Annotated in this window: 54 protein-coding genes and 2 tRNA genes (2 of these 56 running past the window's edge); 26 read left to right on the top strand and 30 right to left on the bottom strand. The window is 60.5% G+C overall.

Going from position 1 to position 56,108, the window contains the following annotated elements:
• The 4 genes from dnaK to ACNSPV_RS05060 all read left to right on the top strand — a co-directional run.
• Positions 1-1,382, top strand: the 3' portion of a protein-coding gene (gene dnaK / locus ACNSPV_RS05075) for a molecular chaperone DnaK (protein WP_348584355.1). The gene continues 448 nt to the left of window position 1, outside the view; the window shows 1,382 of its 1,830 coding nt (coding positions 449-1,830); its start codon lies off the left edge, out of view; it ends in the stop codon at positions 1,380-1,382.
• A 158-nt stretch (positions 1,383-1,540) separates the two neighbouring features.
• Entirely contained in the window at positions 1,541-2,719 is a 1,179-nt protein-coding gene (gene dnaJ / locus ACNSPV_RS05070; RefSeq protein WP_348584356.1) for a molecular chaperone DnaJ, read from the top strand.
• A gap of 148 nt (positions 2,720-2,867) precedes the next feature.
• Positions 2,868-3,122: a type II toxin-antitoxin system prevent-host-death family antitoxin gene (locus ACNSPV_RS05065; RefSeq protein ID WP_249237828.1), complete on the top strand. Its 255-nt coding sequence runs from the start codon at positions 2,868-2,870 to the stop codon at positions 3,120-3,122.
• On the top strand, positions 3,103-3,453 hold the full coding sequence (locus tag ACNSPV_RS05060) for a type II toxin-antitoxin system RelE/ParE family toxin (RefSeq protein WP_348584357.1): 351 nt from the start codon (positions 3,103-3,105) through the stop codon (positions 3,451-3,453). The genes ACNSPV_RS05065 and ACNSPV_RS05060 overlap by 20 nt, the downstream gene beginning before the upstream one ends.
• 73 nt (positions 3,454-3,526) lie before the next feature.
• Here the strand turns inward: ACNSPV_RS05060 and ACNSPV_RS05055 are convergent, their stop codons facing one another.
• The 6 genes from ACNSPV_RS05055 to ACNSPV_RS05030 all read right to left on the bottom strand — a co-directional run bounded on the left by ACNSPV_RS05055 (position 3,527) and on the right by ACNSPV_RS05030 (position 9,160).
• Positions 3,527-3,856, bottom strand: coding sequence for a hypothetical protein (locus ACNSPV_RS05055; protein WP_339394593.1), 330 nt, complete (start codon positions 3,854-3,856; stop codon positions 3,527-3,529).
• A gap of 319 nt (positions 3,857-4,175) precedes the next feature.
• Positions 4,176-4,499 carry a hypothetical protein gene (locus tag ACNSPV_RS05050; protein WP_339394594.1) on the bottom strand — a complete coding sequence of 108 codons (324 nt, stop codon included), beginning with the start codon at positions 4,497-4,499 and terminating at the stop codon, positions 4,176-4,178.
• A 278-nt stretch (positions 4,500-4,777) separates the two neighbouring features.
• Positions 4,778-5,950, bottom strand: coding sequence for a DHHW family protein (locus ACNSPV_RS05045; RefSeq protein ID WP_348584358.1), 1,173 nt, complete (start codon positions 5,948-5,950; stop codon positions 4,778-4,780).
• A 12-nt stretch (positions 5,951-5,962) separates the two neighbouring features.
• Positions 5,963-7,381 carry an MBOAT family O-acyltransferase gene (locus ACNSPV_RS05040; RefSeq protein ID WP_348584359.1) on the bottom strand — a complete coding sequence of 473 codons (1,419 nt, stop codon included), beginning with the start codon at positions 7,379-7,381 and terminating at the stop codon, positions 5,963-5,965.
• 218 nt (positions 7,382-7,599) lie between these two features.
• A complete protein-coding gene (locus ACNSPV_RS05035) occupies positions 7,600-8,175 on the bottom strand; it encodes a DUF4358 domain-containing protein (RefSeq protein ID WP_348584361.1) in 576 nt (191 codons plus the stop codon).
• 130 nt (positions 8,176-8,305) lie between these two features.
• Positions 8,306-9,160, bottom strand: a complete 855-nt coding sequence (locus ACNSPV_RS05030) for a M15 family metallopeptidase (RefSeq protein ID WP_348584362.1) — start codon at positions 9,158-9,160, stop codon at positions 8,306-8,308.
• A gap of 84 nt (positions 9,161-9,244) precedes the next feature.
• Here ACNSPV_RS05030 and ACNSPV_RS05025 point away from each other — a divergent pair, with 84 nt between their 5' ends.
• The 4 genes from ACNSPV_RS05025 to ACNSPV_RS05010 all read left to right on the top strand — a co-directional run bounded on the left by ACNSPV_RS05025 (position 9,245) and on the right by ACNSPV_RS05010 (position 11,554).
• Positions 9,245-9,706 (top strand): SpoVA/SpoVAEb family sporulation membrane protein, encoded by a 462-nt coding sequence (locus tag ACNSPV_RS05025; protein WP_249237836.1) that lies wholly within the window; start codon positions 9,245-9,247, stop codon positions 9,704-9,706.
• 98 nt (positions 9,707-9,804) lie between these two features.
• Positions 9,805-10,827 carry a stage V sporulation protein AD gene (locus ACNSPV_RS05020; RefSeq protein WP_348584363.1) on the top strand — a complete coding sequence of 341 codons (1,023 nt, stop codon included), beginning with the start codon at positions 9,805-9,807 and terminating at the stop codon, positions 10,825-10,827.
• Entirely contained in the window at positions 10,824-11,180 is a 357-nt protein-coding gene (locus tag ACNSPV_RS05015; protein WP_339394600.1) for a SpoVA/SpoVAEb family sporulation membrane protein, read from the top strand. Before ACNSPV_RS05020 ends, ACNSPV_RS05015 begins: the two co-directional genes overlap by 4 nt.
• A 98-nt stretch (positions 11,181-11,278) precedes the next feature.
• Positions 11,279-11,554 (top strand): peptidoglycan synthetase, encoded by a 276-nt coding sequence (locus ACNSPV_RS05010; RefSeq protein ID WP_249237839.1) that lies wholly within the window; start codon positions 11,279-11,281, stop codon positions 11,552-11,554.
• Between the two features lie 69 nt (positions 11,555-11,623).
• On the opposite strand, the gene rpsT is transcribed toward ACNSPV_RS05010, so the two are convergent.
• A complete protein-coding gene (rpsT, locus tag ACNSPV_RS05005; RefSeq protein ID WP_149793985.1) occupies positions 11,624-11,884 on the bottom strand; it encodes a 30S ribosomal protein S20 in 261 nt (86 codons plus the stop codon).
• Positions 11,885-12,050: 166 nt separating this feature from the next.
• On the opposite strand from rpsT, the gene gpr reads away from it, so the two are divergent.
• From gpr to ACNSPV_RS04975, 6 genes are all read left to right on the top strand, one after another.
• Complete coding sequence (gene gpr, locus ACNSPV_RS05000; protein ID WP_249237840.1) at positions 12,051-12,836, top strand: GPR endopeptidase; 786 nt, start codon at positions 12,051-12,053, stop codon at positions 12,834-12,836.
• Positions 12,837-12,956: 120 nt separating this feature from the next.
• Entirely contained in the window at positions 12,957-14,093 is a 1,137-nt protein-coding gene (gene spoIIP, locus ACNSPV_RS04995) for a stage II sporulation protein P (protein ID WP_348584365.1), read from the top strand.
• A 340-nt stretch (positions 14,094-14,433) separates the two neighbouring features.
• Positions 14,434-15,822 carry an asparagine--tRNA ligase gene (gene asnS / locus ACNSPV_RS04990; protein WP_348584366.1) on the top strand — a complete coding sequence of 463 codons (1,389 nt, stop codon included), beginning with the start codon at positions 14,434-14,436 and terminating at the stop codon, positions 15,820-15,822.
• A 316-nt stretch (positions 15,823-16,138) separates the two neighbouring features.
• Complete coding sequence (locus ACNSPV_RS04985) at positions 16,139-17,182, top strand: A/G-specific adenine glycosylase (RefSeq protein WP_348584367.1); 1,044 nt, start codon at positions 16,139-16,141, stop codon at positions 17,180-17,182.
• A gap of 121 nt (positions 17,183-17,303) precedes the next feature.
• Positions 17,304-17,507, top strand: coding sequence for a phosphatase (locus ACNSPV_RS04980; RefSeq protein ID WP_249237844.1), 204 nt, complete (start codon positions 17,304-17,306; stop codon positions 17,505-17,507).
• 133 nt (positions 17,508-17,640) lie between these two features.
• Positions 17,641-18,945, top strand: coding sequence for a M23 family metallopeptidase (locus tag ACNSPV_RS04975; protein ID WP_348584369.1), 1,305 nt, complete (start codon positions 17,641-17,643; stop codon positions 18,943-18,945).
• Positions 18,946-19,004: 59 nt separating this feature from the next.
• On the opposite strand, the gene ACNSPV_RS04970 is transcribed toward ACNSPV_RS04975, so the two are convergent.
• The 3 genes from ACNSPV_RS04970 to ACNSPV_RS04960 form a co-directional block, all read right to left on the bottom strand.
• Positions 19,005-19,988: an aldo/keto reductase gene (locus tag ACNSPV_RS04970; RefSeq protein WP_348584370.1), complete on the bottom strand. Its 984-nt coding sequence runs from the start codon at positions 19,986-19,988 to the stop codon at positions 19,005-19,007.
• A 140-nt stretch (positions 19,989-20,128) separates the two neighbouring features.
• A complete protein-coding gene (locus ACNSPV_RS04965; RefSeq protein ID WP_207698798.1) occupies positions 20,129-21,733 on the bottom strand; it encodes a peptide chain release factor 3 in 1,605 nt (534 codons plus the stop codon).
• Positions 21,734-21,861: 128 nt separating this feature from the next.
• Complete coding sequence (locus ACNSPV_RS04960; protein ID WP_348584371.1) at positions 21,862-22,728, bottom strand: GNAT family N-acetyltransferase; 867 nt, start codon at positions 22,726-22,728, stop codon at positions 21,862-21,864.
• A gap of 193 nt (positions 22,729-22,921) precedes the next feature.
• Here ACNSPV_RS04960 and ACNSPV_RS04955 point away from each other — a divergent pair, with 193 nt between their 5' ends.
• On the top strand, positions 22,922-24,307 hold the full coding sequence (locus tag ACNSPV_RS04955) for a S1C family serine protease (protein ID WP_348584372.1): 1,386 nt from the start codon (positions 22,922-22,924) through the stop codon (positions 24,305-24,307).
• A 51-nt stretch (positions 24,308-24,358) separates the two neighbouring features.
• Here ACNSPV_RS04955 and pulA read toward each other — a convergent pair whose 3' ends face one another.
• A complete protein-coding gene (gene pulA / locus ACNSPV_RS04950; protein ID WP_348584373.1) occupies positions 24,359-26,314 on the bottom strand; it encodes a type I pullulanase in 1,956 nt (651 codons plus the stop codon).
• Between the two features lie 136 nt (positions 26,315-26,450).
• On the opposite strand from pulA, the gene ACNSPV_RS04945 reads away from it, so the two are divergent.
• On the top strand, positions 26,451-28,496 hold the full coding sequence (locus ACNSPV_RS04945; protein ID WP_348584374.1) for an AAA family ATPase: 2,046 nt from the start codon (positions 26,451-26,453) through the stop codon (positions 28,494-28,496).
• A gap of 95 nt (positions 28,497-28,591) precedes the next feature.
• Here the strand turns inward: ACNSPV_RS04945 and ACNSPV_RS04940 are convergent, their stop codons facing one another.
• The 14 genes from ACNSPV_RS04940 to ACNSPV_RS04875 all read right to left on the bottom strand — a co-directional run bounded on the left by ACNSPV_RS04940 (position 28,592) and on the right by ACNSPV_RS04875 (position 42,522).
• Positions 28,592-30,601, bottom strand: coding sequence for a hypothetical protein (locus tag ACNSPV_RS04940; protein ID WP_348584375.1), 2,010 nt, complete (start codon positions 30,599-30,601; stop codon positions 28,592-28,594).
• 402 nt (positions 30,602-31,003) lie between these two features.
• Positions 31,004-31,141: a WYL domain-containing protein gene (locus ACNSPV_RS04935; RefSeq protein ID WP_348585207.1), complete on the bottom strand. Its 138-nt coding sequence runs from the start codon at positions 31,139-31,141 to the stop codon at positions 31,004-31,006.
• On the bottom strand, positions 31,089-31,964 hold the full coding sequence (locus tag ACNSPV_RS04930) for a WYL domain-containing protein (protein WP_348584376.1): 876 nt from the start codon (positions 31,962-31,964) through the stop codon (positions 31,089-31,091). Before ACNSPV_RS04930 ends, ACNSPV_RS04935 begins: the two co-directional genes overlap by 53 nt.
• Positions 31,965-31,993: 29 nt before the next feature.
• Positions 31,994-32,857, bottom strand: a complete 864-nt coding sequence (locus ACNSPV_RS04925) for a prephenate dehydrogenase (RefSeq protein WP_348584377.1) — start codon at positions 32,855-32,857, stop codon at positions 31,994-31,996.
• Complete coding sequence (gene aroA, locus ACNSPV_RS04920) at positions 32,847-34,121, bottom strand: 3-phosphoshikimate 1-carboxyvinyltransferase (RefSeq protein ID WP_348584378.1); 1,275 nt, start codon at positions 34,119-34,121, stop codon at positions 32,847-32,849. The genes ACNSPV_RS04925 and aroA overlap by 11 nt, the downstream gene beginning before the upstream one ends.
• A gap of 6 nt (positions 34,122-34,127) precedes the next feature.
• The gene (gene aroF / locus ACNSPV_RS04915; protein ID WP_348584380.1) at positions 34,128-35,144 is read right to left on the bottom strand and encodes a 3-deoxy-7-phosphoheptulonate synthase; all 1,017 of its coding nucleotides are present in this window, start codon (positions 35,142-35,144) and stop codon (positions 34,128-34,130) included.
• A gap of 21 nt (positions 35,145-35,165) precedes the next feature.
• Complete coding sequence (locus ACNSPV_RS04910) at positions 35,166-35,630, bottom strand: type II 3-dehydroquinate dehydratase (protein WP_249237854.1); 465 nt, start codon at positions 35,628-35,630, stop codon at positions 35,166-35,168.
• Positions 35,611-36,873 (bottom strand): shikimate kinase, encoded by a 1,263-nt coding sequence (locus ACNSPV_RS04905; RefSeq protein WP_348584381.1) that lies wholly within the window; start codon positions 36,871-36,873, stop codon positions 35,611-35,613. The genes ACNSPV_RS04910 and ACNSPV_RS04905 overlap by 20 nt, the downstream gene beginning before the upstream one ends.
• A 1-nt stretch (position 36,874) precedes the next feature.
• Positions 36,875-38,020, bottom strand: coding sequence for a chorismate synthase (gene aroC / locus ACNSPV_RS04900; RefSeq protein ID WP_348584383.1), 1,146 nt, complete (start codon positions 38,018-38,020; stop codon positions 36,875-36,877).
• A 3-nt stretch (positions 38,021-38,023) separates the two neighbouring features.
• On the bottom strand, positions 38,024-39,067 hold the full coding sequence (gene aroB / locus ACNSPV_RS04895; RefSeq protein WP_249237857.1) for a 3-dehydroquinate synthase: 1,044 nt from the start codon (positions 39,065-39,067) through the stop codon (positions 38,024-38,026).
• Positions 39,064-40,134, bottom strand: a complete 1,071-nt coding sequence (locus ACNSPV_RS04890; RefSeq protein ID WP_348584384.1) for a bifunctional chorismate mutase/prephenate dehydratase — start codon at positions 40,132-40,134, stop codon at positions 39,064-39,066. The genes aroB and ACNSPV_RS04890 overlap by 4 nt, the downstream gene beginning before the upstream one ends.
• A 680-nt stretch (positions 40,135-40,814) precedes the next feature.
• Positions 40,815-41,000, bottom strand: a complete 186-nt coding sequence (locus tag ACNSPV_RS04885) for a hypothetical protein (RefSeq protein ID WP_348584385.1) — start codon at positions 40,998-41,000, stop codon at positions 40,815-40,817.
• 3 nt (positions 41,001-41,003) lie between these two features.
• Positions 41,004-41,756: a hypothetical protein gene (locus tag ACNSPV_RS04880; RefSeq protein WP_348584387.1), complete on the bottom strand. Its 753-nt coding sequence runs from the start codon at positions 41,754-41,756 to the stop codon at positions 41,004-41,006.
• Between the two features lie 40 nt (positions 41,757-41,796).
• The gene (locus tag ACNSPV_RS04875) at positions 41,797-42,522 is read right to left on the bottom strand and encodes a lysophospholipid acyltransferase family protein (protein WP_348584388.1); all 726 of its coding nucleotides are present in this window, start codon (positions 42,520-42,522) and stop codon (positions 41,797-41,799) included.
• Between the two features lie 219 nt (positions 42,523-42,741).
• Here ACNSPV_RS04875 and ACNSPV_RS04870 point away from each other — a divergent pair, with 219 nt between their 5' ends.
• The 6 genes from ACNSPV_RS04870 (at position 42,742) to ACNSPV_RS04845 (ending at position 49,781) form a co-directional block, all read left to right on the top strand.
• A complete protein-coding gene (locus ACNSPV_RS04870) occupies positions 42,742-43,584 on the top strand; it encodes a DUF624 domain-containing protein (RefSeq protein ID WP_249237862.1) in 843 nt (280 codons plus the stop codon).
• 78 nt (positions 43,585-43,662) lie between these two features.
• On the top strand, positions 43,663-45,033 hold the full coding sequence (locus ACNSPV_RS04865) for a hypothetical protein (protein WP_348584390.1): 1,371 nt from the start codon (positions 43,663-43,665) through the stop codon (positions 45,031-45,033).
• Between the two features lie 44 nt (positions 45,034-45,077).
• Positions 45,078-45,683: a cytidylate kinase-like family protein gene (locus tag ACNSPV_RS04860; RefSeq protein WP_348584391.1), complete on the top strand. Its 606-nt coding sequence runs from the start codon at positions 45,078-45,080 to the stop codon at positions 45,681-45,683.
• 289 nt (positions 45,684-45,972) lie between these two features.
• Positions 45,973-47,355: an MATE family efflux transporter gene (locus ACNSPV_RS04855; RefSeq protein ID WP_348584392.1), complete on the top strand. Its 1,383-nt coding sequence runs from the start codon at positions 45,973-45,975 to the stop codon at positions 47,353-47,355.
• A gap of 47 nt (positions 47,356-47,402) precedes the next feature.
• Complete coding sequence (locus tag ACNSPV_RS04850; protein WP_348584393.1) at positions 47,403-48,110, top strand: HdeD family acid-resistance protein; 708 nt, start codon at positions 47,403-47,405, stop codon at positions 48,108-48,110.
• Between the two features lie 264 nt (positions 48,111-48,374).
• Positions 48,375-49,781 (top strand): NAD(P)/FAD-dependent oxidoreductase, encoded by a 1,407-nt coding sequence (locus ACNSPV_RS04845; RefSeq protein ID WP_348584394.1) that lies wholly within the window; start codon positions 48,375-48,377, stop codon positions 49,779-49,781.
• A 67-nt stretch (positions 49,782-49,848) separates the two neighbouring features.
• On the opposite strand, the gene ACNSPV_RS04840 is transcribed toward ACNSPV_RS04845, so the two are convergent.
• From ACNSPV_RS04840 to ACNSPV_RS04825, 4 genes are all read right to left on the bottom strand, one after another.
• Positions 49,849-50,325 (bottom strand): peptidylprolyl isomerase, encoded by a 477-nt coding sequence (locus ACNSPV_RS04840; RefSeq protein WP_005943496.1) that lies wholly within the window; start codon positions 50,323-50,325, stop codon positions 49,849-49,851.
• 128 nt (positions 50,326-50,453) lie between these two features.
• Complete coding sequence (locus ACNSPV_RS04835) at positions 50,454-51,251, bottom strand: TIGR03915 family putative DNA repair protein (protein ID WP_348584395.1); 798 nt, start codon at positions 51,249-51,251, stop codon at positions 50,454-50,456.
• Positions 51,230-52,588 (bottom strand): putative DNA modification/repair radical SAM protein, encoded by a 1,359-nt coding sequence (locus tag ACNSPV_RS04830; protein WP_418268253.1) that lies wholly within the window; start codon positions 52,586-52,588, stop codon positions 51,230-51,232. Before ACNSPV_RS04830 ends, ACNSPV_RS04835 begins: the two co-directional genes overlap by 22 nt.
• A gap of 199 nt (positions 52,589-52,787) precedes the next feature.
• A complete protein-coding gene (locus ACNSPV_RS04825) occupies positions 52,788-53,420 on the bottom strand; it encodes a LexA family protein (protein WP_249237871.1) in 633 nt (210 codons plus the stop codon).
• Between the two features lie 220 nt (positions 53,421-53,640).
• Here ACNSPV_RS04825 and ACNSPV_RS04820 point away from each other — a divergent pair.
• The 3 genes from ACNSPV_RS04820 (at position 53,641) to ACNSPV_RS04810 (ending at position 54,874) form a co-directional block, all read left to right on the top strand.
• Positions 53,641-53,728 (top strand) — tRNA-Ser (locus ACNSPV_RS04820).
• 33 nt (positions 53,729-53,761) lie between these two features.
• Positions 53,762-53,855: transfer RNA gene (locus ACNSPV_RS04815), tRNA-Ser, on the top strand.
• An 89-nt stretch (positions 53,856-53,944) separates the two neighbouring features.
• The gene (locus ACNSPV_RS04810; protein WP_348584397.1) at positions 53,945-54,874 is read left to right on the top strand and encodes an AEC family transporter; all 930 of its coding nucleotides are present in this window, start codon (positions 53,945-53,947) and stop codon (positions 54,872-54,874) included.
• Positions 54,875-54,916: 42 nt separating this feature from the next.
• Here ACNSPV_RS04810 and ACNSPV_RS04805 read toward each other — a convergent pair whose 3' ends face one another.
• Positions 54,917-55,669, bottom strand: a complete 753-nt coding sequence (locus ACNSPV_RS04805) for a TraX family protein (protein ID WP_348584398.1) — start codon at positions 55,667-55,669, stop codon at positions 54,917-54,919.
• Between the two features lie 245 nt (positions 55,670-55,914).
• Here ACNSPV_RS04805 and ACNSPV_RS04800 point away from each other — a divergent pair, with 245 nt between their 5' ends.
• On the top strand, positions 55,915-56,108 hold the start of the coding sequence (locus tag ACNSPV_RS04800; RefSeq protein WP_249237874.1) for a LysR family transcriptional regulator. 688 nt of this gene lie beyond the right edge of the window; 194 of the gene's 882 nt are visible here — the first part of the coding sequence; it begins with the start codon at positions 55,915-55,917; its stop codon lies off the right edge, out of view.

The following is a 56,108-nucleotide window of genomic DNA, read 5'->3' as shown; positions in this document are numbered from 1 at the left end:
CCGCTTCTCTGGCATACGGCATCGATAAGGAAGAGGACCAGAAGATCATGGTCTACGACCTGGGCGGCGGCACCTTCGATGTGTCCATCATCGAGATGGGCGACGGCGTCACCGAAGTTCTGGCCACTAACGGTGATACCCATCTGGGCGGCGATGACTTCGATGAGCGCATCATCAACTGGATGGCAGATGCCTTCCAGACCGAGAACGGCATCGACCTGCGCAAGGACAAGATGGCTGCTCAGCGTCTGAAGGAAGCTGCCGAGAAGGCAAAGATCGAGCTGTCCAGCGCAATGAGCAGCCAGATCAACCTGCCCTTCATCACTGCCGACGCTACCGGCCCGAAGCATCTGGATATGACCCTGACCCGCGCAAAGTTCAATGAGCTGACCGCTGATCTGGTGGACCGCACCATGGGCCCCGTCCGCAAGGCTCTGCAGGATGCAGGCCTGCGTCCCTCTGACCTGAAGAAGGTCCTGATGGTCGGCGGTTCCACCCGTATCCCCGCTGTCTACGATGCAGTCAAGAAGGAACTGAACTGCGAGCCCTTCAAGGGCATCAACCCCGATGAGTGCGTGGCTGTGGGTGCTGCCATTCAGGGCGGCGTGCTGCAGGGCGACGTCAAGGGCCTGCTGCTGCTGGATGTCACCCCGCTGAGCCTGGGCATTGAAACTCTGGGCGGCGTGTGCACCAAGATCATCGACCGCAACACCACTATCCCCACCCACAAGAGCCAGGTGTTCTCCACCGCTGCCGACAACCAGCCCTCTGTTGAGGTCAACGTGCTGCAGGGCGAGCGTGAGTTCGCACGCGACAACAAGAGTCTGGGCGTCTTCCATCTGGACGGCATTGCTCCGGCTCCCCGTGGTGTGCCTCAGATCGAAGTTACCTTCGATATCGATGCAAACGGCATCGTGAAGGTCAGCGCAAAGGATCTGGGCACCGGCAAGGAGCAGAACATCACCATCACCGCTTCCACCAACATGTCCAAGGAGGACATCGACAAGGCTGTGAAGGAAGCTGAGCAGTTTGCTGCCGACGATAAGAAGAAGCGTGAAGAGGTCGATATCCGCAACGGTGCCGACCAGATGGTGTTCCAGACCGAGAAGATGCTGAAGGAGAACGGCGACAAGCTGCCCGCCGACGTCAAGACTGAGGCTGAGAGCAAGCTGGCCGACCTGAAGACCGCTGTTCAGTCCGGCAATGTGGACGACATCAAGGCAAAGCAGGAAGCCCTGAGCCAGGTGTTCGAGAAGATGTATCAGGCAGCTGCTGCCGCACAGCAGGCCGCCGGTGCACAGCCCGGCCCCGATGCAGGCGCAAACAACCAGCAGAAGCCGGGTGATGACGGCGTTGTGGATGCCGACTTCAAGGAAGTCTGATAAAAAACACAGCAGTGTGTGCCCGGCCAAACCGGCGGACACATGCGTAGAATAGCAAAAGCCGCTCCGGTTTTGCCGGAGCGGCTCTTGCTGGTTATAGAGCGAGGAACCAACCGGGGCGTTTCCCGGATCAAACGTTCCCGGAGAGGTGAGTGGATATGGCACAGGAAAAGCGTGATTACTACGAAGTGCTGGGGGTATCCAAGACTGCGACCGATGCCGAGATCAAAAAGGCATACCGCAAGCTTGCAATGAAATACCACCCGGACTATAACCCCGGCGATAAGAACGCCGAGGAAAAGTTCAAGGAAGTAAACGAAGCAAACGAGGTGCTTTCGGACCCGAAAAAGCGCCAGCTGTACGACCAGTACGGCTTTGCAGGTGTTGACCCTGCCTATGCAGCACAGAACGGCGGCGGCCCCGGTGCGGGCGGTTTCAGCGGCTTTGGCGGCGACGGTGTGGATCTGGGCGACATCTTCGGCGATATCTTTGGCGGCGGCTTCGGCGGCTTCGGTGGTTCGTCCCGTCAGGCAAACCCCAACGCACCGCGCAAGGGTCAGGATATCCGGGTACGCATCACCCTGAGCTTTGACGAGGCCGTGCACGGTTGCAAGAAGAACATCACCATCACCCGCCAGCAGGAGTGCACCGAGTGCCACGGCAGCGGCTGTGCTGCCGGTTCCAGCCCTGAGACCTGCCCGGACTGCGGCGGCCGCGGCTTCGTGATCCGCCAGCAGCGCACCCCCTTTGGCGTCATGCAGACCCAGCAGCCCTGCTCCCGCTGCGGCGGCAAGGGCAAGCTGGTCAAGAACCCCTGCAAGGTCTGCCATGGCGCGGGCAAGGTGGCTACCAGAAAGACGCTGGAGGTGTCCATCCCCATGGGCATCGACGACGATCAGAGCTTTGCACTGCGCGGCATGGGCGATGCCGGTGCCAACGGCGGTCCTGCCGGTGATGTGATCGTCATGGTCACGGTGCGCCCCAGCGAGGTGTTCCAGCGCGACGGCTATGATGTGTGGGTCACCGTGCCCATCACCTTCAGTCAGGCCGTGCTGGGTGACACCGTGCAGGTGCCTTCCATTGACGGCAAGGTGGAGTACACCGTGCCCGAGGGCACCCAGAGCGGCACCACCTTCCGCCTGCGCGGCAAGGGCATCCAGTATCTGAACGGCCGCGGCCGGGGCGATATGTACGTCAAGTGCGAGGTGGAGATCCCCAAGAAGCTGAACAAGACCCAGCGGGAGGCCCTAAAGAAATTTGAGGGCACCCTGAAAGAAGAAAACTACGAAAAGCGCAAGGGCTTCTTCAAAAAGCTGAAGGACATGTTCAACAGCTGAACATAAAAAGCATGGCATAACGCAAAAACGGCGGCACCTCCCAACCGAAGGTGCCGCCTTTTTTTTGCTGCAACCGCGATTCGCTGCAAATTTTACGTTGAATTTTACAGCATACTGCGGTATACTAAGGCTGAAAGGAGTGGATACCATGCCCAATATCAAACCGATCTCTGACCTGAGAAACTACAATGAGGTGCTGCGCGATGTAGAAGAAGGCTCGCCGGTGTTCCTCACCAAAAATGGCCGCGGAAAATATGCCATTGTGGAGCTGCGTGATTACGAAAAGGCGCAGGCGACCATCCGCCTGATGAGCGAGATCGCCAAGGGCCGCCGCTCCGGCGAAGAGGAGGGCTGGCTGAGCGTGGAGGAAGTGGAGAAATCACTTGGAATCACAAATGAATAAGCTACAATTATCAAGAGCGGCCCAAAAAGATCTTTTGGAAATAAAATCGTATATTGCTGTTGATTTGGAGAATCCCAAGGCAGCAATGGAGGCGATAAAACGCATCACAAAAAAGATCCGGCTTCTAAACGATAATCCGTTGATGGGAGCAGCTTTAGCATCAATCTCTGGAGCCAATAGTGATGAGAGATTTCTTGTTTGCGGAAGCTATATGGTGTTTTACCGTATTACGCGTGAGAATATTTTTATCGACCGTGTTCTCTATGGCCGCAGGGATTACCTGCGGGTACTGTTTGACAAAACAGAACTGCCGGAGCAGGAAGGATCATAAACAACAGGCGGCGGCACCTCCCAACCGGGAGGTGCCGCCGCTTTTTGCTTGTTCAGGGAGATACAGGGGACGCTCAGGAGCCAAAGACGATCAGTGCATTGGGAACCAGACCGATGATGCTCACACAGGATGCAGCAAACCAGAAGCTGCATCCTGCATCGTGGATGGTGTTCAGAGAGCTCTTTTCAGCGTGGACGACCAGAGCGTTCATGCCGTTCTCCACCCAGTTGGAGTTGATGTTTGCCTTGCGGTAATCGTGGATGGTGGAAACAGCCTTATACCAGCCGTACAGCGGGAACCAGGCCATGACGGCCTGCACGACGCCTACGCCGCCCTCGGTGTAGGTCATCTCATCACAGGATAAAACATGGTATGCAGCGGGATACGTAATGGTGTTCGTCATAAAGCAAACTCCTTTGTTTTTGTATGGAAATAAAAACGGCGGCTCTTCTCATGAAGAGCCGCCGCAAAAAGCCCTTTGGGGTACTCCTGAAAGTTAGAAGTAGATGATGCCCAGAGACATAACAGCAGAAAAGCCAAAGCTGCTGATAGTCGATGCAGCATTCCAGAAGATCATGCCGGCATGGTAGAAGGTGTTGGTCACATTGCCCTTGCAGTCGGCTTCTTAGTTCTGCTTGATGAAAAGCCCGCGGCCCTCTCTGGCGGAAAAGGCCGCGGGTAAAGGGGTCTTTGGTCTCTCCGGACGGATCTTATGAGCAGGGTCAGAGCAGGACGATGGCAGCATTGACCAGCAGGCCGACGCCGGTAGCACTGGTTGCAGTGACCCAGACGATGCGTCCCAGATCACGCAGCATGTTCTGCGTACTGGAATCCATATCGCGGCTCAGAGCATCCAGACCGGTATCCAGCCAGTCGTTGGGGTGGCTCTTGCGGTAGCGGCGCATGGCGGTAACACCCATGTACCAGCCAATGGGCGGGATCCAGTTCAGCAGAGCTTCCGTAAAGGTAGCACCGCCTTCGGTGTAGGTCATTTCTTCGCAGGAAAGAACGTTGTAGGAAGCAGGCATCATGATCTTGTTTTCCATAATAACACTCCTTTGAATCAAAGATCGTATCAGCACATTCTATGCACTGTTCACACCAGATTGAACCATCGGTGAAGAGCAACTGCTCTATATCGCCATTGTACAACACCCGTTGCATTTTTTCAAGAGGTGAATGGGCAGTCTGCGCAAAAACTGGAGAGACTTCCGAAAAGAACTGGAAAAATTTGTGGAAAAGCACTGCAATAAAATACACCCCTCCGCAAACCGCGCTGGGCGGTCGGCAGAGGGGTGCGTTCCTGTGCGGGAGAAGGCGGGGCTTACCCCGCTACTCCGGCACGGTAGAGGTACGGGTCGCTCTTGAAGCTGTCAAAGCTGTACAGCACCAGGATCTGGTCGTAGCCGTTGTCGGCGATCAGCTGATCCAGCCCATAGTTGTAGTTGCGGAAGTCCACCACGTCGATCTCGGCGTAGTTTGCGGTCAGGTAGGGCGCAAAGCAGTTGGCGTAGCTGTCCTTGATGACCAGAATGCGTCCGGTGCCATTACCCTCGATGCGGCTCAGGCCGTTGTTGCCGTGAAGGAACATGGCATATTTGTCGTACACATTCAGCTTGTCAGTGTCGTACAGGCCGGTGGTCTGGCCGTCCGTCGGCTGGCCTGCCGCCGTCACATTCCAGATGGTCAGGGTGTTCGGCAGGTCGTAGTAGGTGATGGTATCCGGCACTGCGTTCCATGTGCGGGCCTTGGAGTAGTGGGTGCCGTAGAAGTTTTCGGCCGTCAGAGCGGTGTGCGCGGCGGGGTCGAAGGGGGTCAGGCTCAGCGCACCGCACAGCTGCTGGTAGGCGTAGTATGCACCAAGGCTCGTCCAATGGTGGTCGGTGCGGTAGTAGATATATTCGTCCTTGTGCTCGGCAAGGGTCTGCCGCACGTCCACAAAGCGGCCGCCTGCCGCCTGCACGGCGGAAGAGAGCTGGTCGAGGTAGGCATCCTCGTCCAGCAGCGGCGCATTTGCAGGCACTTTCTCCGGATAGATCACCGATGCCGCCGGTGCCAGCAGAACATCCACCTTGCCCGGGTACCGCTGACACAGCGCTTCCACGGCGGCGGTGTTCTTGGGCAGGGTGCGGTTCTCGCTGTCCAGCAGGCCGAAGGTGCGGGGGAACATCATGTGCTCTTTGCCCAGCAGGATACCGCCGCTCTGCTCCTTTTGCAGCAGGGTGGTCTCCACCACGCTCTGCAGGCTGATCCAGTTATCGCGGCCGAACACCTGATCTTTCACGTATTTGGTGTAGGCAGTAAAATAGCTGTTCAGCCCCTTGGCAGAAAGCTGGGTCAGCGCCGGGCGCTGGCTGAGGGTGGTGTTCTCCATTTCGCTGTAGGCACGATCCGGTGTAATAAGGTCCAGTGCGAACAGACCAATAAAGAACAGGCTGAACACCACCAGCACCGGGTAGTGCAGGAGCGAAGAGGATCGTTTGGAATGCTTGTCCATCTTCACGCCTCCTTAAAAGTTAAAGTAGAGGAACGGGCTGTTGGTGCTGCCCACCACATAGGCGGTGGAGATCACCAGCAAGGTCAGGATGGCGGCACAGCGGGTGACCACGTTCCTGCGGAGCACATCCCAGAGCTTTTCAATGAGCGGGGTGCAGCACACCACGCTCACCGCCAGCAGCACACCGTAGTTGCGCAGGAAATACAGCGGAGATACGCCGCCGGAGGGGATGAACAGCTTCTGGAACAACAGGCCGAAGCTTACGCCTGTGTCGTTGCCCACGAACATGGCCCAGCCCACCACCACGAGGAACAGGGTGTAGATGTGGGGCCAGACTTTACCCTTTTGCAGGTGGGGCAGCAAAAACAGCTTTTCTGCCGCCAGCAGTACAAAGTAGTACAGGCCCCAGCAGATGAAGTTCCAGTTCGCGCCGTGCCAGATGCCGGTGAGCAGCTCCACCACGAACAGGTTGAGGATCTGGCGCTTCAGGCCCTTGCGGTTGCCGCCCAGCGGGATATATACATACTCCCGGAACCAGCCGGACAGGGTCATGTGCCAGCGCCGCCAGAACTCGGTGATGGATGCGGAGATATACGGGTAGTTGAAGTTTGCGGGGAAATCGAAGCCCAGCATCTTGCCCATGCCAATGCCCATCATGGAGTAGCCGGAAAAGTCAAAATAGAGCTGCAGACTGTAGGCGATGATGCCCAGCCACACCAGCGGGGTGGAGGCGTTGGCAAGACCCACAAAGGTGGTGGAGGGACTGTCTGCTACCCCGATGATGTCAGTCCACAAAGCGCCGATGGCGTCCGCCAGCAGCACCTTTTTGGCAAGGCCGAAGGTGAACAGGGTCATGCCCTCTTCGATCTGCTGCAGGCTGTAGCGGTGCCGGTATACGTGCAGCTGGCTGGAGACATCGCGGTATTTGACGATGGGGCCCGCGATGAGCTGCGGGAACATGACCACGTAGGCGCCGAAGTCGATGATATTGCGCTCCGCCTTCACATCCCGGCGGTAGACGTCGATGGAGTAGGACAGGGTCTGGAAGGTGTAGAAGCTGATGCCCAGCGGCAGGGTGCCGATGCCCTGGATCTCGGCAAAGCCGGTGCCCAGCAGGGCGTTGACGCTGCGCAGGACGAAGTTTGCGTATTTGAAATAGAACAGCATCCCAAGGCTGCCGATCAGGGCGGCAAGCAGGAACGCTCTGCGCAGGGCCGGGCGCTGGTCAAAATGCTCGATGGCAAGGCCGCTGATATAGTTGATCAGGATCAGGGCCACCATCACCGGGAAGAAGCGTACCTCGCCCCAGCAGTAGAACACCAGACTGCACAAAAACAGCACGGTATTCTTGAGCTTCGGGGGTGCAAGGTAGTACAGCGCCAGCGTGATGGGCAGAAAGCGGAACAGGAAGATTATGGTGCTGAAAACCAAGGCGTCAGCCTCCTTTTGAATTAAATCGGAAGAAACCCTCTCAGGCCGCTTCGCGTCCAGCTCCCCCGAAGGGGGAGCTTTTTTGCAAGACAACAAGGCCCGCGTCTCCAAAGCTCCCCCTTTCGGGGGAGCTGGCAACGCCGAAAGGCGTTGACTGAGAGGGTCACTACCGAAAAAAGCCGATGCCGCAAATGGCACCGGCTTCGGGTGGTTCGGGTTTATGCCAGAGCGTTGTCCACGGCGCTGTCCAGATCAGCGGTGCACTCGTTGGATGCGATCACCATGACCACGGTGTTGTCCTTGAAGGCGATGACGGCGTTCTCCACGTTGTCCTGTGCCTGCGCGAACTCGGCGTAGTTGCCGTAGAAGGCCACCTGATCCTGTTGGTAGGCAGCCAGCTGGTTTGCCACATCCTCGGCCTTGCCGTCGGCGGCTTCCAACACCAGCACCAGACCGGCGTCGCCGTTGTCGTTGCTCTTGACGCCCTTGTAGCTCACCACGTCCTCAGCCTTCAGGCCGAAGTCGTACTCGATGTTCATGGCTGCGATCTCGAACTGGTTGGAAATGGGGTCCTGCTCCAGCAGGGCGTTGTAGATGCCGTCCAGTGTGTCGGTGCCGTTTTCCGCATTGTCCACCACAGAGGACACAGCGGCGCTGGAAGCGGAAGATTCCGCCGCAGCGGTGGAAACGGAGGACGGCGCAGCGGAAGAGCTGCTGCCGCCGCAGCCGGTCAGTGCAGCTGCAGTCAGCGCACCGGTGAGGGTGATTGCAATAATTTTTGTGCGATTTATCATAAAATATTCCTTCTTTTGTTCAAAACATTCTCGCAGCTGCCCAAAGCGGTCTTGCATCAGGGCAGACTATTGTTATCTTACCATAACCGCGTGCAAAATGCAACGCGCAGACCGCCGGTTTTACGGATTTTTAACCGGCCGTGTTTTCCCCTGCGGCCAGCTTCTGCAGCAGGGCAACGGCGTCCTCAAGGCACAGGCCGCTCTGCTGGATGAGAGCCGCATTCTCCGGCCCTACATAGCGCCAGTGCCACGGCTCATAGGTGATCTCGGTGACGGCTTCGGCGTCCTTGGGATACCGCAGGATGAAGCCGTACTCCACGGCGTGGGCCTTCAGCCATCGGAAGGCAGCCGTCTTTTCAAAGCCCGTGTCAAGGCCGGTGTGCTCCGGGCTGTTCAGGTCGGCGGCAAGGCCGCAGTTGTGCTCGGAGTAGCCCGGAGGATTCACGATGGAAGCGGCCTTCTGCAGGGCCTCGGCCCGGCTCAGCCCCTTGTCCAGATAATACTGGGTCTTTTTGTTGTAGAGTCCTTCCTGATACTTCACGCTGCGGTAGCCGCTCTGCATCCAGATGGTCACGCCCTCTTTGGCGGCAGCGGCCTGCATGGCAAGAAAGGCGTCGGCGGCTTCGGTCTGCAGGGTCTTATTGACGGCGGTGGCCGAACCGCATTCTCTGGTGGTAAAGGTGTAGTCCTCCGGCATCTTGTTGGTATGGTTCACCAGCACCATGCGGGGGTCGTCCAGCATGGCCTGCGCCTGCTGAGCGGAGAGCAGGCCGGGCTCTTCCTCCACGGCCGAAGCCGCACCGGAAGCAGGAGCGGTTTCGGCTGCTGTACTGCTGGCAGAAGCCGCCGATGCACTGGGAACGGCGGCATGACGGCTGAGCAGGAAAGAGACTCCGCCCGCAGCCGCGCAGGCCGCAAGGGTGAAAGCAAGCAAACGGCGCGCAGCCGGGCGCAGAGAATGGCGGTGATGGGGAGTCGGATGCATGGAAAGCCTCCTTTCCGGCGGGGTTGTACCATTGTGTATAGAATGGGCATTCCATGGGCAGACTATGCCCGGAGGGAGCAGGATATGAAGATGACAGCACAGGAATATGCGCGCCGGGTGCGGCGTGTGGGGCCGCACTCACCTCTGGGAACAGACTGTCTGTGGGCCTTTTGCGTGGGCGGCGGCATCTGCCTGCTGGGCGAGATACTGCGCCAGCGGTATCTTGCCATGGGGATGGAAGCCGACCTTGCCGGTACCCTGACCAGCTGCACCCTGATCGCCCTTTCGGCGGTGCTTACCACGCTGGGGTGGTATCAGAAGCTGGCGGCAAAGGCGGGGGCCGGGTCGCTGGTGCCCATCACGGGCTTTGCCAACGCAGTGGTCAGCGCGGCCATCGAGTTCAAGGCCGAGGGCCGGGTGCTGGGCACCGGGGCCAAGATGTTCACCATCGCCGGGCCGGTCATCGTATATGGTACGCTGGCGGCGGTGGTGTACGGCGCGGTGCTGTGGGTGCTGGACACGCTGGGGATGCCCGTCCTTTTATAAAAACGGGCAAGTGTGCCGTAAGATTGCAGCATGCTGTTATTATACAACATTTTATGGAACTTTTTCCATCTATTTTCCACGAAGGAGAAATTTTGCCTATGTCGATCCGGTGCGGGGACACCCTGCTGTTCCAGACGCCGCCGGTCATTGCTGCAGGGGCGGCAGTGGGCGGCAAAAAAGAGGGCGAAGGGCCGCTGGCTGCAGAGTTCGATGAACTGAGCGCAGACAACCGCTTTGGCCAGTCCAGCTGGGAAGCTGCGGAAACATACCTGCAGCTGCGTGCCGCGCGGCTCTGTCTGCAAAAAGCGGCGCTCCCGCAGGAAAAGGTGCAGCTTGCCCTTGCAGGGGACCTGCAGGCCCAGTGCACGGCGTCCAGCTACGCCATGCGGGAGCTGGGCGTGCCCTTTGCCGGGCTGTTCGGGGCCTGCAGCACCATGGCCGAGGGGCTGGCGCTGGGGGCTGTCTTGTGCGAGAGCGGTGCGGCTCGGGCGCTGCTGGCTATGGCGTCCAGCCACTTCTGCGCGGCAGAACGGCAGTTCCGCACGCCCCTGAGCTATGGGGCTGTGCGCACGCCTACGGCCCAGTGGACGGCCACCGCTGCCGGGTGCTGCCTTCTGCAGCCGCAGGGTGAGGGCGTGGGCATTGCAGCAGCCGCCTTTGGCCGGGTGCAGGATTATCAGGTAAAGGACATCAACAACATGGGCGCCGCCATGGCTCCCGCAGCGGCTTCGACCCTGCTGCACTATTTCAAGGATACCAACACCGAGCCGCAGGAGTTCGACTGCATCTATACCGGCGACCTTGGACAGACCGGCAGTCAGCTGCTGCGGGAGCTGCTGGCCGCCGAGGGCCTGCTCGTTCGGAACCATGTGGACTGCGGATGCATCTTGTTTGACCCGAACGAGCAGCGGGTGAAGAGCGGCGGCTCCGGCCCGGGCTGCTGCGCAGCGGTGCTGTGCGGGCATATCCTGCCGCGCCTGCGCCGGGGCAGTCAGAAACGGGTGCTGTTCGTGGCTACCGGGGCCCTGATGAGCCAGACGACCTTTTTGCAGAAGGAGAGCATCCCTGCGGTGGCCCATCTGGTGGAGCTGCGCGCTCCGCAGAAAGGAGACAGGACATGAATTATTTCTGGGCGTTCTGCGTGGGCGGAGCCATCTGCGCGGCGGGGCAGCTGCTCATCGACCTGACCGGCCTGACCCCGGCCCGCATCCTGACCGGATACGTGGCGGCGGGCGTTGTCCTTTCCGCCATCGGGTGGTATGCCCCGCTGGCCGAGTTCGCAGGCTGCGGTGCCACCGTGCCCCTGCTGGGCTTTGGGCATCTACTGGCAAAGGGGGTCCGCACCGCTCTTGCTGAGGAGGGGGCCGTGGGCATCCTCACCGGCGGGCTGACCGCTGCTGCGGCGGGCATCACCACCAGCCTTGTGTGCGGCGTGGTGTGCAGCTGGGCAGGGAAAAGCCATGACCAGAACTGAAGAAGAAATACACCAGAACATCGTCACTTTGTCCGCCGCACTTCGCCCCGCTTTTCCACCGCACTGCGGTAAACTGTGGAAAACAGGAGGTGATGTGCATGAAGCACCGCTGGACCACCCTTTTGTGGGAGCTGTGGGCCGCGCAGGCTGTCTGTGCGGCGGCAGCACTGCCGCCGGGCAGCGGGTTCCATACATGCCCGGCTCTGGTGCTGCCGGGGCTTGCCCTTGCGGCGGCGGTGCCCACGGCATGGGCTGCGTGGGCGCTGTTTGCCGAGCCGCCCGATCCCCTGCCGCCGGAGCGGCTTCTGGGGCCGGTGTCGGAGTTCGATCTTGCCGCCCTGTGCGATCTGGAACAGCCTGCCGCCGTGCCATAAAGCGGGCAAAACAAAAACCCCTGTGCCGGAGATCCGGTACAGGGGTTTTGTTCGTCAATCAGAAAGCAATCAAGCGTTCTTGTTAGCACGCTTTGCCATACGGCTGATCTTGCGGCTGGCGGTGTTCTTCTTGATGACACCCTTAGCGCGAGCCTTGTCGATCGCGGAAACAGCAGCCAGGACGGTTGCGTCCTTGTCAGCGGCATTCGCATCGATGGCAGCGTCTGCCTTCTTGACGACTGTTTTCAGGTTGGTCTTAATGGCCTTGTTGTGAGCCTGCTCTGCAACAGCCTGCACGACACGGTCCTTCTGAGATTTGATGTTAGGCATTCGTTCCACCTCCTTGGCTACCTATAACAGCGCACCTTATGATACCATATTTGTCGTATTAACGCAAGCGTTTTTTTGATTTTTGTTTAGAAAAGTTTGATTTTTGCCATACTTTCTGCGTACAGAGGGGGCATTTGGCCCCAAAACAGGCAGGAGGGGCGAGAAAATGCGCTTTACGGATATGGCCGATGAGCTGTTTGGCACGGCAGAGGGGGCCCTGCCCGCGGGGGTGCGGCTGGCAACGGCAAAACGCGGCGGCGTCACCGTTACACGGGTAGAGATCGCGCGGGAGGGGCTCAGCCGGCCTCGGGGACGGTATGTGACACTGGAGATGCCCAGCGTCAGCGTGCTGGACGAGCGGGACGCCGACGTCATCGAGACCTGTGCGGCGGAGCTGCGGGCCCTGCTGCCGCCGGAGGGGCCGGTGCTGGTGCTGGGGGTGGGCAGCCGCCGCATCACGGCAGATGCGCTGGGCCCCCGCACGGTACAGAAGGTGCTGGTCACGATGGGGCCGCAGCATGCGCTGCCGGTGCGCGGCATCCGGCCCGTGGCCGCCATTGCGCCGGGGGTGTCGGGCAGCACCGGGCTCACCCTGTGCCAGCTGGCCGGAGCAATGGTGGAAGCGGTGCGGCCTGCCGCCCTCATCTGCGTGGACAGCCTATGCAGCACCGAGGGTGCGCGTCTGGGCCGCAGCATCCAGTTTTCGGACACCGGGCTGCACCCGGCACAGGCAGACCACGCAAGGCATCTGGACGCCGGGATGCTGGGCGTGCCGGTGGTCGCAGCGGGCATCCCCACCCTGATGGAAGCGGAGGAGGGGGCGGATCTTGTGGTGACGCCCCGGGCGCTGGACAGCGTCATTGCCCACGGCTCAGCTCTGCTGGCAGCAGCCATCAACCGGGCCCTGCAGCCCCGGCTGAGCGTGGCGCAGCTGTGCTGGTTGACCGGCTGAAACGTTTTTTGCAGAGCGTGGCGGCTGCAGCCCAAAAGTGCACAGCCCCTTTGGGATTCTGCGCTATTTTGCACCCGGCCCGGCATACAATGATAAAACAAGCCGGAAGGAGGTGCCGCCATGCGCAGCAGGATCCCGCTGCCCGCCCGGGGACAGGGGCAGGTCAGGCCATTTCTGGAAGCGGCAGTGCTGTTTGCCGCACTATGCATCTTTGCCCGCAGCGCGGCGCTGGGGCTGGCAGCGGCCATCACGGCACCGCTGCCCATGGCCGAGACCCTTCTCTGGCTGGGCCGGCAGGCCGCAGGAGAAACGGCATCCTCGGTGCAGGAGCAGGCAGAGCCGGAGTCCGTACCGCAAGGGCCCGCTTCTTCCCTGCCGCAGGCCGTGCAGGCGTTGCCGGGCAGCATCGAGGACTATCTTGTGCCCCTGCTGGGGGAGGATGCCCGCCCGGCAGATGCAGGGAAGATCATTGAAAAGCAATATCCGCAGGGCAGCGGCGAAAAGTATATCCCCTGCGGGGCGGGCAGCATCAAGAACAACACCCGGCAGAGCGCAGCGGACATTGCGGCAGAGATCAAGAATCCGCTGCCCTTTGCCATCGAGCCGGACAGCCCCGAACCGCAGGTGCTGGTGATGCACACCCACGCCACCGAGGACTACCGTCTTTCGGCAGGGTTGTGGTTCGCCCCGGGCGACGGTGCCCGCAGCACCGACTGCAGCGTGAACATGTGTGCGGTGGGACGCGTGGTGGCCGACACCCTCAATGCGGCGGGCATCAACACCCTGCACGACGAGACCCTGAACGACTACCCCAGCTACACCGGCAGCTATGCCAACAGCCGGGCCGTAGTGCAGCAGTATCTGGCCCGGTACCCCAGCATCAAGGTGGTGCTGGATGTCCACCGGGACGCCATCGAGACCGAAAGCGGCTCCCGCTATGCCCCGGTGTGCACGGTGGACGGGCGGCAGGCCGCGCAGGTCATGATCATCTGCGGGTGCGACAACGGCACCACCGTCCGGCTGCCCGGCTGGCGGCAGAACCTGCGCTTTGCCGCCGCGTGGGAGCGCAGCATGGAGGAGATGTACCCCGGGTTCACCCGGCCGGTGCTGTTCAGCTACCGGTTCTACAATCAGGACCTGACCAGCGGCAGCCTGCTCATTGAGATCGGCGGGCACGGCAACAATCTGAACGAGGCCCTCTACGCCGGGCAGCTGGCGGCAAAGGGCCTTGCCGCCGCACTGCTGGGCGGTGCTTGACAAAACGCCGCCAAAGTGCTATTTTTTAAAGGTCAAATGCCTTGATCGGGAAAAGTAGCGCGGGCCGTCCGGCCCAGAGAGTGCGGCACAGCTGAGAGCCGCGCCCGTGCGCCGCGCGAACGAACACCCGGGAGCAGCAAGCTGAACACGGCCTTTTGGAATGGGCCGCCAGTAGGTGCGCCGCAGGTCCTGCGTTACGGGGACAGCGCTTTTTTGAGCGCGTGAGCGACCGGACACTTCCGGTAATTCAGGTGGCACCGCGGACATTACAAGACAGCTTGTTCGCCCTGAACTTTCAGGGAGAAAAAGCTGTCTTTTTGTGTTATAAAGGAGAACTATCATGGAACGTACCGAGATCGTTTCGCTGTTCAAAAACACCCCCGCCGACGGCACCGAGATCACCGTCTGCGGCTGGGCAAAGAACATCCGAGACTCCAAGAACATCGGCTTCATCGCCCTGTCGGACGGCGGCTGCTTCAAGACCCTGCAGGTGGTGCTGGAAGCCGGCAAGCTGGCCAACTACGATGAGGTCATCCACACCGGTCTGTACAGCAGCCTGCGCATCAAGGGCAGGCTGGTGCTCACCCCGCAGGCAAAGCAGCCCTTTGAGCTGAACGCCGACAGCGTGGAGATCCTGGGCGACTGCCCCGCAGAGGAATATCCTCTGCAGAAAAAGAAGATGAGCATGGAGTATCTGCGCACCATGCCCACCCTGCGCCCCCGCACCAACACCTTCAACGCTGCATTCCGGGTGCGCAGCGTCGCCGCTTATGCGATCCACAAGTTCTTCCAGGAGAACGGCTTCGTCTACGCACACTCTCCGCTGCTGACCGCCTCCGACTGTGAGGGTGCCGGTGAAATGTTCCGCGTCACCACGCTGGATCTGGAGAACGTGCCCAAGAACGAGGACGGCACTGTGGATTACACCCAGGACTTCTTCGAGAAGCCGGTCAACCTGACCGTTTCCGGCCAGCTGGAGGCCGAAGCCATGGCTATGGCATTCGGCAAGGTGTACACCTTCGGCCCCACCTTCCGTGCCGAGAAGAGCTTCACCACCCGCCACGCCGCCGAGTTCTGGATGATCGAGCCGGAGATGGCATTCTGCGACTTGTCCGGCTACATGGACACTGCCGAGGCCATGACCAAGTACGTCATCCGCTACGTGCTGGACAACTGCCCGGATGAAATGGCCTTCTTCAATCAGTTCATCGACAAGGGCCTCATCGAGCGTCTGGAGCTGGTGGCAAACAGCGAGTTTGGCCGCATCAGCTACACTGACGCCATCGAGATCCTGAAGAAGAACAACAAGAAGTTCCAGTTCCCCGTGGAGTGGGGCGTGGATATCCAGACCGAGCACGAGCGCTACCTGACCGAGGTGGTGTTCAAGAAGCCTGTGTTCGTCACCGACTACCCGAAGGAGATCAAGAGCTTCTACATGAAGCAGAACGCCGACGGCAAGACCGTGGCAGCCGCAGATATGCTGGTGCCCGGCATCGGCGAGCTGATCGGCGGCAGCCAGCGTGAAGAGGACTACGACAAGCTGGCAGCCCGCATGGACGAGCTGGGTCTGGACAAGTCCAGCTACGACTGGTACCTGAACCTGCGCAAGTTCGGCGGCGTGGAGCACTCCGGCTACGGTCTGGGCTTCGAGCGCATGATCATGTACCTCACGGGCATCCAGAACATCCGTGACGTGCTGCCCTTCCCCCGCACCGCATACGGATTCTGAGTATGACGATTTGAATGCCCTCCGCTTGCGCTTTGGGCATATTCAGCGGAATGAATTTTTAATATTCGTGTTTGTCGCGGCCTGCGGGCCGCTCCAAACACATTTTCACGCAAGGGGCCGTATCCGGAAACTGCTGCTTTAAAATGATACAGCTGTTGACCGCGGCGGCCTTACCTGTGAAAGTGCGATCCCGGAAAGTCCACAGACTTTCCGGGATCGCTTTCTATAAAAATTTTACCGCTATGATTGCCAGAGCAAAGCAAAGGCAATTCTAAATCGCAAGATGTCCGACTTTTCAACAAGGAGCACAAAAGAAGTGGAAAACATTTCCTCTGCCCTGCTGGACTGGTTCTACAAAAACCAGCGCAGCCTGCCCTTCCGCACCGACCCCAGCCCCTACCATGTATGGCTCAGCGAGATCATGCTGCAGCAGACCCGGGTCTCGGCGGCGCTGCCCTACTACCAACGCTTTCTCGCCGCCCTGCCGGACATCCCGGCCCTTGCCGCCTGCGGGGAGGAAAAGCTGCACAAGCTGTGGGAGGGCCTTGGCTACTACAGCCGGGTGCGCAACCTGCAAAAGGCTGCACGCATCGTCTGTGAGCAGTACGGCGGACAGCTGCCCGCCGACTACGATGCCCTGCGGGCCCTGCCCGGCATCGGGGACTACACGGCGGGGGCCATTGCCTCCATCAGCTTCGGCATCCCGGTGCCGGCGGTGGACGGCAACGTGCTGCGGGTGTTTTCCCGCTTGTACAACGACCCTGCCGTCGTCACCGAACCGGCGGTGAAAAAGGCCTTTACGGCCCGGGTCATGGAGCATCAGCCGCCGGACGCTGCGGGCGACTACAATCAGGCCCTCATGGAGCTGGGGGCGCTGATCTGTGTGCCGAACGGTGCGCCTTTGTGCGAAAAATGCCCGCTGGCGGCAGTCTGCCGCGCCCGGGCGGCGGGCACCGCGCCGGAGCTGCCCCATAAGGCTGCGCCAAAGCCCCGGCGCATGGAGCCGGTGACACTGGCCCTGCTGGAAAGCCCGGCGGGCTTTCTTTTGCAGCAGCGCCCCGCAAAAGGCCTGCTGGCCGGGCTGTGGCAGCCGGTGCTGTGGGAGGGCGAAGCCCTTGCGGACGGAGAGGTCCTTGCCCGTCTGCGGGCCATGGGGCTGGACACGGGCTGCGCTGCGCCGGACGCCCTGCCCGCCGCAAAGCATATCTTCAGCCATATCGAGTGGCACATGAGCGGCATCCTGCTGCATCTGCCTGCCCAAGATGCCCCGGCAGGCTGCGTCTGGGCCAGCCGGGAAGCTTTGCAGGCGGAGTATACCCTGCCCGGTGCATTTAAGTCATATAAGAAGCTTATGGTATGAAATTTCGGCCTTTTTGACCTGAATGGTTGTAATTTTTGACAGGAACGGGTATAATAAAAGCCAACAAGCACTGGATAAAAGCTGAAACACCGTTTCAATCAAAAAAGGAGTGTACGAACCTATGAAGAAATCTTGCCTGGTCGCTGTGATCACTGTTCTGGCTGCTGTTGCCGGTGCCCTTGCCGCTGTTGCTGTTTATCTGCACCGCCGTGAGAAGGAACTGGACGAGTACGAGCGTCTGCTGTTCGGCGAGGACGATGCTGAGACCGTTGAGCCCGCTGCTCCCGCTGAGGATTCTGCCCCTGCCGAGGACGCCGCAGAATAATTCCTGAACTGCAAAAGACCTTTCGGGCGCACCGGCAGTCTGCACAAGACTGTTTCGGTGCGCCCTTTTTGTTACATAGAAGCTGTTTTTATCGGCGGGATGCAGAAAAACAGCGTTGCGGAAGGAGTACATCATGAAGCGTTTTCTGCTCTGGCTCGTGGGTGTGGTGCTGGGCGTCGGGGTGTTTCTGGGGGCGGTGATGGGGGTGAGCTACGCCTTTACCACCGAGGGCAGCTGCCCGGACAGTGCGGCGCAGTTCGGCGCCGAAGCGCTGGAGAGCAACGGAGCCTGCTGGCAGGTGCCGCTGATCGGCGGACAGCTGGATAAGGTATTCGCCAGCCCGGCGACCCTCACGGTGCAGAAGCTGGGCACCCTGTACACGGCCCACCCGTCCCTCACCCTGCCGGACTGGTCCGTCTACACCACCCTGACCATCCGGACGGCTTCCGGCGAGACGGTGTTCACGGGCACAGCCAGTGAATACGAGAGCTTTCTGTTCCCGGCCAATGGCGAGTACAAGGCCGAACTGACCGTCTGGCGGGTGCCGGAGGGCGGCACCGTGATGCAGTTCGAGGGCGGCAGCACCGGGGCTGTGCGCAGGAATCTGAGGCTGGAAAAGCCCGCAAAGCCTACCGGCTGGTACCGTTATGCCTTCCGGTTCACCCTGCAGGCCAGCGCAGAGGCAGAGCTTTCGGCCGAGCGGGTGGAGCAGGGCGGCGTGGTGGGCCTGCGCATTTCCGGCATGACCGGCGATGCGGCCCCCACGGTGGAAACGGACCTTGGCAATGTGCAGTGCGTGCGTGCACCGGATGGCTGGCGGGCCTATATCCCGGCGGCTTACAACGCTTCCTCCGGCGGGCATGAGGTGAACATCACGGTGAACGGCGAGACGGTCAGCCGCAGCATCGTCGTGCTGCCCAGAGATTTCGGCACGGTGGATGTGGAGCCGGAGCCGGATGCATCGAAAGCGGCGAACACCCAGTTCCGCAATGCGGTCTGGGGCCTGTACGAAGCACCTGCCCGGGAAAAGCTCTGGCAGGGCGGCTTTGTGAACCCTGTGGAAAGCTACACCACGCTGGTGGATTACGGTCAGGTCAGGGTGGTCAACGGCCGGCAGGGCAGCCGCTCCAACTCCACAAAGCTCTACACCATTCCCGGCGAGCCCTGCCGCGCCCCGGCAAACGGCGTGGTGGTGCTGGCCGCAGAGCTGGCCCTCACCGGAAACACGGTGGTCATTGACCACGGCTGCGGGATGCGCAGCTACCTGTACGGGCTGCAGGCACTTTCTGTCTCTGCCGGGCAGACGGTGGAAAAGGGGCAGGCCGTGGGCGTGCTGGGCGAGGAGCTGACCATGGACTTCAAACTTGGCAGCAAGAGCGTGAACCCATGGCCGCTGTTCCAGACCTCCGGCGGTTTGTTCTGGAAGGAGAACAGCTGAGATGCAAAAAAGCCTCTGACCATTGCGGTCAGAGGCTTTTTGCGTCTTAAATCAAAAACTCAGGAAATGGCATCCACGTCCCACTTCATGCGGACGGCATCGGCACCGTCCAGTTTGATGTTCAGTGCACCGGCGTTGTCCATCACCTGCTGCGGGGTGCGGGCACCGCACAGCACATGCAGGCCCGGGATCATGCGGGCGGTCAGGGCGATGACCAGCTGTGCCAGAGAGCAGTCGTATTTTTCGGTCAGGTCGCCCCACTTTGCCAGCATGTCCAGCGCCTGTGCCCGGCGGGCGGGCTGGAAGCTGGGGTTGGTGTTGCGGGTGCTGCCCTCGGGATAGGTGGTGTCCATGGTCACCTTGCCGGTCAGCAGGCCCTGCTCCAGCGGAGAGTATGCCTGCACCGAAACGCCCAGCTCCCTGCAGGTGGGCAGCAGCTGCTTTTCCACGCGGCGGGTCAGCAGGCTGTACTTTTCCTGAATGACGTCCAGCTGACCATACTTGCAGTAGCCGCGGATGATGTCCGCAGTGACATTGGATGCACCGATGGCACGGATCTTGCCCTGCTCCTTCAGCTTCATCATGGCCTCCACCGTCTCTTCCAGCGGGTAGATGCCGAAATCGGGGCTCTGCCAGTGAGTGTACAACACATCCAGATGATCGGTGTGCAGGCGGCGCAGACTGTCCTCCACATCCTCGATGATGCTCTGGGCAGACAGGTCACGGTAGACGGCAGTGCCGTCCACGACCTTGTGCAGCACCGGCGTCTCGTGCCGCCACTCCAGACCGCACTTGGTGGAAAGCACCACCTTGTCGCGGTCGATGTGCTTCATGGCCTCGCCCACCACGGTCTCGCTGTGGTACAGGCCGTAGATGGGAGCGGTGTCGATCCACTGGATGCCCTGCTCCACAGCAGTCTGGATAGCCTTTACCGACAGGGCGTCGTCGTTGTCGCCCCACCAGGAGCCGCCGCCGATGGCCCAGGTGCCCATGCCCAGAAACGGCACCTGAATGCCGCTTTTGCCAATGTTGATGTTTTGCATATACTTCCCTCCATGCCAGCAGTGTTCCCCGCAATGGGAGCATCTCATTCCGTAACTGGCATTCTTTGTTGTATTTTTTGTGCTTTATGAAAAAAGAGCCGCAGCTGCAGGATATTCCCGCACCGCAGCTCTCTTTCAACTCAGATATTGCCGAACTCGCTCAGTTTCAGCGTTTCGTTGTGGGTCTCGGCCCAGCGCACGGCCCAGTCAGAGGTGAACAGCAGCAGGCGGTTGCCCTTCATATCCTCCACAGCCTTGGTGTCGCTGGTCAGGTCCAGATCCCGCAGGTTGTAGGTGTCGGGGTCGTTCTGCACCCAGCGCAGCTGCTCAAAGGGCAGCTGCTGCATCCGGATCTCCACGTTGTACTCGGTGTTCAGGCGGTACTCCAGCACTTCCAGCTGCAGCACGCCGACCACGCCGACCACCACTTCTTCCATGCCGCCGCCCACTTCGCGGAAGATCTGGATGGCACCCTCCTGCGCGATCTGCTCCATGCCCTTCACGAACTGCTTACGCTTCATGGTGTCCTTCTGCTCAATGCGGGCAAAGTGCTCCGGGGAGAAGGTGGGGATGCCCGCAAACTGGACCTTCTTTTTGCCGGTGCACAGGGTGTCGCCGATGGAGAAGATGCCCGGGTCAAACAGGCCGATGATATCACCGGCGTAGGCCTCGTCCACGATGGCGCGGTCCTGCGCCATCAGCTGGGTGCCGGTGGCCAGCTTGATGTTCTTGCCCTCCTGCACATGGAAGGCCTCCATGCCGCGCTCGAACTTGCCGGAGCAGATGCGCATAAAGGCGATGCGGTCGCGGTGGGCCTTGTTCATGTTGGCCTGGATCTTAAAGATGAATGCCGAGAACTCGTCGCGGCAGGGGTCCACGGTCTCGCCGGTCAGGCTGTCCACGCGGGCCAGCGGGGTGGGGGTGAGCCGCAGGAAGTTCTCCAGAAAAGGCTCCACGCCAAAGTTGGTCAGGGCAGAACCAAAGAACACGGGGCTCAGCTCGCCGCGCAGCACCTTGTCGAGGTCAAATTCCTCGGCGGCGCCGTCCAAAAGCTCGATCTCATCCACCAGCTGCTGGTGCAGGTAGGGGGTGAGCAGCTCGTCCAGTGCGGGATCGCCCAGCTCGGCCTCGGTCTCATCCACCTTCTTCACGCCGTTGGCGCGGCCGTCGCTGGAAAATGCCAGCACCTTGCGGGTGTTGCGGTCGAACACGCCCTTGAACTCCTTGCCGCAGCCGATGGGCCAGTTCATGGGGTAGGTCTTGATGCCAAGGATCTCCTCAATGTTCTCCATCAGCTCAAAGGGGTCGCGGGCTTCGCGGTCCATCTTGTTGACGAAGGTGAAGATGGGGATGTGGCGCAGGGTGCACACCTTGAACAGCTTGATGGTCTGGGCCTCCACACCCTTTGCGGCGTCGATGACCATGACGGCAGAGTCTGCCGCCATCAGGGTGCGGTAGGTATCCTCCGAGAAGTCCTGATGGCCCGGGGTGTCCAGAATGTTCACGCACTTGCCCGCGTAGTTGAACTGCAGGACAGAGGAGGTGACGGAAATACCGCGCTGCTTCTCAATGTCCATCCAGTCGGACACGGCGTGCTTTGCGCTCTGCTTGCCCTTGACGGAGCCTGCCTGATTGATGGCTCCGCCGTACAGCAGCAGCTTTTCGGTCAGAGTGGTCTTACCGGCGTCGGGATGGCTGATGATCGCAAACGTCCGGCGGCGCTCGATTTCTTCACGATTTGTCATAAACTATTATTTCTCCTGAAATGGATGGAACTCCTTCCGTCACGGCGTCAGCCGTGACGGAAGAAGTATATTTTTACACATACGCACCCTATTTTATCCGAAAACGCTCCATAATGCAAGTGTTTTCGTTATTTTTTCAGGATGATGCAGGGCAGAGGTGCGGTTTCGGCCCAGTTGGCAAAATCACACACCAGAACGGTAAAACTTTTGAGCGGAAGTGCCCGGAGATATTCCAGCACCGTCTGCTTTTCGTCCGTGCCGATGACCTGCCCGCTGTAGAGGATGGCGCTTACCACGCCGCCGGGCCGCACGGCTTCCAAAGCCGCCTGCAGGGCGGGGATGCTGCTGCTTGCCGTGGAGAACACCGCGTGGTCGGCCCCGGGCAGCCAGCCAAAGTTGAACATCACCGCATCTGCCGTACCGGGCTGCACAACCTGTAAAAGGTCTGCGTGGCTCTGGCAGTGCAGCTCATACCTCTCGGCGGGAATGCCCAGCTGCTCCAGATGCTTCCGGGTGGAAGCAATGGCTTCGGGCTGGATGTCAAAGCCCAGCACCCTGCCCTCTGGGGCGGTGAGCCCGCACAGGAAGGCTGTGTCGCCGCCGTTGCCGCAGGTAGCATCGATGCAAAGGCGCGGACGGCCCAGCCGTGCGGCTAAAAAGTCCTGCACGAACCGGACGGCTGTCAGGTCCGGGGTGCGGCGGCGCACCAGCTGCGGCCCCTCTGCTGCAAAGCCGAACCTTGCCCAGAACGCAAGCTCTGCGGCATCGGCGGGCAGCGGGGCGGTGAACACCGTGGCCTGCTCGCGGTCATATCCGGCAAAGCTGCGCAAGATTTCTTTTAGAAAATAGGAGCCGTACCCTTTGCGCCGCCACTGGGGCTGGATGCAAAGGGCGGCGATGGCGGCCCCCTTCGGGGCTGGGGTCAGGGTGCAAAAGCCGATCTGTGTTTTCTCCTTGTAAAGGGCAAAGCCCTCCTTCGTGCGGTGCAGCTCCATGATGTGTTCCCTCCTGAATCTGCTTCTAAAATAGCAAGTGCGGGGGCTGCTGTCAAGGGCAGAAAGTGTGTCTTTATTTCACAGTTTCTTCACTGCGCAAGCGATTGATTTTCACAATTGTCCGCTACAATGAGAACAGTTCAAAGGAGCATGGCTCCTGTGGGCAGATCCTCTACGGAAAGGAAGTATCAACATGGGCAACGAGAACAAGTGGGAATATGATTATTCCTCTCAGAATAAACCCGAAGGCGGCACCGGCTATCCCAATGTGGGCAGCAGCGGCATGAATACCGCCAACCAGTACAATGACCCGCAGCCGGAGGCGCGCGCAGCAGAGCCTGAGACGGCCGACGGAGCAGGCGGCACCACGCCGCCGGTACAGCCGGTGCAGCCGCAGACCGGCGCAAAGCCGCCCCGCAAAAAGAAGAAGGGCACCGGCAGGCGCATCGCACGCAGTGCGGTGGCGCTGGTGCTGGCCGCAGCCATGGGCTTTGCCGGCGGCTTTGTGGGCGCAAAGTTCGGCGGCAGTGGTAAGGTGGTCATCCAGCAGGTGGCACCTTCCTCCACGGCGAGCAGCTCCGACAGTGCGGACAGCGGCATCACCGCAGCGTCCAGCACCGGCACCGGCCTGACCACCGAGCAGGTGGCCGATCTGGTCAGCCCCAGCGTGGTGGTCATTACCACCGAGCAGGTGGTCTATTCTCAGTGGTCGTGGTACGGCCAGAATCAGGTGGAAAGCGGCGCCGGCAGCGGCGTCATCATCAGCTCGGACGGCTACATCCTCACCTGTGCACATGTGGTGGACGGCGCTTCCACCATCACCGTTACCATTGGTGACAAGGACTATACCGCCACCCTCGTGGGCGAGGATACCACCAGCGATATCGCGGTCATCAAGATCGACGCCGACGGCCTGACCCCCGCCACCGTGGGCAACAGCGACGGCCTGAAGGTGGGCCAGAGCGTGATGGCTGTGGGTAACCCGCTGGGTGAGCTGGGCGGCACCGTCACCGGCGGCATGATCAGCGCTTTGAACCGCAGCGTCACCATTCAGGGCAGCAGTTCTGTGAACACCATGTCCCTGATCCAGATGGATGCTTCGGTCAGCCCCGGCAACTCCGGCGGCGGCCTGTTCAACATGAACGGTGAGCTGATCGGCATTGTGAATGCAAAATCCTCTTCCAGCGATGCCGAGGGTCTGGGCTTTGCCATCCCCATCAACGACGCCATCAAGGTGGCGCAGGAGCTGCTGGAAAACGGCTATGTGACCGGACGGCCTTATCTGGGTATCACCTATCTGGCCGTTGAGGATGCACAGACTGCAGCTCAGCTGGGCGTGAACGCCTACGGCGTCTACGTTGTGGAGGTGGTCAAGGGCGGCCCTGCCGAGAAGGCGGGTCTGCAGACCGGAGACCGCATCGTGAGCGTGGACGGCACCGAAATCGCCTCGAAAGACGACCTTGGCACCCTGATGCAGAAGCATGCCGCAGGCGACACCCTCTCCATCACCATTGCGCGTGAAGGCCAGATGCAGACGGTCAATGTGACGCTGGGCGAAAAGACGGCTTCCAACAGCTGAACAAAATAGAAAACAGGAGCGGATGAGAGTTTTCCATCCGCTCCTGTTTTTTTATATCTGTCCGAAGATAGTAGCGCTGTAAGGCATCAGCACAGCCTCGTGCTCGTACACCCTTGCCGGGCCGCGCCACAGGCTGGAAGAAATGCCGTCACTCAGCATCTGCCAGCGCCCAACCGGCAGCGGCACGGTCCTGCTGGCATCGGTGGGGTTGTAGAACACACACAGCGCCTGCCATGCCGCACCATCGCCCCACTGTGCCGGCAGGAGCCAGCCCACCAGCGGTTGCTCCAGCGAGAAAAAGTGCAGGGCATCCGGCGCGTGGGGGTCGGTGCTGGAAAGCTGCGGGAACCTTGCCCGCAGCGCCAGCAGGCCGCGGTAGTAGTCCACCAGTGCATGATATTTTTCGGCCCGCTCCCAGTCCAGCCGGTTCAGCGCAGGCGAGGAGCAGTAGCTGTTGCCCTTCCCTTTTTTGGTGCGGGCAAACTCCTCGCCCGCCTGCAGGAAAGGCAGGCCGAAGCTGGTCAGGTAAATGCCCGCCGCCAGCCGGTTCTGGGCAAGGGCTGTGCCGTCTGCCGCCGTGAACTCCGGCTTTTCGTACCGGACCAAAAGCAGCTTGTCCCACAGGGTGAAGTTGTCGTGGGCGGAAACATAGCTCACGATCTGGCTGGGCGCGTGGGGCGGCAGACGGTCACTGCGGCACCATGCCGCTACCGCACCGCCGATGTCCCAGAAGCTGCCGGGCCTGCCCTCCACATAGCCCGGCTCCCGGGCGTTGAAGCAGCCGCCCTTGATGGTGTCGCGGGTGTCGTCGCAGAAGATGCCGATGCGCTCGTTCAGCATGGACAGATTGGCCTTGTTGGCCTCGTACCGGTGCAGCTGGCTGCCGCCGCCCTGCCACGGCTCGCCGTACATCAGGATATCCCGCCCGCCGGGCAGCGCATCCAGCGCGGCGCGCACGGCGTTGATGGTCTCCACATCGTACAGGCCCATCAGGTCGAACCGGAAGCCGTCGATGTGGTATTCCTGCGCCCAGTAGAGGATGGAATCGATCATATACCGCCGGGCCATGGGCCGCTCGCTGGCAAATTCGTTGCCGCAGCCGCTGCCGTTGGAAAAGCTGCCGTCCTCGTTCTGGCGGAAAAAGTAGCAGGGCACGGTATCGTTCAGCGGGTTCTCATTGCGGTACATGTGGTTATACACCACGTCCATCACCACGCCGATGCCCGCCGCGTGCAGGGCTGCGATCATCTCCCTGCATTCCCGGATGCGCACCTCGCCGCGGGTGGGGTCGGTGGAATAGCTGCCCTCGGGCACATTGTAGTTGGTGGGGTCATAGCCCCAGTTGTACTGCCGCAGCAGCGGCTTTGCCTCGTCCACGCTGCCAAAGTCGAAAATGGGCATCAGCTGCACATACTTCACGCCCAGACGCCGGAGGTAGTTCAGGCAGGTGGGGTGGATGCCGTCCCCGTGCAGGGTGGTGCCCTGCTGGGTAAAGGCCATGAACTTGCCCCGCCATGCCGGGCGCACGCCGCTGGCAGCATCCTGCGAGAAGTCGCGCACGCTTACCTCCCACACTGCGCGCTGCTCCGGTGGGATGACCGGACGCACATCCCGCTCCCACCCGGAGGGAGCGGTGCGGGCAAGGTCCACGATCATGCTGCGGGTGCCGTTCACGCCTGCCGCACGGGCATAGGGGTCGCCGGTCTGGCGCGAAATGCCATCCACTGTGACCGTATAGGTATAGTATCGTCCGTGCTGGTCGCCGGGCAGATAGATGCTCCACACCCCCTGCTGCCCCCGCTCCAGCGGCAGAGTGCCTATGGGCTCACCGCCGCTGCCTTTGCGGTAAAGGCTGACCTCCACCCTCTGCGCCGTGGGTGCCCACAGGCGCAGATGGGTGCCGGAAACAGCATATTCCTGCCCCAGCGGGCCGGTGTAGGTGGTTTGAAGGTCAAAGGAGATGCTCTCGTATAGCGTTTTCAGTTCGGCGGGCGTTTTGACGGTCATAGTTTCTTCATTCCTTCTTGCAGATTTCCTATCAGATATAAGTGTAAACACCGGCGGTCTTTTTTGCAAGAGGGAATTGCAAAACCTGTCCGGGTACACTATACTGGAAGAAAACGACAAAAACGGAGGGCAAACCATGGCATATACCGACGATTGGGAAAACCTTATGAACGGTGTGTTCGGTGCAGGGGGCAGGCCGCGCTTTGGCGGCACCGCCCAGCCGGAGGCGAAGCCGCAGAAATCCGGGACTTCAGCCGTGCCGGACCTGAACGCTGCCCTGCTGGAAAACCAGAAGCAGCTGGATGCCCTGCTCAAAAAGCAGAATGCTCAGCTCAGAACCAAGGATGACGCGGTGCAGTCTGCACTGAAGGACAGCCGCCAGATGCTGCGGGATATGGAAGCCGACGGCCTGCTTGCCAAAGGCACGGCAGACCTGCCCGCAGAGCAGCTGGGCAGCTTTGAGGGCCTTGCCGCCGAGGTAAAAAAGACCGTGCTGGGGCAGGACGCCTTTGTGGACAGTGTGGTGCGCGCCATGCGCCGGCCCTTTGTGCTGGGCACCGAGCGCCCGGCGGCACGCAACGTGATCCTGATCTGCGGAGGTGCGGGCACCGGGCGGCACTTTGCGCTGGCAGAGACCGCCCGCATCATGGCGGCGCGGGGCCTTTTGCAGAGCGACAAAACCGCGGTGGTGGATCTTGCCCTCTACCCCAATTCCGGTGCGGAAAAGCTGTTTTTGCAGGATCTGTACGCGGCCCTGCACGCACCCGGGGAGATCGTGATCTTTGAGCACTACGAAAGCTGCCACCCCGGCTTCCTGAAAATGCTGTCCGATCTGGCCGTGAAGGGCAGTGCGCCGCTTTCCAGCCGGTATCTGGTGAACAAGGAGGGCATCCTTGTGGATGCGGGCACGGCGCTGGCTCCGGGCGCAGTGAGCAGCATCACGCCCTGCGGCAAGTACCTCATCTTCTTTTCCCGCAAGGGCCGGGACGCGCTGGCAGATAAGTTCGGTGCGCCCTTTGTGGCGGCGGTGGGCGATGTGTGCGCCACCAGCGCCTTTGCCCGCGAGGACCTTGCAGCGCTGGCGGCGCAGCAGCTGAATGCGCTGGCCCAGAAGGTGAGCACCCGCCTCGGTCTGACCCTCTGTGCGGGGGCCGATGTGCGGGACTATGTTGCAGCCCGGTGCACCAAAGAAAAGGGAGCAGCGGGCCTTGGGGAAGCCTGTGATGAGATCTTCCGTGCCCTGAGTGAATACTGCCTGCAGACCGATGCAAAGCTTACCGGCACCGTCACCCTGACCGCAAAGCCGGAGGGTGTGCAGTTTGCACTGAACGATGCCGCCCCCGCCGACCTGTCTGCCCTGCTGCCCGCCGAGTACACGGGGGCTGCAGAAGCGGTCCGTGCAGAGCTTGACAGCCTTGTGGGCCTTGGGGCGGTCAAGGAGTATGTGTTCGGTCTGGCGGATAACCTGCAGGTGCAGCAGCGCCGCGCGGCGGCAGGCTTCAAGACTGCCAGCCTTTCCATGCACATGATCTTCACCGGCAACCCGGGCACTGGCAAGACCACCATTGCCCGGCTGGTGGCAAAGTACCTCAAGGCCATTGGTGCGCTGAAGGGCGGTCAGCTGGTGGAAGTGACCCGCGCCGACCTTGTGGGCCGCTACACCGGCCACACCGCCCCGCTGACCAATAGCGTCATCGAGAGCGCGCTGGGAGGCGTGCTGTTCATCGACGAAGCCTACAGCCTCTACCGCGGCGAGCAGGACAGCTTTGGCCTCGAAGCCATCGATACCCTTGTGAAGGGCATGGAGGATCACCGGGACGAGCTGGTGGTCGTTCTGGCGGGCTACACCCGGGAGATGGAAGCGTTCCTTACCGCCAACAGCGGTCTTGCCAGCCGCTTCCCCAACAAGATCGAGTTCCCGGACTACACGGCAGACGAGCTGCTGGACATCACCAACGTGCTGGCAAAGGGCAAAGGCTACCGCCTTGCCGAGGGCTGCACCTTCCCGCTGCTGGGCTACTACAAGCGCCGTCAGGCGCTGGACAGCCGCACCGCCGGCAACGGCCGTCTTGCCCGCAACACGCTGGAAAAGGCCATCTTCCACCAGAGCCGCCGCCTTGTGGCAGAGCCGGACGCGGAGCTGGACCTGATCCTGCCCGGCGATCTGGAATTTGAGGAATAAAAAGAGGGACGGATGCACTCGATGATGTGCATCCGTCCCTCTTTTTGAGAAATCTGCCGCACCGCTTGCGGTCAGCACGGCAGAGGAGGCAGTGTTTACTGTGCCGTCACGTTGGCGATGACGTAATATTGGCAGCCGCTCGCCTTCACGGCCTGCTCATAGACCGTGCCCGCAGCGTCTGCAGCAGGGTGGATCATCAAATCGCCCACGTCCTCCGCCAGCTTCCAGTTTGCCTTGTCTGCCAGCAGAGACTCGACCTGTGCTTTTTCTGCCGTCGCGGTCTGCTCATCTGCCGAGAGCACCTTGCCCTGCAGGGCTGCCGGGGCAGCCTGTGCGGCGGCATCCCAGTAGATCACGCCGACCTCGCGCGTTTCAACACTGCCGGATTCCTCCGGGGTCAGTTTGGGCAGCACCACACGCTTGGTCTGGCCGCACTTGTCAATGCGGCAGACGTAGTCTGCATAGCCGTCCTTTTCCAGCGTGGGCTCCACGACCTCGCCCTTCAGCTGCCAGTCGTGCAGGTCGCTGTTTTCCAGCTTGTTGATGTCATCAACAATTTCGGGGTGCTCTTTCATGTACTTGCGGTTGTGGACGACCTTGGTGAGGTCACCTTTGTCTTTGTCAGAGAGGGTATGCTTCGCATTGTAGAGATCGCCATAAGCTTCATAAGTGGCATGAAATGCATACTCATCAAGTGTTTTGGGCGCATCATAAGTGTCAGTCCCCAAAGTAGTGTTGCAGTAGGAATTGATGATAGCGGCATTGTCTTCGCCCAGATGGGAAGAGCCATCCTCGTTGTATTCTGCGCCCTCAGATGGGCTGATGCTATCATCTTTATGTGTAGAAGAGTGGTAATGATTGGCGGTGCCAATTAAAGGTAGGGGGTCACTGCTGGTCGTGTAGGCATTTACGGTCGTTTTTCCGGTAGAGCTGTTGATCGTAAGGTCCAAATTGCCCTTAACTGTGCCAATAGCGGGATTGGATTCGTTGCCACGGGTGGTGACGGCATTTACTGTTCCACCGGTAATATTGATCACAGTGGAGGTGCCTTTATGGCCATAACCGGTGCCGATGGCAACACCAGGAGCAACGGCAGTAACGGCAGCATTATCTCCGATGTTAACCGTAGCAGAAGACGGGCCACTGCCAATGGCTGCATGATCGTTGAAGGTTTCGGCGTTTACCGATGCATTACCAGAAATTGTGATAGTGGCTTTACCAGAAGCATTAAGACCTTGACCGATGCCACTGCCAACTTCGCTAGCAGCAGTCACAGTGGCATTACCGGTGATGGTAATATCACTGTTGCCTGACGATTCATAACCGGATCCAATGGCAGCACTATCGTATGCAAAGGCGGTAACATGTGCATCGCCCTCAATGCGGATGTTCTTGCCGGTACCGCCGTCGCCGCCGCCGATACCGGCACCGTGAGTACCGCCGCTGGCAGTGATATCACCACCGGTGATGGTAATGTTGGAAGTATGGTCATAACTCTTTCCATCGTGATATGAGCCGCCGCCGATACCGGCACCACTACCGTAGCCGCCTGCCAGCAGCTTGCCATCATCGTTCACATCGTCCTTGATGGTCAGGGTACCGGTGCCGTTTACGTCTGCTTTTTCAATACCGGCGTGTTTTGAATTGCCGCTGAGAACGATGTTATCGCCGTTCAGCTCAAGGTTGGTGTCGCCCTTGCCCTTGATCTCGATGGGTGCGGGGTCAGTATTCCCACTCCAATGGGAGTCTGGCTGCTCAATGTGCACATTCTCCAGGGTCACATTGGTGGTCTGCTTATCAGCTGTCTCCACCGTGATGGTATTTGAAGTCTGCTTGCCGCCGCTGGTGATGGTAACGCCTTTCGGGTCCGTGTCCTTATAACCGTCCAAAGTATCGCCCTTGCTATTTTGGGCGAAGTCGCCCGTCTTTGTGTCCGTCTGCGTCACATAGGTATAGCCGTCATCTTTGGTCTCTACCGTCACACTGCCCGTGTTCAGGTCGTAGGTATCCGCAAACGCCGCTGTGGCGATAGACGAGACCATGGCCAACAGAGCCGCCGTGGACAGCACCCGCAAGGCAAGCTGTTTTTTCACGTTTTTCCTCATTGCAAAACCCTCCAAACAAAAAAGCTTACAGAGACGCGAACGTTACCGTGAACGTTACCGGGAACGATACCGAAAACCGGCAAAAACCGGGATTTCGGGGCATAAAATCACATAGCTGCGCATTTTCATGCCCGGCGTCTCTTTGCGGCACAAGTATAGTGCTGTGCCGCGGAAAATGTCAAGATAAAATGCCGAATTTTCGGGGGGGGGGGTGGGCAATTTTGTGAAACTAGCACAAAATAAGCCGAAAATTTGCGACAGAATGACAGGGCAAAGCTGCACAAAAATCCGGGAAATGATTTGGCCGTGCAAATAAAAAGCCTAGACAGATCCGCAGATCTCCCTGAGCTATCCGGTCAAAAAATGTTTTTGCACAAAGCAGCGCGGTGCGCATTCCTGCTTTCAGGCGTGCAGCGCTGCCAGTTTTTCTGCCGTCTGCCGCATTTCCTGCCGCACCTCGGCGGGGGCGGTCACTTCCACCTTGCCGTCAAAGCCGCACACCCAGCCGTAGAACTGGGGGGCTGACGCACACCGGCACATCAAAATGGAAGTGGGTGCCGTCCGCCTCCGGCACCAGCAGGATGCTTTTGCCAAAGCGGTCGCGCATGGCGCTTTCAAGGTCGGCGGTGCAGCGCAGGGTGACCCGGTATTCGGTGCCGCCGAACATGTTGAAGTGCTTGCGCAGGTAGGCGGGCAGGTCAAACTGGCGGAACTCGGCTTTGCCCCGGCGCGCTTCGTCCAGCACCGTCACGGCAGACATGCGGTCCACACGGTAGTTGCGGATGCCCGCAGGCTCTTTCTCGTCCTGATAGGCAATGAGGTAGTAGCACCCGCCGTCCCACGCCAGCCGCCATGGGCTCACGGTGCGGGTGCCGTCTTTTTTGTACCGGAAGCTCACCATCCGGCCTGCGTTGATGGCGCTGTGCAGGGCGTCGATGCTGTACAGCAGGGTGTGGCTGTCGCTTTTGGGGCGGCCGTCCACATACACCTGACGCTGCAGCTGGGAACCCTCGTAGTCGGAGCAGAGGGCTTCCAGCTTGTGGATGAGCTTTCGGCTGGTGCGGGCAGAGATGACCTTGCTGGCCTGCACGGCATCCACCAGCAGCTTGAGCTCCGAGAGCTCAAAGGTGCGGCTGGCCAGCCAGTAGCCGCCGCCGCGCCCCCGCTGCAGCTGGACGTCAAAGCCCAGAGAGCGCAGGGTGTCGATATCGCTGTAAATGCTCTTGCGCTCGGCAAGGATGCCATGCTGCTCCAACAGCTGCACCAGCTGGGGAACATTGAGCAGGTGTTCTTCATCGGTCTTTTGCTCAAGGATGCGCAAAAGGGTCAAAAGCTTGGATTTCTGGCCTTCCTGCTTGGGCATGGCAATACCTCCGGCTTTCCAAATTCAGGTTATTCGGGCAGTTTTTTGTCAAAGGCCGCACGGCGCTGGGTGGAAAGACGGAACATCTGTTCCAGCTTATCCCGGTCGTCGGCCACAAGAGCAGAGCGCATTTCCTGCAGAGCGGCATCGAACTGGTCGATCTCGCTGATCAGGTTCTGCTTGTTCCACAAAAACAGTTCTGCCCACATTTTGTCGTTGATGCGTGCAATGCGGGTCAGATCCCGGAAGGAGTCTCCGGTGTACTCGCACAGCGAAGAGTTGTCGTTGGCGCACATCAGGCTCACGGCGATGGCGTGGCACAGCTGGCTCACATAGCCGATCATCCGGTCATGCTCCTGCACGGTCAGGGTGCAGATGTGGTGGAAGCCCAGCACCCCGGCCAGCTCCTTTGCCCACTGGATGGCCTCCGGGGTGTTCTTTTCGGTGGGGGTGATGATGAAGTTGGCGGGGGCAAAATTCACCTCGGCGGCGTGCTCCACGCTGGAAGTCTCACGGCCCGCCATGGGGTGGCTGGCAATGAACTCCACGCCTGCCGGGCACATGGCCTGCACCGGTTCCACAAGGCCGGTCTTTACGCCGGACACATCCGTGAAAATGCAGCCGGACTTGAGCAGATGCCCGTAGGTTTTGAACCACTCCAGCAGGGCTGTGGGGTACAGACCGAAGATGATGTGGTCGGCCTGCTGCACCAGATCCTCAAAATCGTGGGTCTTGCCGCTGGCGATATAGCCGTGGCTGAGGGCGTACTGCAGATGCCCCTCGCTGCGGTTGATGCCGTCCACATGGAAGCCGGCTTTCGTCAGCTCCAGTGCGTACTTGCCGCCCAGCAGGCCAAGGCCCACCACGAGATAACGCTTTGTTTTATCCAACATGTTCCACCTCCGCGCCCAAGGGCTTGATGGCCTCAAAGAAATTCGGCCAGCTTTTTGTGATGGCTTCGGCATCGTCCACCGTCAGAGGGATGCCTGTGGCAAGGCTCAGCACCGCAAGGCTCATGACCACACGGTGGTCGTTGTGGCCGTGCAAAACGCCCGCCGGGGCGTGCAGCCTGTCTGCACAGCCCTGCACCGTGATGGTGCCGCCCTCGCTTTCCACCAGGCCGCCCACTGCGCGCAGCTCGGCCTCCATGGCCGCGATGCGGTCGCTCTCCTTCAGGCGCAGCCGCTCTGCGTTGCGGATGACCGTGGTGCCCTCGCACAACAGGCCCAGCACCATGAGCACGGGGCCAAGGTCGGGGCAGTCCGCAAGGTCGATGTCCACCCCGTGCAGGGGGGCCTTTTCAAAAGAGATGTCCTCTGCCGTGCGGGTGAACACTGCGCCGCACCGGCGCAGGATGTCCAGAATGGCGGCGTCTCCCTGCAGGGTGTCCGGGGCAAGGCCGGTGATGGTCACGCCGCCGCACGCGGCCCCCAGCACCGCCGGGAACGCGGCCTGACTGTAATCGCCCTCTACGGTATAATCGCAGGGGTGGTAGGTCTGACCGCCCGGGATGGCAAGGGTGTTTTCGTCCTGCCAGCGGCTCTCGACGCCAAAGGCCGCCTGCACCGCACGGGTCATGTCGATGTAGCTGCGGCTCTCCACCGGCGGGATGAGGTGCAGCGTGCTGTCTCCGGCCAGCAGCGGCAGGGCAAACAGCAGCCCGCTGATGAACTGGCTGGATACATTGCCTGCAAGGCGGTATTCGCCGGGGGTCAGCGCCCCTTCCACGGTCAGCCCGGCAGCGCTCTGTTCAAACCGCAGGCCCTGCTCCCGGTACAGAGCTTCGTACACCGACTGGGGCCGCTCCATCAGCCGCCCGCGGCCGGTGAAGGTCACAGCCTGTCCGGTCAGGCTGGCGATGGGGATGAGAAAGCGCAGGGTGCTGCCGCTCTCGCAGCAGTCCACCGGCGTGGCGAGGGGCACAAAATGCCCCAGCCCTTCCACCACGGCGTCGTCTGCGCCGGTGCGCACACGGGCGCACAGCTGTGCCGCTGCGCCCAGCGTGGCGGAGATGTCCTTGCTGAATTCCAGATTGGTGATAGGACTGCGTCCTTCGGCCAGTGCTGCGCAGAGCACTGCACGGTGGGCCATGCTCTTGCTGGGCGGGGCAGTGATGGTGCCGCCCACGGGACGCGCGTTTTGAATCGTTACCAGCATAGGCCGTTACATATCCCGGCCAATGGCCCATGCCACCTGACGGCACTTTGCCATGGCCTGTGCGAAGGCGTTCGGGGTCAGGCACTGGGCACCGTCGCTCCATGCGTGCTGGGGGTCGTAGTGGACCTCCACCTCCAGACCGTCGGCACCGGCGGCCACGGCGGCGATCATCATGGGCTCCACAAGGTTTGCCTTGCCGGTGGCGTGGCTGGGGTCCACGATGATGGGCAGGTGGGTCTTTTCGTGGATGATGGGCACGGCGGACAGGTCAAGGGTGTTGCGGGTATACTTTTCAAAGGTGCGGATGCCGCGCTCGCACAGGATGACCTGCTCGTTGCCGCCGGCCATGATATACTCGGCGCTCATGATCCACTCCTCAATGGTGTTGCACAGGCCGCGCTTGAGCAGCACAGGCTTGTGCATCTTGCCCACGGCCTTGAGCAGCTGGAAGTTCTGCATGTTGCGGGCACCGATCTGTACCACGTCCACATACTCCTCAAACTCGGGGATGCGGTCCTCGCTCATCAGCTCGGAGACGATGGGCATGCCAGTGGCCTCGCGGGCCTTTACCATGTCCAGAATGCCCTCGGTCTCAAGGCCCTGGAAGGAGTAGGGAGAGGTGCGGGGCTTGTATGCGCCGCCGCGGAACAGGGTGGCACCGCCGGCCTTGACGCCCTGTGCAATGCGCAGAGCCTGCTCTGCGCCCTCGATGCTGCAGGGGCCTGCCATGACGGCGATCTTTTCCTTGCCGCCGATCTTCACGCCGCCGCAGTCGATGACCGAATCTGCCGGGTGGAACAGGCGGTTTGCGCGCTTATAGGGCGCGGATACGCGGGTAACATTATCGATCCACGGGTTTGCCAGCACGTCCCGCTCGTCGATCTTGGTGGTGTCGCCCACCAGACCAAACACGTTGTAGTTCTTGCCGGTGATGAGGGTCACGTCCAGACCCTGCTTCTCGAATTTGTCAACGATCTTTTCCAGTTCGTCCTTCGGAGTCCCTTTTTTGGTGGAGATGATCATAGTGATAATTTCCTTTCGTTTTTACATCACGATATGCGCCTTGCTGGAGCCGTCGGTGCGCAGCAGCTGGGCCAGATAGATGCAGGCGTGCAGGTAGCCCTGCGGGCCTTCCCCGATGAAATGGCCCTGACAGCCAAAGGACACCACGTCCGTCTTGCGGAAGGGCTCCCGCTCGTCCGGGGCGTGCAGCATCACTTCCACGGCGGGCACGCCGCACAGGCGCAGGGCGTCCAGAATGGCCACGCTGTAGTGGGCGTAGGCCCCGGGGTTCAGTACGATGCCGTCCACCCGGCCCGCCGCGGCCTGAATTTCGTCCACAAGGTCGCCCTCGTGGTTCGTTTGGCAGCAGTCGGTCTCGATGCCCAGCTGCTCACAGCCTGCCTGCACATAGTCCATGATGGCGTTATAATCCAGCTCACCGGGTACGCCCGGCTCTGACCAGCGCATGAGATTGAGGTTCGGGCCGTTAAGAATCAAAAATTTCATCCAATGCCTCCATGGCGGCACGCAGGGCTTCGTCCAGTGTGCCGTTGTTGGGGATCACGGCGTCTGCTGCGGCCAGATACAGCGGGCGGCGCTGGGCTTCCATCTGGCGCAGCGCGTCCATGCTGGAAGAAAGCGGTCTGCCGCCGCCCACGGTTAGTGCATCCAATGGCCGGTCGATGAACAGAATGACGCCGTTCTGGTGCAGCGCCCGCAGATTTTCGGGCCGTTTCACGATGCCGCCGCCGCAGGAGATGAGCTGCCGCCCCTCCCTGCCGAAACGGCGGGCCTCGGCGGTCTCCCGGGCGCGGAAGCCGTCCTCGCCCTCGGCGGAGAAAATATCCGGGATGCTGCGGCCGTCGGTCTTTACGATCTCCTCGTCGAGGTCCACAAAGGTGCGGCCAAGGCTCTTTGCCAGCAGCCTGCCGAGGGTGGTCTTGCCGCAGGAGGGCATCCCGATGAGAGCAATGTTCAGCATGTCGCGGCGCAGTGCGGCGGTGATGCGGTGGATCTCAACCGGCGCATCCTCAAACTTGCGGTCCAGAAAATATTCTGCGGCATACACTGCCTGCGCCACCAGCATTTCAAGGCCGCCCACAGCCACCGGCACGCCCGCTTCCTCGGCACGGAGGATGAGCTCGGTCTTGTCGGGGTTGTACACCACATCCACCACAGCTTCAAGGCCCGGCATGGCAGCAACGTCCAGATTGCACACACCCACATTCGGGTACATGCCCGCCGGGGTGGTGTTGATCACGATCTGCGCCCCGCTGGAAACGGCCTCGGCATAGCTCAGCTCGCCCTTTTCCGGGTCCGGATGGCGGCTGACGGTCAGCACCTTTGCCGCACCCTTGTCCCGGGCCACCGCGCTGGTGGTGTTGTGGGTGCCGCCGGTGCCCAGAATGAGCACGGTCCTGCCTGCAAAATTCACGCCGTGGGCGTCGCACAGGTGGGCAAAGCCCATGTAGTCGGTATTGTACCCGTAGAGCAGGCCGTTTTTGTTCACCACTGTGTTCACCGCTCCGATGGCCTTGGCCCGCGGGTCGATGTAGGAACAGTATTCCATTACCAGCTTCTTATAGGGGATGGTGACATTGATGGCCTTGAACTGCCGCCGATGCAGAAACGCCCGGGCCTCTTCCTCCGTGGGCAGAGGGCACAGGTCGTAGTGGTAGCCGCAGAGCATCTCGTGGATGATCTTGGAGTAGGAGTGGCCGAGTTTTGCGCCGATGAGTCCGTATTCCATTTTACTCGTCCTCCTTCCGGAAGCTGGTGGGGTGGGTCATCCAGGCCTCGCCGTAGCGTGCCGTGAGCAGATCGCCCACAGCCAGTGCGGCGGCGCAGGTCTGCACGATGGCGGCTCTGGGCACGATGCAGGGGTCGTGACGGCCCTGAATGGACAGCTGTGCGTCCTTTTTGGCAAGATAGTCCACCGTGTCCTGCTGCTTATAGATGCTGGGTGTGGGCTTGACCACGGTGCGGAACACCACCGGCATCCCGTTGGCGATGCCGCCGTTGACGCCCGCATTGTGGTTGGTGGCAGTGACGACTGCTCCCTGCGGCGTCATGCGGAAGGCGTCGTTTGCTTCGGAGCCGCGCATTCCGGCAAAGCCGAAGCCGGTGCCGAACTCAATGCCCTTGACGGCAGGAACAGAGAACGCCAGATGTGCGATCTCGCTCTCCACACTGTCGAAATAGGGCTCTCCGATGCCGGCCGGCAGGCCGAGGATGGCAGTTTCCAGCATCCCGCCCACGCTGTCGCCCTCGGCTCCGGCGGCACGGATGGCGGCTTTCATGGGCCCTTCTACGCTCTCGTCCAGCACCGCAAAGCCCTCGGGCTTGCTGGCAAGGGCTTCCACCTGTGCAGCCAGCTGTGCGGCATCGTCCAGCGCAAAGCGGGTGTCCGCAATGCCGGCACACTCCGCGATATGGGTGGTGATGTCGATGCCCGCACGGTGCAGTGCGCTCAGCACGATGGCACCGCCAGCCACAAGGGCGGCCGTCACCCGGCCGGAGAAGTGCCCGCCGCCCCGGGCATCCTGAAAGCCGTGGTACTTGGCATAGGCGGTATAGTCTGCGTGGCCGGGGCGCAGAAGGTCTGCGGTCTTGGCGTAATCGCCGCTGCGGGTGTTGGTATTTTCGATCATCAGGGCAATGGCGGTGCCGGTGGTGCGGCCGTTCACCACGCCGGACAGCAGCTGCACGGCATCTGCCTCCACCCGGGGGGTGGACAGGCCGTCGCCCCGGGCACGGCGCTTGTCCATGCAGGCGGCGAGAAATGCCTCGTCCACCGGCACACCGGCGGCCATGCCGTCCAGCACCGCGCCGATGGCGCGGCCATGGCTCTCGCCGAAAATGGTCAGCAAAAGGTCGCTGCCGAATGTATTTTTCATGGCTTACTCCTCAATGCCCAGCAAAGGACGCAGACCCTCCACCGGGATGGTCTCGGCGCGCCAGCAGCCCAGACCCGGCACCTTGATAATGGTGATCTGGCCGCTCTGTGCCTTTTTGTCGTGCAGCATTTCAGCCAGCACCTTTTCCTTATCGTAGGTGGTGCGGGTGGGCAGGCCGAGGCGGCGGTATACCGCGCGCACCCGCTTCTGCAGTGCCTTGGATTCGATCATGGGCAGCATGCCCAGCGCCACGCACTCGCCGTGGTAAAGGCCCACGGTGCGGCGGCCCTTGATGCCCTTGACGGCCTCGATGCCGTGGCCGATGGTGTGGCCGAAGTTCAGGGCCTTGCGCATTCCCTGCTCGGTCTCGTCCTGCTCCACGATATTCTTCTTGAACCGCAGGCTGCGGCAGATGATCTCGCCGATCTGGGCATCAACGTCGCCATTTTCAAAGATCGCGAACAGCTCGGGGTCTGCCAGCAGGCTTGCCTTGACGGCTTCTGCCAGACCGTTGATGAAGTGGCGGCGGGGCAGGGTGGCAAGGGTGTCCGGGTCCACGATGACCAGCTTGGGCTGCCAGAAGGCACCCACGATGTTTTTGGTATCGCCCAGATCCACGGCGGTCTTGCCGCCGATGGAGGAATCGATCATGGAAAGGGTGGTGGTGGGGCAGTTGATGAAGTCGATGCCCCGCATGTAGATGGAAGCGGCAAAACCGGCCAGATCGCCTACCACGCCGCCGCCCACGGCGATCACCAGATCGCCGCGGCCCATGCCGAATTCCAGCATCTGGCGCAGCACGGATTCCAGAATTTTAAAGCTCTTGCTGGCTTCGCCCTGGGGCACCGTAATGATGCGGGCATCCTTGCACTGGTCGGCCACCATCTGGGCGTACTGTGCGGGCACACCGCTGTCGGTGACAACCGCCACCCGGCGGTCCAGCCGGGCGAACTGATACAGGTTTTCCAGCGAGCCGCTCTTGACGATGATGTCGTAGCTGCGCTCACCCAGATTCATGGTCAGCTTGGTTCCGATAAATTCACTCATTTGGTATACACTCCTAACAGCCGCACGGTACGGCAGGTGCGGTCAAGCTCGCGCAGCAGCGCGGCGGTCTCATCGGCGGTGGGGTCGCCCACCAGCTCGACGTAAAAGTAATATTCGAAGGGCACATGGGGCATGGGGCGGCTCTTGATGGATTCCATATTGAAGCCGCTGGCACCGATGATCTGGATCACCTCGCCCAGCTTGCCGGGCTTGTTGTCCACCGTGAACAGCAGCGAGAACCGGTTGCCGCCGGTGGGCTTTTCGCGGCTGAGCACGATAAAGCGGGTGGTGTTGTCGCCGTCGGTGTTGATGCTGGGCACCAGCACTTCCAGTCCGTACAGGGCCGCCGTCTCCACGCTTGCAATGGCCGCTTTGGAGGCATCGCCGCTTTCAGCCACGAACTTTGCGGCCATGGCGGTGTTGGCCATGGCGGTGGCGGGCAGGCCGAACTGCCTTAAAAAGGTCTCGCTCTGGGCGATGGCCTGCTGATGGCTGTAGACGCTTCTGATCTGGTCGAGCTTTGTGCCCGGCAGCACCAGCAGGTTCTGGGAGATGGGCAGATCGTACACATCCACCACCCACAGCGCCGGGTGATTGTAGCACAGATCCAGCACGGCAGAAACATCGCCCGCATGGCTGTTCTCAAAGGGAACGACGCCCCGGGCGGCATCGCCGCGTTCCACCGCGTCAAACACCTCGTCCCAGGTGGGGTAGCTCACAGCCTCGGCGTGGGGGAACAGCGCCCGGAGGGCGATGTGGGCAAAGGCACCCTCCACGCCCTGATAGGCGGCGCGGTTCTGGCCCAGCACCACGGCTTCGTACTGCTTCGCCACATCCATCAGGTTTTGCACGTGATCCTTATAATAGGGCCGCAGGGCGGGAGACTGAATGCGGGCCGCAGCCTTTTCCAGCACTGCTGTCTCGCGGGCGGCGTCGTAAATGGGCAGGCCGTGGGCTCTTTTGTATTCGGCCACCTGCAGCACAGCGGCCATCCGCCGCTCAAACAGTGCGGCAAGCTGAGTATCCACTGCGTCGATCTCGGCGCGTGCCTGTTCCAGTGCGTCCATGGGTTCACATCCTTTTATATGGCTCAGATCGGCCATTTGATTCTCAGATACCCAGTAAGTATACCATAACTGGGACGGAGAAACAACAAGGCCTCCGGCGTTTCAAAGGGGAGAATATTTCAAATCAGCCTTATGAAAAAAGACGAAAATTGCAAAGACATTGAGAATGGGACTTCCCATACGGAGCGTTCTCGCGTGGGAAAGGCTATATCGCTTTTATAAAATTCTTCTCCGCCGGATATGTACTCTTTTGCGCGCACAAAAGAGTACCAGAAAAGCGCCCGCTACTTTCGAGGCGCGGGAGGCGGCGGGTTGCGGCTCCCTGCGTCTGCTTCGTGCCTTGGACGGCACTCGCATCCTGCAGGCCGCTGCCACAACAGCTCCTCCCTGTTTCGGCCACTGGCCGCGGTCGTCGCCGTTGCAAACTAAGGGCTGCTCGCCCTTGATAATCCCAAAGCAGAAAGGCTCCATACAAAAAATCCAAGTCGCTACGCTAAAAGATTTTTTGTGTTTCGCCGATTTGAAAGTCGCTTGCGCGATGAACTGCGTGAATCGATGCCGTTTGCCGTCACGACCTTTCCCGTGAAAAAGTATCTCCGAAACGACCGCAGTCGTTTCGGAGATACAAATAAAAATATTATTTCCTCTCATGATGGCCAAAGCGAACGCGGCGGCCATTTTCAATTGTGCCGCTTTGCCAAAAGCTCTTCCCTGCTTCTTGCTTTGCCGTAATATCTCCCATAGGGATTGTCCAGCGCCTGCGCAAGGGAGACCGGCTTTTCCGGCTCCGGCTTTACCACCGGCTTTGCCGTCCGGTCAAAGCGGAGCTGTGCGGCGGGCCCGCCGCGCGTTATCCGGAACCGCATGGCTCACCCCTCTGCCCCGGCAGTGGAAACAGCCCCGGCGGTCAGGGCACTCCAGAGCGCCTCGCCGCCAGCCAGCAGGTCGGCGGTGTCCTTGTTCCATGCACCGCGGATGCCGATGTAGTATTGGCTGAGCAGCTCCTGACTGGAGCCGCTTTCGCTCTGCACGGCATCTGAGGCGTAATCGCCCAGATCAAGGTCGGTCAGCACCGGGCAGTCGGTCCAGCGGTAGACCATGTTCCACCAGTCGCTGTCGGCGTCGGACTGGGGCAGGCTGCCGTCAAGGTAGCGCAGGGTCCCGGTGGTCTTCTGGAAGCCTGCGGGGTCGTACAGGATGAAGATGGAACTCAGCGCGCCCTGAATGTCGGTGGAAAGCTTGGTGGTGCCAGCCATGTCAAGGTAGGCGTCCGAGTCCTCGTTGCCAAAGTCCATGGTGTAGAGGTTCAGCTTTACCACCACCTTGCCATCGCCGTTCCGGTCCTCACCGTAGGCGGCAAGGGCGTCCTGCAGGGCGGTCTGGGTGGCTTCCGGCAGGTAGTGGGGGGCCACTACCGCTACGTTGTAATCTGCATGGACGGTAAAAAAGTACTGCCCGATGAAGTTGTAGCCAAAGAACACCACGATGATGCCGATGATGATGACCCACTTGAGATTGTAGTCCCACCAGTTGGCCCAGCGCTCCTTGCGGGTGTACTGGCGCTGTTTGCGGGGCTGGAGGTCTTTAGGGTCGATATCACGTTCATAACGGTAGCTTGCCATAGAAAAACTCCTGATTTTGATGATTCGGCTGCGCGGGTGCTTACAGCTGTGCCAGAATGGCCTGACGCACTGCATCGGGCAACTGCTTCTGCTCGGCCTTGCTCATGCCTTCGGTCCGGATGGGCGGCAGCACCTTGATATGTACGCTGCCCGGATGGCACAGGTTGCCGTTGCCCTCAAACAGGGCACGGGCACCGGTCAGGGCTACCGGCACCACCGGCACGCCGGTCTTGACGGCAATGCGGAACGCACCGGCCTTGAACTCGCCGACGCCGCCCTCTTCCCCCTTGTAGCGGGTGCCCTCCGGGAAGATGACGAAGCTTTTGCCGCTTTCCACGATGGCGGTGGCGTCGTTCAGGGCGCGGACGGATGCCCGCAGGTCGTCGCGCTGGACGAATACGCAGCCCAGCAGCTTCATCCAGCGGTTCAGAAGCGGGATCTTTTCCAGCTCTTCCTTGGCAAGGATGCCGTGGGGCTTATCCAGACTGGCCAGCAAAAGCGGGATGTCGTAGTAGCTGCGGTGGTTGCCCACAAACACACAGGGGGTGTCCTTGGGGATATTCTCAAGGCCCTCCACGCTCAGGGAAACGCCGGTCACCTTTAAAATGCCCCGGCTCCAGTGCGGGATATGCTTATTGACAAGCTCTTCCACCAGCTGCGTGTCGCCTGCAGCCAGAGCGTGTTCTGCCCGGCGCAGCACGCCATAATGGACGATCATATAACCAAATAAGTAGATAAACATCGCAATCGTGCGAAAAATACTCATTGTGTTTTCCTCCCTTCGGCAAAATATGCCATTGTCATTGTATCACACTTTTTGTAAAAAGGGGAGAAATAACACTTTTTTTACAAATCGGAGGATCTGCGGTCTTGCAAAATTGACAAAATGCGGGTATATTTATAGTTGTAAAGCCAGCACAATGGCACTTTCTGTGTGAAACACCTTTGCTGGACCAATGGGAGAAAGAGAAAGGTACCATAAAATATGGGTTTATTTCCTTCTGCAAATGACTTCAAAGCCGGCAAGGGTGTGGAGAAAGACGCCCCCCGCAAGACCGGCATAGGCCGCTTTTTTGAGCTTGTGGGCCGTGATATGAACGGCATGTTCCTTGCAAACCTGCTGGCCTGCATCGGCTTTCTGCCGGTGATCTGTCTGGTGTATATCGGCTTTCTGGCAAACAGCCTGCCTGTCATGCTGGCAAGCGCGGTGGTGGGCGGCATTCTGGCCGGGCCTGCGCTGGCCGGCATGTACGATACCGTGCTGCGCGCCCTGCGCGATGAGGCCGGTTACTGGTGGGTGACCTACCGCCGCGCCTTCAAGCGCAACTTCAAGGCCAGTATTGCGCCGGGCATCTTCTACTGCGTCGTGGTCACGATGCAGATCTTCCTTGTGTATTTCTGCTTCAGCATGCTGGCGCAGGGCACCAATGTGGGCGTGCCGCTGTGGGTGGCCACGGTGCTGAACCTGCTCATCTTCCAGATGCTGTTCGCCTACATGTGGCCGCAGGTGGTGCTGCTGGATCAGCCCTTCAGCCTGACGATGAAAAACAGCCTCAACTGCATGATCGCCTTCCTGCCCCACGCACTGGCGGCTGCCATCGTGCAGATCCTGTTCTGGGGCGTGGTGATCCTGTGCATGCCGCTGGGCCTGCTGCTGATGCTCATTTTCGGCTTCTGGTTCGTCACCGAGGTGTCCTGCCAGATCATCTACGGCGACATTGAAAAGGTATTCCACATCGAGGAGAGCATCCGCAAAATGAAGGATGCCGAGCTGGAAGCGGCCCTGAAAGAGGACTATGATTCCGGCGAGGACGACACCGAAAAATGATCTTCTGCCGGGAAGCTTCTCAAAGCGCTTTCCGGAACCGACCGAACAGCGTGAATTTCAAGAAGGGAGATGTGTCCCATGGAACAACGGAATAATCTGGTCCTGCAGGGCACCGAGACCTTCTCCCGCGGGCAGCTGGACAATGTGGCGCTGGACGGCGGTGCGCTGGTGCTGGACAGTGTGGCAGGCCGCTGCCTGCAGTACGGCAGCTACACCACGCCGGAGTTTGCCATGCCGCCGTTCTGCAACCTGAACGTCAGCTGGAACGCCTTCGCGCCCCACAACACCATGGTGGAGGTGCGCTGCCGGGTCTACGCCGGCAGCCGATGGACCGGCTGGATGAGCTTTGGCAAGTGGGCACCGGGTTATCCCCGCTGCAGCTGCACCTCCCAGAGCGACGACGGCATGATCTTCCTCATGGGCGATACCGTGACCGTGGCAACGCCCGGCGGCGGCACCGGCGTGCAGCTGCAGGTGAACCTTTCCACCAACGACGACAAAGTTTCGCCGCAGGTGCGGCTGCTGGCCGCTGCGGTGCGGCCGCTGGCGTGGGAAAAGCACAGCGGCCACCCGCTGAACCGGCAGCTCTATCTGCCGGAATACTGCCTTTCTGCCCACGACCCCAGTTTTGGCCGCACCATGGACCTGCCGCTGGTCATGGCGGCCCTGATGAACTGCTGGGGCGAGGATATCCTGCCCGAGGAAGTGGCCTACGTGATGGAGGACATGGCCGACAGGACCACCGGCAATGCCGCATTTGCGGCGGCTGCGGCGGGCTGCTGCGGCTACCCCTGCTGGCAGGCATGGATGGACCTTGCCGACCTGCGTGCCCAGATCCACGACGGCTGCTGTGTGGCGGTGCAGGTGGAACGGCGCGTGCGGGGCCAGCGGGACCCGGTGCGGGTCTGGATGGGCCTGCGGGGCTTCGATCATGACGAGGCCCGGATGGTGGATCTGGTGCAGCTCAACGACCCTGCGGCAGATTCCGATGGCTCGGTGGGCACCACCATGGCGCTGGTGGATTTTATGCGCTACTTTACCGGGCGGGCCATTGCCCTGCGCGCAAAGCCCCGCGACATGGCAGCCAACCGCCCCCGGCGGCTGCGCTGTGAGCTTGTCCCCGGCAAGGAAGAGGGCGTTTATTTCTTTGAACAGCACGGTGAGGCCGACCCGCTGCCGGAGGATTTTTCCGGCTGGACGGCCTACGCCCTGCACGACGGTGTGGCCCACGCTACCACCGCCCACCGCAATTTCCACTGCATGGAGCGCACCCGGGACGGCGGCATCCGCTTCCCGGCAGCGCAGATGGCCGAGGGCGGACGCTGCAGCGTGTACGCTGTGGACCAGACCGGCACCATGCGGGTGGCGGAGGTGCGGCTGCCCAAGCCGAAGCCTGCACCGGATACAGCACGACCGGCTTCCCAAGCACAGGCAAAGCCGGAGAAGTGACCGGCAGCACCTGAGCGAAATCATACACACAGGAGGAACACATTATGGCAAAGACGATCATCACTTTGGGACGTGAATACTGCACGGGCGGCCGCTACATCGCAGAAGATGTGGCAAATGCACTGGGCATCAAGCTTTACGACAAAGAGCTGATCACCATGGCAGCAAAGCATTCCGGCCTTTCGGAAGAAGCTGTTGCCGCCAGTGAAAAGCGGCATACCCACAGCCTGCTGTACAGTCTGTACACCATGGGCAATGAGCTGCCGCTGGGCGATCAGGTGTTCATTCTTCAGAGCCGCATCATCAAGCAGCTGGCCGAGGAAGGCCCCTGCGTGATCCTGGGCCGCTGCGGCGACTACGTGCTGCGCGAGCGCAAGGATGTGCTGCGCGTGTTCGTGTATGCACCCAAGGAATGGCGGCTGGAATACGCAAAGACCAACCCGCTGGTCAAGGCCAAGGACGAAAAGGGCATCAAGGAAGAGGTGGAAAAGACCGACCGCAACCGCTCTGCCTACTACAACTACTACACCCAGAACCGCTGGGGCGATGCCCACAACTATGATCTGGCCATCAACGCAGCTCTCGGCCGCGAAACCTGCGTGAAGATGATCCTGGACGCAGCCGCCGCCAAGGAGAAGGACCTCGGCTGACCGCCGGGGCGCTTCAAAAATAAAACAACGATGATTCGTGGGTAGGGTGTGCAAGCGCCCTGCCCACGTTTCGGGCAACGGCGACGACCGCGGCCTGCGGCCGAAACAGGGAGGAGCCGTTGGGGCAGCGGCCAGCAGGACACGAGTGCCGCATGGGCGGTCACGAAGTGGACGCTGGGAGCCGCAACCCGGGCGCTGATGCCGCTTCCGGTTTTCAGAAGCCTTGCCAGCTGCACAAGTGCGGCAATATGTCTCTGGCAAAAAACATCTCAAGTCAAAAGGAGCAAACGTGGAAACAAAGCAATCCCAAACCTCTCCCGCCGCGCGGGAAAATATCATGGGCACCATGGAGATCAACCCTCTGCTGGTCAAGCTGAGCGTGCCCATGATGATCTCCATGCTGGTGCAGGCACTTTACAACGTGGTGGACTCGGTGTTCGTGTCCCATGTGAGCGAAAGCGCCCTCACCGCCGTCTCGCTGGCGTTCTCGCTGCAGAACGTGATGATCGCCGTGGGCGTGGGCACCGGCGTGGGCGTCAACGCCCTGCTGTCCAAGAGTCTGGGCGAAAAGAACCAGCACCGTGCCAACGTTACGGCAGAGAACGGCATTTTTCTTTCACTGTGCAGCTTTGTGGTGTTTCTGGTCATCGGTCTTACCTGCATGAAGCCCTATTTTTATGCACAGACCAGTGATGCAGCCATTGCCCAGCAGGGCATCCAGTATCTTTCGGTGTGCTGCATCTTCAGTCTGGGCCTTTTCACCCAGACCATGGGCGAAAAGCTGCTGGCCGCGACCGGCCGCACCCAGCTGAGCATGATCAGCCAGCTGGTGGGTGCAGTGGTGAACATCATTCTGGATCCCATCTTCATCTTTGGCTACTGCGGGCAGGCGCTGTCCGGCACCACCGGTGCAGCTGTGGCAACGGTCATCGGCCAGTTCTGCGGCGCAGGCATGACCCTGTTCTTCAACCTGAACAAAAACCCGGATATCCAAATCAGCTTCAAAGGCTTCCGGCCCAGTGCCAAGGCCATTGGCCGCATCTACACGGTGGGTCTGCCCAGCATCGCCATGCAGTGCGTGGGCAGCCTGATGACCTTTGGCATGAACCTGATCCTCATGGCCTTCTCGGCTACGGCGGTGGCGGTGTTCGGTGTCTACTTCAAGCTGCAGAGCTTCGTGTTCATGCCCATTTTCGGCCTGAACAACGGCATGGTGCCCATCATCAGCTACAACTACGGTGCCCGCAGGCCGGACCGCGTGAAAAAGACCATCAAGCTGGCGGTGTGCTACGCCGAAGGCATCATGCTGGTGGGCTTCTGCATCTTCCAGTTCGCGCCCCGGCAGGTGCTGGGCATCTTTGCGGCCAGCGATGCCATGCTGGCCATCGGCGTCCCGGCCATGCGCATCATCTGCCTGCATTTCCTGCTGGCGGGTGCCAGCATCGTGCTCAGCTCGGTATTTCAGGCACTGGGCAACGGCATCTTCAGCCTCATCGTTTCGGTCTGCCGTCAGCTGTTCGTGCTGCTGCCGGCCGCATGGCTGCTGGCACAGACCGGAAATGTCAACAATGTCTGGTGGGCCTTCTTCATCGCTGAGATCGTCAGTATCCTGATGAGTCTGGCCTTCTATGCGCGTATCAACAAAACGACCATCGCACCCCTGTACCACTGACCCGGGTGCGGGCAGACGGCCCTGCAAACGAAAGGAACGTGAACTCTATGGTAAAAAAGCTGAAGTGGAATCTGGTCCTCATGAGCCTGCTGTATCTGGGTCTGGGCGTTTTTCTGGTCATGAAGCCCGGTACGGCCCTCAACATCGTGTGCTATGCGCTGGGCGGCGTGGTGCTGGCCTGCGCAGCGGTGCAGCTGGTTCGCTACTTTGCGGTGGAGCGCGGGGTGTTCCAGAGCCAGCTTACCCTGGTCTCCGGCATCGTGTGTCTGGCGCTGGGGGCTTTCCTCATCATCCGCAGCGACATCGTGGTGAGCATCCTGCCCATCGTGTTCGGCCTGTTCGTCATCTTTGACGCCATTGGCCGGGTGCAGAATGCGCTGGATCTGCGCCGCTGCGGCTACGACAGCTGGAAAGGGTTCCTGTTCCTGCCGGTGCTCAGCGTGGTGCTGGGCGTGGTGCTGGTCATCAACCCCTTCGGTGCCATGGAAAAGCTGGTGATGGCCATTGGCATCATCCTCATCGTGGAGGGGGCCATCAACCTGCTCAGCGCCCTGTACACGGTGCTGGCCGTGCGCCGCTTTACCAAGCTGCACCCGGAGACCCAGTCCATGCTGGAGTCCCTGACCGGCGAAGACCTGAACGGTGACGGCGTGGTTGCCCCGGATGTGACCCGCACCGATGCCGAAGCCAGTGCTGTGGAGCTGGATGAGGTGGACGAGAGTGCCACTGTGGAGCAGGAGAACGAGAAAGATTAACGGGCTTGCCCTCTCAGTCTCGCTCTGCTCGCCAGCTCCCCCAAAGTGGGAGCCCTTGGCAGTCCACGCAAGGTTCATCTCTTTGCCAAGGCCTCTCCCTTTGAGGAAAGACTTCCCCCGCACCGGGGGAAGATGTCGCGTAGCGACAAAAGGGGGAGTGTGGAACGGCGTAAGCCGTGACGGAGAGGGCGAGGCCGTCAGTCTTATCATGCAAGCTTGAGCCAAGCTTGAGCAAATAAAAATCATATAAAGGAAAAAGAGAAAATGGAAAAGTACGATCTGATCATCGTGGGCGCCGGTCCGGCCGGCATCTTTACCGCTGTGGAGCTGCTGCGCCGCGGCAGCAAGAAGAAGATCCTTCTGGTGGAAAAGGGCAAGCCGGTGGAAAAGCGGCACTGCCCCAAGGCCGAGGTGGGCCACTGCGTCAACTGCCGCCCCACCTGCGCCATCACCACCGGCTTTTCCGGTGCAGGCGCTTTCTCGGACGGCAAGCTGAGCCTTTCCTACGAGGTGGGCGGCGACCTGCCCACCCTCATCGGAGAGGAGTTTGCACAGGAGCTCATCGACTACACCGACAAGATCTATCTTGAGTTCGGCGCAGACCCCCATGTGGAGGGCATCTACACCGGCGAGGAGATTAAGGAGATCCGCAAGAACGCCATCCATGCCGGCCTGAAGCTGGTGGACTGCCCGATCCGCCATCTGGGCACCGAGAAGGCACAGCAGCTGTATCTGGCCATCCAGAACCATCTGGCCGACAGCGGCGTGGAGATGCTGTTCAATACCGAGTGCGAGAACATCATCCTTGAGAACGAGGAGTGCAAGGGCGTGCTGCTGAAGGACGGCGATCAGGTCCGGCCCGTGTATGCAGATACCGTGGTCATCGGCACCGGCCGCCGCGGCGCAGACTGGCTGGAAAAGATCTGCGCGGAGCACCACATTGCCCATAAGCCCGGCACCGTGGACATCGGTGTGCGCGTGGAGTGCCGCAACGAGGTCATGGAAAAAGTGAACAAGGTGCTGTATGAGTCCAAGCTCATCGGCTACCCCAAGCCCTGGAAGAACAAGGTGCGTACCTTCTGCCAGAACCCCGGCGGCTTTGTGGCGCAGGAGAACTACGACAACGACCTTGCCGTGGTCAACGGCCACAGCTTCAAAGAGAAAAAGAGCGAGAACACCAACCTTGCCATTCTGGTCTCCCACAACTTTACCGAGCCCTTCAACCAGCCCATCGCCTACGCCCAGAAGGTGGGCGAGCTGACCAACATGCTGGGCGCAGGCCACATTATGGTGCAGCGCTACGGCGACATTCTGGACGGCAAGCGCACGTGGCAGAAGGAGCTGGCACAGTCCAACGTGAAGCCCACCCTGAAGGACGCCGTGGCAGGTGACATCACCGCCGCCATGCCCTACCGCGCCATGACCAACATCATCGAGTTCATCAAGATGCTGGATATGGTGGTGCCCGGCTTTGCCGCCAACGAGACCCTGCTGTACAGCCCGGAGCTGAAGTTCTACTCCAACAAGGTGAAGATGGACGAGAACTTGGATACCAACATCAAGGGCCTGCACTGTCTGGGTGACTCCTCCGGCTGGACCCGCGGCCTGATGATGGCTTCGGTCATGGGCGTGCTCATGGGCCGGAAGCTGGCCGAAAAAGAAGGCTGCTGAAAACAAGCATCAACAAAAACAAAAAATCCCGGCACCGCAAGGTGTCGGGATTTTTTAGGTTTAAAAATCAGCCCTCAATGAGCTCCACGGTCTTCATCTTGACCGGGGTGGTGGGCTTGTCGTTCCAGTCGGTGCGGACCGCTGCGATCTTATCCACAACGTCCATGCCTGCAACTACCTTGCCGAAGGCGGCGTACTGGCCGTCCAGATGGGGTGCATCCTGATGCATGATGAAGAACTGGCTGCCGGCGCTATTGGGGTTCATGGCGCGTGCCATGCTGATGACGCCGCGGGTGTGCTTGAGCGGATTGTTCACGCCGTTGGCGGCAAACTCGCCCTTGATGTTCCAGCCGGGGCCGCCGGTGCCGTTGCCCAGCGGGCAGCCGCCCTGGATCATGAAGCCGGGGATCACGCGGTGGAAGGTCAGGCCGTTGTAAAAGCCCTCGCTGACCAGCTTCTTGAAATTCTCACAGGTGATAGGAGCGGCTTCTTCGTTCAGCTCGATATCGATGATGCCGCCGTCTTCCATAGTAATGCGAACCATAACGCTACAATACTCCTTTTGTGTTGCCCCGCAGCAGTGCGGGAGTGTTCGGCAGAAGGCCTGCCGGATATCTCTTATAGTATACCATAGGTTTTGGGGGTTGCAACGGCGCAGATGCAACGTTTTTGTTAAAATTCATCTTTCATCTCCACCATATCGGCCCAGAAGCGCTTGGGGCAGTGGCTCATGCGGCCTTTTTCGTTGTGACGCGCCTGAATTTCCAGCGTTTTGTAGAACTGCGTCCACAGGGCCTGAAACTGCTGCTCCCGCTCGCTGGGCGGCGGCAGCTCCAGCGGTGCAGCCAGCTCCAGTAGCCGGGTCTTGCGCTCCTGCTGCAGCAGCACGGCCTGATGCACGGCATCATAGATCAGAAAGTCCTCTTCCGGGAACCGTCCGCAGAAATGGGGCCGCAGCAGCGGCAGAATGTAGTTTTTGGGGTGGATGACGGCCCCCAGCATCCCGTCGTGCTCCTCGAAGCGGACGAAACCCTGAAACTTGTCCACCTCCCAGTCCAGACTCTTTTTCATTTCGTACAGCGGGGCCACGTCCGGGTGGCCGGTGCGCTTTACGGTGCCGGGGCCTAGGGCAAAGGCCAGATGCAGAAAGCGGATGAGCAGCAGCTCCTTGTCCTCCCGCCCGGAAAGGAAATCCCGGCTGACAAGATACTCGGTCTCAGCCCCCAGCTTTCTGCCAAAGCTGGCGAACACCCGCTGCGCCCGGACGTGGTCGGCGGGAATGTCCTTCACCGGATAGAGCGTGGAGGTCTCCCGCTGGGGCGTCCACACTGCAAAGGGGATCTCGTGCTGGGCAAAGCTCTCGAATACACAGCACAAAAAGCCCTCAAAGCTGCCGTCGTAGAGATAGACCACATCCGCATCGTGGAGCCTGCGAGTTCTCTGCGGGTTCACAGTGCCTTCGCCAGACATTGCACTGCCTCCTCTCGCACCATGCGCAGGGCGGCGCACGGTGCCACGCCCTGCGTGATGAGCTCGTCCACCGCAGGCGGCGTGAACAGGCTCAGCTGCTCACAATTGCCGCCGAACACGTTGGGGTCGATGAGCGCCTGGGTGATGCGCTCCCGCCCGGCGGTGCCGCGGCCCGGGTGCGCGCCTGAAAAACCATTGCAGGTGATAAAATACTGCGCCCGCTTGAGGACCACGCCCATCCGCTTGAGCTCGTCCAGCCCGAGGCTGGACAGCTTGCGGGCGTGCCAGATGCGCCGGGCGCTCTTGGGGCCGATGCCCGGCACACGCAGCAGCATTTCAAAGGGGGCGCGGTTCACGTCCACCGGGAACAGCCCGTAGTGCTGCACGGCCCAGTTGCATTTGGGGTCCAGATAAGGGTTGAAGTTGGGGTTGTCCCGATGTAAGATCTCGTCCGCCTCGAACTGATAGAACCGCAGCAGCCAGTCGGCCTGATACAGCCGATGCTCCCGCAGCAGCGGCGGCTTTGTGTCCAGCGCAGGCAGGCGGCTGTCCTCGGCTACCGGGATATAGGCGGAGTAGAACACCCGCTTCAGGCTGTACTTCCGGTACATGCCCTCGGTGAGCTTCAGGATGTGGTAGTCCGTCTCCGGCGAAGCGCCCACGATCATCTGGGTGCTCTGCCCGGCGGGGGCAAACTTGGGGGCATGGCGGTAGACCGCCAGCTCCTGCTTGCTCTGGGCACCGGAGACCGCGATCTGCTTCATGGGGCGGAAGATGGAGTGCCGGCCCTTGTCCGGTGCCAGAAGATTCAGGCTCTGCTCGCTGGGCAGCTCCACGTTCACGCTCAGACGGTCGGCCAGATATCCCAGCTGCTGCAAAAGCTCCGGGCTTGTGCCGGGGATGGCCTTGGCGTGGATGTAGCCGCCAAAGCGGTATTCGCCCCGCAGCAGCCGCAGGGCGGCCAGCATCCGTTCGGTGGTGTAGTCCGGCGTGCCCAGCACCGCGCTGGAAAGGAACAGCCCCTCGATGTAATTGCGGCGGTAAAACTCCACGGTCAGCTCGGCCAGCTCCCGGGGCGTAAAGGTAGCCCGGGGGATATCGTTGGAGTGGCGGTTGACACAATAGCTGCAGTCAAAGGCGCAGCAGTTGGTCATGAGAACCTTTAAAAGGCTTACGCAGCGGCCGTCGGCGGTAAAGGCGTGACAGCAGCCCGGCGCATAGCAGCTGCCCAGCGTTCCGGCCCGGGCAGTGCGTGAAGCGCCGCTGGAGGTGCAGGCCACATCGTATTTGGCGCTGTCGGCCAGAATGGTAAGCTTGTCCATCAGGGTCTGTTCCATGCAGAATACACCTCCAAAGGGGAAAAAGGGTCAAAAAATAAAGCCATGCGCAAAATTGCAGATGGCTTTTATGGTTTCGGCCTTTTTCGTGAAAATGCGTTTGGAGCGCCCCGCAGGGCGCGACAAACGCGAAAATAAAAATAATTTTCCGCTGATCATGGCCAGAGTGAAACGGAGGCCATTCAAATGGTTGAATGGCTCACCATTTCGCTTTTGTCTCCACCACACGCCCGGCGATGTGCAGATGGTTCAGGTCTTCGCCCTTGATGACCATTTCGCTGTAGGCCGGGTTGAAGGGCTGCAGCACCACACAGTTGCCGCGCTGGATGTAGCGCTTCAGGGTGCCCTCGCCCTCGTCGCCGTAGATCAGCACGCCAAGATCGCCGTTTTCCAGCGTGTCCTGCCGGTGCACCAGCGCAAGGTCGCCGTCCTGAATGCGGGGCTCCATGCTGTCGCCGCGCACCACCAGATAGAAGTAGTTGGAGGGGTCCTTCACGCGGGCGTATTCCTGACCGTAGTCCTCCTCAAAGGCAAGGGCACCGTAGCCGGCCTTCACCGTACCGATGACCGGGATCAGGCTCTCGGAATAGCTGCCGAAGAACCGCTCCTCCGGCGCAGATACATTGCTCACCGGACGGTACAGGCCCAGCAGATAGTCTGCGGTGGTGTTCAGCAGCTCTGCAATGCGGGCCACCGTGGTGGGGTCGGGAGAGGATTTGCCGCTTTCCCATTTGCCGACGGCCTGCTGGGTCACGCCCAGTTTGGAAGCCAGCTCAGCCTGACTGACGCCCTGCTTTTTGCGGCACTGCTTCAAAAGTTCTGAAAACGACATGGTATATTCTCCTTTACACCGCGAGGAAATTTTCTTGTGATTATTATACAACAAAAAGGTGTGCTTGTAAAGAGGCTGAATGGGCCGAGACCAAAAAAGGTTGTGATAATTTTCTCTTTTTTGCGTCTGGTGAAAAAAATTGCATGAAAGGCTTGACAGCGGGGCACAAATCTGGTAAATTAAATAGGCATTCGACACGGCGTAAAGCGGATGTCCACAAGGAGAGATGTCCGAGTGGTTTAAGGAAGCAGTCTTGAAAACTGCCGTACGGCAACGTACCGTGGGTTCGAATCCCACTCTCTCCGCCATTTTTATTGAATAAGTGTAACACACTTTGCTCTGGAGTAGTACTCAAGAGGTCGAAGAGGCGCCCCTGCTAAGGGCGTAGGTCGTCTAAACAACGGCGCGAGGGTTCAAATCCCTCCTACTCCGCCAAGAAAAAGCTCGTTGATTCGTTGAAATCAATGGGCTTTTTCCTTTGTAAAGGAAAAAATGCGGCTTGCGGAACAAAAAAGGAGGAACCAATGGCGTTTGGTGTTTTGGCGGGTCAGATCACCGTGATCTTTCTGGAGGTGCTGCTGGGGTATGTGGGGGCCCGCAGCGGCATCATCAAGGACCGGGACAGCAAGTTTTTGTCCGACTTTATCATGAAGCTCCTGCTGCCCTGCACCATGCTGGCGGGCGCTGCGGTGGAGGGTGAGCCGGAACTGCTCACGCAGGCCGGCATCCTGTTCGTTTTGTTGCTGCTGTTGTTTGTGGTAACCACGGCGCTGTGCCGTGTGAGCAGCTGGCTGCACCACGACACGCCGGGAAAGTATGCGGTGCTGGTGGGTACGGCGGCCATGCCCAACTGCGGCTTTATCGGCCTGCCGCTGTGCAGTGCTCTGCTGGGTGCAGCACGGGGCACCGTGTTTGCGGGCATGGCAATGGCCTCTTATAATGTATGGTTCTTTACCTATGTGGTGTGCCTGTTCCGCCCCGGCGAGAAGATCCGGCTCAAGACCTTCATCACCCCCACCAACATTGCCACCGTGGCCATGCTGGTGCTGCTGGCCACCGGCTGGCACCTGCCTGCGCCGGTGCAGCAGTTCTGCAGTGCGGTGGGCGGCTGCACCACCCCGCTGGCCCTTATGATCGTGGGTGTGCTGCTGGCAGACAGCGACATCCGCGCGCTGCTGCACACCGGCTTTCTGTACCGGGTCACCCTGCTGCGCGGCATCCTGTTCCCGCTGCTGTTCATGCTGCTGCTGTGGCTGCTGCCGCTGGACAATGTGCTGCGCACCGGCCTGTCCATCATCGCCTGCTGCCCGGCCGGCAGCCTTGCCGCGGTGCTGGCCAAGCAGACCGGCACCGAGGCGATCCTTGCCAGTCAGGCGGTGGCCCACTCCACCGTGTGTATGCTGGTCACAGTGCCTGCCATGCTGCTGCTGACCGGTGCGATGTTCCCGATGTGAGAAGCTGTAAAAAGCCCGCTGTCTCCGGACGGCGGGCTTTTTTTACAGCATAAGGTTTGTGATCATTGCCAGCACCAGCAGATGCACCGGGTAGAACCAGTAAAAGGCCTTTTTCAGCAGCGGACTGCACGCGCCGCGCTGTCCGTTATAGAACCAGACCAGCACAAAGGCCAGCGGCGCGGTGAGCTCGAACAAAAACAGCACTGCGCCTGCAAGGCACTGCCGCTTGCGGTCTGCGCGGGTCAGGTACAGGGTGCAGATGATGAGCACGCCGATGGCGTGGTAGTCGGTGCTGGCGGCCAGCGCCAGCACCGCGCAGCCGCCCGCCCACACAAGCCCCTGCCAGCCGGGCAGGCCGTTTTCCTTTTCAAAGCGCTTGAGCCCTGCCATGGCCAGCACGCCCAGCGCCAGCGTCCAGTAAACGTTCTGGTGCTGCGGGGCGAACGGCGTGCGGAAGAAGGCCAGATCAAAGGGTACCTCGCTGACAAGGCCGAACAGCAGCAGCCGCCCAAGGTAGCCTTTGACGTTGTGGGTGTGCACAAAGCCCTCCACCAGCAAAAAGCAGAACAGGGGAAAGGCCAGCCGCCCGGTGAAGCGCAGCACCATGTCCAGCCGGTACAGCGGATAGGCGAAAAGGGTGTCCTGCGAGAGGGCGCCGACGTCCAGCCCGGGCGTAAGGATACCGGCCTCGATGCAGGACGCGCCGATGTGGTCCACCAGCATGGTGATGCAGGCAATGGTTTTAAGAGCGGTGCCGCTGAAGCTGAAGCTGCGGCGCGGGGAAAGTGCAGTCATAAAAATACCTCGGTCAGTTTGAAAAAATCGTTACAGGAACTATAACGGAGGAAAGGCGGCGTTTCCTGCGTCTGCTGCGGCAAAATCTGCACAGAGCGTGCAAAATCGGGGCAAAAATGCTTGACAGAAAAGGTGCGGGATAGTACAATCAAGAAGATAATTGAACTATCGCAAACCAAAGATGAAAAAGATTCACAGAGAATCGGGCGTCTCCGAACCGGATCAGAAGGAAGGAGGCTTTGGGCATGACGCTTTTTTCCTACGAGATCTTTGATGCAGTGGCACGCCAGGGCAGCTTTAACAAGGCGGCACAGCAGCTGCATCTGACCCCTTCGGCCATCAGCCACGCCATTGCCGTAATGGAGGAGGAGCTGGGCTTTGCTCTGTTCAACCGCGGCAAGAACGGCGTTTCTATGACCAGCTACGGTGCCTCACTGTA

The organism is Faecalibacterium sp. 3 (assembly GCF_048323735.1).
Lineage (GTDB): Bacteria > Bacillota > Clostridia > Oscillospirales > Ruminococcaceae > Faecalibacterium > Faecalibacterium wellingii.
The sequence above is the reverse complement of the archived record's forward strand: the minus strand, read 5'-3'. Positions and strand labels throughout refer to the sequence as shown.

Coding starts and splice junctions, on each gene's coding strand:
- dnaJ (WP_348584356.1), top strand. CDS start 1,541: ATGGCACAGGAAAAGCGTGATTACTACGAAGTGCTGGGGGTATCCAAG.
- ACNSPV_RS05065 (WP_249237828.1), top strand. CDS start 2,868: ATGCCCAATATCAAACCGATCTCTGACCTGAGAAACTACAATGAGGTG.
- ACNSPV_RS05055 (WP_339394593.1), bottom strand. CDS start 3,856: ATGACGAACACCATTACGTATCCCGCTGCATACCATGTTTTATCCTGT.
- ACNSPV_RS05050 (WP_339394594.1), bottom strand. CDS start 4,499: ATGGAAAACAAGATCATGATGCCTGCTTCCTACAACGTTCTTTCCTGC.
- ACNSPV_RS05045 (WP_348584358.1), bottom strand. CDS start 5,950: ATGGACAAGCATTCCAAACGATCCTCTTCGCTCCTGCACTACCCGGTG.
- ACNSPV_RS05035 (WP_348584361.1), bottom strand. CDS start 8,175: ATGATAAATCGCACAAAAATTATTGCAATCACCCTCACCGGTGCGCTG.
- ACNSPV_RS05030 (WP_348584362.1), bottom strand. CDS start 9,160: ATGCATCCGACTCCCCATCACCGCCATTCTCTGCGCCCGGCTGCGCGC.
- ACNSPV_RS05025 (WP_249237836.1), top strand. CDS start 9,245: ATGAAGATGACAGCACAGGAATATGCGCGCCGGGTGCGGCGTGTGGGG.
- ACNSPV_RS05020 (WP_348584363.1), top strand. CDS start 9,805: ATGTCGATCCGGTGCGGGGACACCCTGCTGTTCCAGACGCCGCCGGTC.
- ACNSPV_RS05015 (WP_339394600.1), top strand. CDS start 10,824: ATGAATTATTTCTGGGCGTTCTGCGTGGGCGGAGCCATCTGCGCGGCG.
- ACNSPV_RS05010 (WP_249237839.1), top strand. CDS start 11,279: ATGAAGCACCGCTGGACCACCCTTTTGTGGGAGCTGTGGGCCGCGCAG.
- rpsT (WP_149793985.1), bottom strand. CDS start 11,884: ATGCCTAACATCAAATCTCAGAAGGACCGTGTCGTGCAGGCTGTTGCA.
- gpr (WP_249237840.1), top strand. CDS start 12,051: ATGCGCTTTACGGATATGGCCGATGAGCTGTTTGGCACGGCAGAGGGG.
- spoIIP (WP_348584365.1), top strand. CDS start 12,957: ATGCGCAGCAGGATCCCGCTGCCCGCCCGGGGACAGGGGCAGGTCAGG.
- asnS (WP_348584366.1), top strand. CDS start 14,434: ATGGAACGTACCGAGATCGTTTCGCTGTTCAAAAACACCCCCGCCGAC.
- ACNSPV_RS04980 (WP_249237844.1), top strand. CDS start 17,304: ATGAAGAAATCTTGCCTGGTCGCTGTGATCACTGTTCTGGCTGCTGTT.
- ACNSPV_RS04975 (WP_348584369.1), top strand. CDS start 17,641: ATGAAGCGTTTTCTGCTCTGGCTCGTGGGTGTGGTGCTGGGCGTCGGG.
- ACNSPV_RS04970 (WP_348584370.1), bottom strand. CDS start 19,988: ATGCAAAACATCAACATTGGCAAAAGCGGCATTCAGGTGCCGTTTCTG.
- ACNSPV_RS04965 (WP_207698798.1), bottom strand. CDS start 21,733: ATGACAAATCGTGAAGAAATCGAGCGCCGCCGGACGTTTGCGATCATC.
- ACNSPV_RS04960 (WP_348584371.1), bottom strand. CDS start 22,728: ATGGAGCTGCACCGCACGAAGGAGGGCTTTGCCCTTTACAAGGAGAAA.
- ACNSPV_RS04955 (WP_348584372.1), top strand. CDS start 22,922: ATGGGCAACGAGAACAAGTGGGAATATGATTATTCCTCTCAGAATAAA.
- pulA (WP_348584373.1), bottom strand. CDS start 26,314: ATGACCGTCAAAACGCCCGCCGAACTGAAAACGCTATACGAGAGCATC.
- ACNSPV_RS04945 (WP_348584374.1), top strand. CDS start 26,451: ATGGCATATACCGACGATTGGGAAAACCTTATGAACGGTGTGTTCGGT.
- ACNSPV_RS04940 (WP_348584375.1), bottom strand. CDS start 30,601: ATGAGGAAAAACGTGAAAAAACAGCTTGCCTTGCGGGTGCTGTCCACG.
- ACNSPV_RS04935 (WP_348585207.1), bottom strand. CDS start 31,141: ATGTGCCGGTGTGCGTCAGCCCCCCAGTTCTACGGCTGGGTGTGCGGC.
- ACNSPV_RS04930 (WP_348584376.1), bottom strand. CDS start 31,964: ATGCCCAAGCAGGAAGGCCAGAAATCCAAGCTTTTGACCCTTTTGCGC.
- ACNSPV_RS04925 (WP_348584377.1), bottom strand. CDS start 32,857: ATGTTGGATAAAACAAAGCGTTATCTCGTGGTGGGCCTTGGCCTGCTG.
- aroA (WP_348584378.1), bottom strand. CDS start 34,121: ATGCTGGTAACGATTCAAAACGCGCGTCCCGTGGGCGGCACCATCACT.
- aroF (WP_348584380.1), bottom strand. CDS start 35,144: ATGATCATCTCCACCAAAAAAGGGACTCCGAAGGACGAACTGGAAAAG.
- ACNSPV_RS04910 (WP_249237854.1), bottom strand. CDS start 35,630: ATGAAATTTTTGATTCTTAACGGCCCGAACCTCAATCTCATGCGCTGG.
- ACNSPV_RS04905 (WP_348584381.1), bottom strand. CDS start 36,873: ATGGAATACGGACTCATCGGCGCAAAACTCGGCCACTCCTACTCCAAG.
- aroC (WP_348584383.1), bottom strand. CDS start 38,020: ATGAAAAATACATTCGGCAGCGACCTTTTGCTGACCATTTTCGGCGAG.
- aroB (WP_249237857.1), bottom strand. CDS start 39,067: ATGAGTGAATTTATCGGAACCAAGCTGACCATGAATCTGGGTGAGCGC.
- ACNSPV_RS04890 (WP_348584384.1), bottom strand. CDS start 40,134: ATGGACGCACTGGAACAGGCACGCGCCGAGATCGACGCAGTGGATACT.
- ACNSPV_RS04885 (WP_348584385.1), bottom strand. CDS start 41,000: ATGCGGTTCCGGATAACGCGCGGCGGGCCCGCCGCACAGCTCCGCTTT.
- ACNSPV_RS04880 (WP_348584387.1), bottom strand. CDS start 41,756: ATGGCAAGCTACCGTTATGAACGTGATATCGACCCTAAAGACCTCCAG.
- ACNSPV_RS04875 (WP_348584388.1), bottom strand. CDS start 42,522: ATGAGTATTTTTCGCACGATTGCGATGTTTATCTACTTATTTGGTTAT.
- ACNSPV_RS04870 (WP_249237862.1), top strand. CDS start 42,742: ATGGGTTTATTTCCTTCTGCAAATGACTTCAAAGCCGGCAAGGGTGTG.
- ACNSPV_RS04865 (WP_348584390.1), top strand. CDS start 43,663: ATGGAACAACGGAATAATCTGGTCCTGCAGGGCACCGAGACCTTCTCC.
- ACNSPV_RS04860 (WP_348584391.1), top strand. CDS start 45,078: ATGGCAAAGACGATCATCACTTTGGGACGTGAATACTGCACGGGCGGC.
- ACNSPV_RS04850 (WP_348584393.1), top strand. CDS start 47,403: ATGGTAAAAAAGCTGAAGTGGAATCTGGTCCTCATGAGCCTGCTGTAT.
- ACNSPV_RS04845 (WP_348584394.1), top strand. CDS start 48,375: ATGGAAAAGTACGATCTGATCATCGTGGGCGCCGGTCCGGCCGGCATC.
- ACNSPV_RS04840 (WP_005943496.1), bottom strand. CDS start 50,325: ATGGTTCGCATTACTATGGAAGACGGCGGCATCATCGATATCGAGCTG.
- ACNSPV_RS04835 (WP_348584395.1), bottom strand. CDS start 51,251: ATGTCTGGCGAAGGCACTGTGAACCCGCAGAGAACTCGCAGGCTCCAC.
- ACNSPV_RS04830 (WP_418268253.1), bottom strand. CDS start 52,588: ATGGAACAGACCCTGATGGACAAGCTTACCATTCTGGCCGACAGCGCC.
- ACNSPV_RS04825 (WP_249237871.1), bottom strand. CDS start 53,420: ATGTCGTTTTCAGAACTTTTGAAGCAGTGCCGCAAAAAGCAGGGCGTC.
- ACNSPV_RS04810 (WP_348584397.1), top strand. CDS start 53,945: ATGGCGTTTGGTGTTTTGGCGGGTCAGATCACCGTGATCTTTCTGGAG.
- ACNSPV_RS04805 (WP_348584398.1), bottom strand. CDS start 55,669: ATGACTGCACTTTCCCCGCGCCGCAGCTTCAGCTTCAGCGGCACCGCT.